Origin of the sequence: Domibacillus tundrae, from assembly GCF_000970675.1 — a bacterium.
GTDB classification, from domain to species: domain Bacteria; phylum Bacillota; class Bacilli; order Bacillales; family Domibacillaceae; genus Domibacillus; species Domibacillus tundrae.
Genome location: NZ_LAJA01000030.1, coordinates 1 through 44,721, shown reverse-complemented (window position 1 = coordinate 44,721; position 44,721 = coordinate 1). Strand labels below are relative to the sequence as shown.

Below are 44,721 nucleotides of genomic sequence, written 5' to 3'. Positions count from 1 at the left end.
GCCGGTACAGGTTTTTTTATCATTATTCTCCAACAACAAACTCAAAGTTCGCGCTGAATTTCACGTCTTTCGCAACAAGTACGCCGCCTGTTTCAAGTGGTGCGTTCCATGTTAAGCCATATTCTTCACGGTTTACTTTGCCATCCCCGTCAAAGCCGGCGATTGTGCTGCCGTCCATTGGGCTTTTAGAGGTGCCGTTGAATTCCACGTTAAATGTTTCTGTATTTGTTACACCTTTAATCGTTAATTGACCTGTTACTTCATATTCATCGTCTGATGCTTTTTTGATGGAGTCACTGACGAATGTGATTTGAGGATGGTTTTCCACATCAAAGAAATCGCCTGAACGAAGGTGGTTATCGCGGTCTTCGTTATTTGTGCTGATTGAAGCTGCATCAATTGTAACCGTCCACTTTGCTGCTTCAAGGTTGTTGACGTCGCCGTCAATTTGCACATCGAAGTTTTTAAACTCTCCCTTTGTTTTTGTTACCATCATGTGTTTCACTTGAAATGCGATCCCGCTGTGTACTTTGTCCAATGTAAATGTTGCCATGTTACATTCCTCCTCGATTCATAAAAGTAACTTACTTACCTTACTATACACAAAACTTATTTCGAATTCAAGATAAATGTTTATTAATCTTTTGTAAATGAAAAACGTCCCGGCGTTTAGGCCGGAATGTTCTTCTTAGTGAATATCTTTTTTCTTAAATCGGCCGCCGCGCACTTCGGCAATATCTGCTACAGCGAGAAAGGCTCCTTCGTCCATGTCTTCCACAATCGATTTTAATTTTGCTTCTTCCAGACGGTTAATCACACAAAAAATGACTTTTTTGTCGTCACCCGTATATGCGCCTTCCCCGTTTAAATACGTTACACCACGGCCAAGACGGGCAATAATTGCTTCGCCAATTTCCTGGTACTGGTCACTAATGATCCATGCTGATTTCGATTCATCCAGTCCTTGAATGACGACATCGATCGTTTTAAATGCGACAAAGTATGCTAGAACGGAATACATCGCCCGGTCCCAGCCAAATACGAAACCGCCCCATATGAAAATAAAGATGTTGAAAAACATAACAATTTCGCCTACCGAAAACGGCAGCTTTTTGTTAATTAAAATGGCCAAAATCTCTGTTCCGTCTAATGACCCCCCGTAGCGAATGACAATGCCGACACCGGCACCGAGAGTGATTCCGCCAAAAACCGCAGCTAAAATAATGTCACTCGTAAAAGCCTCTACCGGATGGAGAATCGTCGCAGCGACGGACAAAATCGCAATGCCGAATACCGTTGAAATAGCAAAGGTTTTTCCAATTTGCTTATACCCGAGAAAAAAGAAAGGAATATTAAGCAGAAATAAAAAGAGTCCGAGATTAATGCCAGTTAAATTGGATAAAATGATGGAAATCCCAACGATTCCGCCATCCATTATTAAATTTGGCACAAGAAAAATTTCGATGCCAATAGCCATTAAAATTGCGCCAATAAAAATAAACAGCGTTCGTTTCAGCAATCGCTTCAGGCTGGTTTTTCGATGCTGCTTCTGGATAGATCCTTGCTGTCTTGCCATTTGTTCCTCGTCCACAAACTCACGCCCTCATATTCTGTTTCTTCCTATTATAGCAATTTTTCCTTATCAAAAAAAGCGTCCCTCCTTAGAGAGACGCTTTCACTTAATTTACACCACGCATAAAGCTGCGGATTTTGGATGATACAACAAGCAATACAAGACCGATAAAAATCGAAACGCCGCCGATCACGCCAAAATAAATCACTTCCGTGTCCTGGCTGTAAAAACGGACGAGCTGGGCATTAATCGCCTGCGCGGATGCATTCGTTAAAAACCAAAGACTCATTGTCTGTGCACTAAAAGCCGAGGGTGCGAGCTTCGTTGTCACGGACAATCCGACTGGTGACAAGCAAAGCTCACCAAGGACAACAAGGAAAAAGCTGAGCGCAAGCCATATTGGGCTGACAAGTGTATCTGATTCTCCAAGTGCCGGAATAATCATGACGAGAAAGGACAGACCTGCAAAAAACAAGCCAAGCGAAAACTTAACCGGGGTTGATGGCTGACGGCTGCCAAGCTTTACCCATAGCCAGGCAAAAACCGGTGCCAGCAGGACAACAAACAGCGGGTTTAACGACTGAAACCAAGAAGATTGAAGTTTCATGCCCATAAACGCAAGCTCTGTGCGCTTATCCGCATATTGCGCCAAAATAATCGCGCCTTGTTCCTGAATGGCCCAAAACATAACCGCCGCAATAAACAGCGGGATATACGCAAGCAGGCGGGACTTTTCCGTATCCGATGTTTTTGGACTGCGGTACATAAAGAAAAAGTATGCAGCCGGAATCACGATACCAAGCACGCTGATCGTCATGGTAAAAACGCCGAGCGTCAATACCCCTTTCACCAGGCCTGCAATAACCAGCGCTGCAATCACAGCAGCGCCAATACCGATTTGTGTAAATACTTTTTTCTTTTCCGTCGGTGACAGTGGATTTGGTACATACGACCCGGCCAGGCCAAGGTTTTTCTTCTGTGTCGCCAAATAAACAGCCAAGCCAAGTAACATCCCAAATGCGGCGATACTGAAACCAAGGTGGAAGTTGTATTCCTGGCCAATGGTTCCGACGATAAACGGGGCAATAAGTGCGCCCATGTTAATACCCATGTAAAAAATACTGAAGCCTGAATCACGGCGTCCATCTGTTTCTGCATACAAATCACCGACAATGCTTGAAACATTCGGCTTCAAGAGCCCAGTTCCGATTATGATAAACGCCATGGAAGCAAACAGGCCGGATGCGCCAAACGGCAATGCAAGCACAATGTGGCCGATCATTATCAAGACGCCGCCATAAAAGACCGTTTTCGATGTACCAATTAACCGGTCCGCAATCCAGCCGCCAATAATGCCGGACATATACACAAGAGAACCGTAAATCGCCATAATAGAAGCGGCTGTTGTTTCACTTAAGCCAAGTCCGCCTTCTGACACTTCATAATACATATAATAAAGAAGAATCGCCCGCATGCCGTAATACGAGAATCTCTCCCAAAACTCTGTGAAAAACAGCGTAAATAGCCCTTTTGGATGACCAAAAAAGCCTCGCTGCGGAACACTGTCAACAATTGCTCTTTTATCCATTCCCTCTGCATCCTCTCACACCGAAAATTATATTAGAAAATCTTCAGAATCCTTAAACTTTTTATATAAAAGGTGTTTAACAGGATATCAGACTATTAATTATTATTCAACAAAAAATAAAAAAGTTGTTTTTTTCTTAATTATGTTTTTTCAATCACGCATTCTGATTCCGAAATGAATTAACTGTTCAGCATTTCGCCATTCCGATTTTAAATTTGTTCAGTGTACTGAAAGAATTGACCGTCGGTGTTGTTAATTACGAACATTTACTGATCATGCTCGGCACGAATCTTTTGTGCGTGGCCGTCTTTTTGATCATCGGACGAATGCTGTTTTTAAAAGATAAATGGGTCATGAATTAAAAAAATGGGACTGTCTCTCTGAACGAAGAGACAGTCCCTCTTTTTTTAGCGTGCCTGTAAAATTTCTGTAAGGATCGGAACGATCTGTTTTTTACGTGATACGACGCCTTTCAGCACTGCCTGGTTGTCTTCAAGCTTCACGTTAAATGCTTCTTCAACAGCTGATGTTTCAGCACCAATTGCCACAGCAACTGAATCACTGTTTAAGATGTCTGTAATAACGACCAGGAACAAGTCAAGTGTTTTTTCAACGATTGCCTCAGTGACAGCTTCTTCAAGTTCCGCTTTCAATGCTAAAACGTCCGCTGGATCAATCGCGTTAATTTGCGCGATTTCGACCTTTTTGCTGCCCATCGGGAACACTTTTGCGTCGATGCCGATTAGTTCAGCCGCTGTTTTTCCGCTTAAGTCCGCGCCCGCTTTAAGCATATCAAGTCCGTACTCGTCTGTGTTTACACCTGCGATTTCCGCCAATTCTTTCGCTGCTTTCATATCTTCTTCTGTGCATGTTGGCGATTTAAACAATAATGAATCGGAAATAATCGCTGACAGCATAAGGCCGGCGATGTTTTTTTCGATCTCCACGCCATGTTCTTTATAAAGCTTGTTTAAAATCGTTGTTGTACAGCCAACCGGTTCTGCACGGTAGTAAAGTGGGTCTGTAGTTTCAAAGTTTGCAATGCGGTGATGGTCAATGACTTCAAGAACGTTTACGTCATCAATGTCATCTACACTTTGCTGGCGCTCATTATGGTCGACTAAAATAACCGTTTCCACTTCCGGTGCCGCTTTTTCAATTAAGCGCGGAGCTTCCGTGTTAAATTTCTTTAAAGCAAATTCTGTTTCGCCGTTTACGTCGCCAAGGCGGACCGCTTCCACGTCAAAACCAAGCTTTGTTTTCAAGTCCGCATATACGATCGCTGAGCAAATTGTGTCGGTATCCGGGTTTTTGTGACCAAAAATAAATGTTTTTCCCAATTGTTTTCCCTCGCTTTATGTAGAGTATTCCATTTCATTTTAACGCAAAACAAAAAAAGTTTCCTTACTTAATTACAGTATAACGGAAATCAAGTTAAACTCCTATAAGGTTAATTCGTTTAAATGTTAAATTATTGTAAAGGGCAGGAACATAGGCCAATAAGTACGAATTGTTAATAAGATGGAGGTGCTTTTATGCAAAAAACGCACGGCTGGAAACTTTTTTTCACGCTGCCTGTTCTTTCATGGGCATTGTACGATTTTGCGAATACGATTTTTTCGTCGAATATTACGACGATCTTCTTTCCATTTTATGTTCAGGAAGTGGCCGGCGGTAATGAACGGCTTGATCAGATCGCCAGCACCTTTTTGTCGTATGCTAATGCGGTTTCGAGCTTATTTCTTGTTATTTTTTCGCCATTGTTTGGCGTGTGGATCGACCGGAGTGGACGGAAAAAGCATTACGTGATTGCTTTTGCGCTCGCAGCGATTTTTTTCACCGCACTTATGGGACTGATCGCGCCGCAAAATTTCGGCCAATTTGGCGGATTGCCGGCTGCGTTTGCTGTCGTTGTCTTATTGTTTGTTGCCGCCAAGTTTTTTTACCAGTCGAGCTTAATTTTTTATGATGCGATGCTGCCAGACATTGGCACGAAAGATACGATGTCTGTTCTGTCGGGATTTGGCGTGGCTGTCGGTTATATGGGGACACTTGTCGGACTTGCCGTTTATCCGCTTGTCAGTGATGGCAATTATGCGGATGCGTTTTTGCCGACGGCGATTTTATTTTTCCTCTTTACGCTGCCGATGCTGTTTTTGTACAAAGAAACACCAGGCCCTACACAGGAGAAGCGGCCCTTTTTCGCCGGCTATCGCGATGTATGGGAAACGTTTAAAGACATGAAGCAATACCGGGCGATCTTTTTATTTATGATCGTGTACTTTTTCATTAATGATGCCATTGCGACGGCGATCGCGATGATGGCTGTGTACGCGAAAGCCATCGTCGGTTTCACGTCAGGCGAATTTATTTTGCTTTATCTCGTTTCGACTGTTTCAAGTATTATCGGTTCCTTTATTTTTGGCTATATTACACGAGCAGCTGGTGCAAAAAAAGCGGTGTTTTATGTTGGTCTCATTTTATTTGTGGCGCTTCTACTCGGTACGTTTGCGGTGAACCGGCCAATGTTCTGGGTGACCGGCAGCTTGTTCGGCGTCGCTCTGGGTGCTGTGTGGGTTACATCCCGTATTTTTATTATTGAGTTGTCTCCTGAAAATAAGCGCGGCCAGTTTTTCGGCTTGTTTGCTTTTTCGGGAAAATTATCAGCGATTGTCGGTCCGCTCATGTACGGAACGATTACGCTTCTGCTTGCCGATTACGGAGACATCGCCAGCCGGGCCGCTCTTTCGTCGTTAATGATTTTTGTCTTGATCGGCTTGATCATTCACCGGAAAATTCCTGCATAATATCACGAAGCTTTTCCATATCCGCATGAATTAGTTGAAGCAGGCTGCGGTTATAAAAAATCGAAGCTGGATGAAAGGTCGGAAAAAGACGATATTGTTTTTCTGTCCATTCGTACTGGTCGCACTTTAACCTCAGCACCGGCTGTACAAGCAGCTCGCCGTGAAGATCGGATACTTTTTTCTTGTTTCCGATCAGCCGATTTAAGCCGATATTGCCAAGCGTGACAATAATCGGCGCGTGGACATGCTCGATTTCATAATCGAGCATCGGAGCGTGTGCCAGGATTTCACTACTTGTCGGCGCCCGGTTATACTTCCGCATGATTTTCGTGCCGTCCGGTCCGTTTTTCTCTCCCCATTTGTAAGGGCGGCTCCGGACGGCACTTGTAATATAAACCTCTTCCCGCATCACACCTGCCATTTCTAAAAACTTCATTAATTCTTTACCTGCCCGGCCGCTAAATGGTATGCCATTGCCGATTTCCGTTTCACCGGGCGCTTCACCGACGAGCATCAACCTTGGATGTTTCGGTCCACTCCCATATACAAACCCTTCTACAGGATAAGGCTCGATCCTTTTTTTACCCAGCTCTGCAAGCTCTTCCGGAATTCTCATACGATCGCTTCTTTCTTTTTTACTCATTTTTCCCTTTGAAACGAAATAAAAACCCCGCTTTAAACGGGGCTAATTTTTAAAGTTGCATTTCCTGTGCACTATTTACAATGTCTTCCGTTACAGTGTAATTGCTGTAACCGGCATTCATAACCTGTTTCTGCATTTGTCGCCAGTTAACTGTCATTGTGTTTACTTATAAAGAGTTTTATCCATTAACGCTGGTTTATGTCCCATTATAAAAGCGACTCAACGCCATCCACGTAGACGACAGAGCCTGTTACGTGGCTGGCGGCATCGCTTGCTAAGTAATGAACGAGATCCGCCACTTGTTCTGGCTGTCCGGAACCGCCGGCAAGCGGCTGATTGCCTTCTGGATAATGAATTGGAATTCGAATCTCCTTCAGCTTTTCTTCTTCCATATTCGTACTGTCGTCAATGTTTGTTTCAATTGCACCTGGACAGACTACATTTACCCGAATTTTAAATTGCGCAAGCTCCACTGCGGCCATTTTGCCAAGACCGACCTGACCAGCTTTTGTTGTGGCATAAGCGGAAAAGCCAAAATTTTTAAAGGTGCGCGTCCCGTTAATGGATGAGGTGATAATGATGCTGCCGCCCTGCTTTTTCAAATAAGGAATCGAATATTTTAATGTTAAAAAGGTGCCTGTTAAGTTTGTCATCATCACCGAATTCCAGTCATCCGGGTCCAAATGTTCAAGCGGCGTGAATGTTCCATTTTGCCCTGCATTTGCAAATACAATATCGATGCCTCCAAACTTCGCAGCGCCTTCTTGAATCGCTTTTTCCATTTGATCAGCATCTGATACATCAGCCGTTACATGCAATGCGCGATCTTTGCCGATCTCTTGGACAAGCTGATCTGAATCTTCCGGGCTCCGGTCTAATAAAATAACGTTCGCTCCCGCTTCTGCCATTTTAATGACGGCTGCCCGGCCAATTCCTGATCCTGCGCCTGTAATAAGAGCTGTTTTTCCCTTTAGTGATGTATTCATGTCAATTCTCCCCTTTCTTAATGACACAGACCGGTTCTGTCACCGACACACGCTGGCCCGTGAAAACAGGCAAGCCGTTTTCTTCAATTTTAAGCAGGCAGACTTCATTAGAATCTTGATACGCAATCACTAAATAAGGATCGTTTTCTAAAGCATAAAAACTACGTGGCGTCTTTCCGTCTAGTTTTACGTGACGCGGCTTTGAGAGGCTGCCATCTACTCCAACATCAAAAACCGCCAGCCCATTCCACCCGCGAATCGTCGCGTATAAAAACTGCTGATCCGGGCTTAATTGCAAATCAGCCCCCGTATGTTCACCGCTGTAAGCAGACGGTAGTCCAGCAAATGTATCCAGATGCGTAATCGACCCTTGATCGCCCACCTTGTAAATCGAAACAGTTGAATCAAGCTCGTTCATCACATATACAATCGGCTTCTTTGGATGAAAAAGCGTCATTCGTGGTCCGGCGCCCGGTGCCGCCTTCACTTCTTTTATAATTTCCAGTGTGTCTTTATTGTAAACAGCAAGTGTGTCGGTGCCAAGATCGCAAACGAGCAAATGCTTGCCATCCGGAAAAGGGGTGATGGAGTGGACGTGCGGCGCATCCTGGCGTTCTTCATTTGGACCGCTTCCTTCATGTTTTGAAAAAGCCGTTTTCGCAAGTGTTTCGCCGCTCCGTTCATATTTCGTTACAGAACCTCCGTAATTTGCTGTCCATGCATATGTATCTTCAGCGTAAATGTGGCATGGAGCCATTTCCCCTGAATCAGCCGTTCCTTTTAATACAAGGTCGTCAGATTCAATGGCAAAAAGAGCCGCTTTCCCATCCATCGATTCAGACGCCGCATATAGATAACTGTCCGCCTCCGCCAAGAAAGATGGATTTTCCACGCCGCTGTAACGATTTTTAACCGCCAGTGTTTCGTTATCCGTATCAACAATCACCTTGTAAATACCCGGCTCTTCTTTTTTTGCATAACTGCCAATCCAGAGTGTGTGATTCACCAATAAATCCCTCCATTTACGTTTCGTTCTATTTTATCTTATTACCCCGTCTTTTCATTTTTCATACATGTCCGCCCTGATTTTGTTGCAGATACTTTTCTGCAAACGCTTTAAATTGGCGGGCCGCAGGTGATAACGGCACTTGTTTTTTCACGCCGATAGCCACTTTCCGAATGAGCCGATAATCATTAATTTCAATAAAAATGAGCGGCTCATGTGCGATTTCCGGTTTTTTTGGCAAAACGGAAATCCCAAGCCCCGCCGCGACAAACCCAGCAATGGTGGACACCTCCTCTCCTTCGAACGTAATGTCCGGTTCAAGTCCCATTTCTTCGCACATCACATCGAACATAAACCTGAGACCGAACCCTTTTTTAAACGAAATAAACGGCTCAGCCGCTGCTTCGCGAAACGAAATGTTTTTAAAACCTGCAAACGAATGCTGCATGGGCACAGTGACATAGAGCTGCTCTTCCCGGACGATTGTCCACTCAATATCCGGACGGTCATAAGGAGGCGCCGTAATGCATAAATCCACCTGTCCTTCCTGCACTTTTTTCATATTCACTTCCCCGGCTCCCTGTGACAGCCCAAAGGAGACATTCGGAAACTGCTGCTTATATTCCGCGATCAAATTTGGCAGTACGTGCGGTCCGAATGTCGGCAAAAAAGCAATGGAGACATTTCCTTTATCAGGTGAAGCCATTTCTTGAACATCTTCCTTCGCTTCTTTCATCAGCTGAAGAATCTGCTTTGCTTTTTCAACAAATACCACTCCCGATGGTGTCAGCCGAATGTCTTTTTTGCCGCGTATAAAAAGCAGCGTACCGAGCTCTTCTTCTAATTTTATGATAGACCGGCTTAGTGCGGGCTGCGACACTGCTTTTTTTTTCGCTGCTTTCGTAAAATTTCGGGTTTCGGCGACAGCCACTGTATTTTCAATTTGATGCCATTCCATCCGATCTCCTCCATAACATAAATGCATGATAATGATGTTAATTATAAATTGGAATTATCATTTTTCAAAGCGTATAGTAAATGTATGAATTAGGAAGAAAGAAGGATAAAGATGTCTTTTATTGAAAAAGGAACAGATGAACAAAAAAAAGCCAGTTTCGCCCTTTTTTTAGGAGGCTTTGTCACATTTGCGACGTTGTATACGACACAGCCCCTTATGCCGCTTTTTTCAGAGCAGTTTGGCGTTTCTGCGTCAGCCGCAAGTCTCGCGCTTTCCTTATCAACTGGCATACTATCCATTGCCATGATTGTCGCTGGAGCCTTATCCGATGCTTTTGGGAAAAAAAAATTGATGGCTGTTTCAATGTTTGCCGCTTCTATTATCGGTATTTTAACAGCACTCAGTCCAACGTTTTGGACATTGCTTGCTTTCCGTGCACTCCTTGGTATATTTTTGGCAGGGGTGCCTGCGATTGCGATGGCATATGTGTCAGAAGAATTTAATCCGAAAGCGATCGGCTCAGCAATGGGGCTTTATATTAGCGGTACGACGATCGGCGGTATGTCCGGCCGCATATTAACCGGATTATTGACTGACATATTTAATTGGCGCGCGGCACTCATTATGATCGGCTGCATAGCGCTTGCTGCGAGCATCGTTTTTTTATTTACACTGCCGGAGCCTCGTCATTCCGCAAAAAAACAACCTTCTTTAAAAAAAATGATCATGACATACCGGATTCATTTTTACAATCGGCCGCTTTTAGCTGTTGTGTCATTTGGCTTTTTGTTAATGGGCAGCTTTGTTACGCTCTACAACTACATTGGTTTTCTCTTGAGCGAGCCCCCGTACTCGCTCAGCCAGACGCTCATCGGTTTTATTTTCATCGTTTTTTTAACAGGGACGTTCAGCGCGGTATATATGGGGAACAAAGCTGATACGTACGGCAATCCGCTTATGCTGAAATGGTCGATCAGCATTATGGCTGCTGGAGCGATGCTGACATTGCCTGCCGTACTTTTCATCAAAATCATTGGGATCGCGTTATTTACATTCGGTTTCTTCGCCGCTCATTCGATTGCAAGCACGTGGGTGGGTGATTATGCCGGCTTTAATAAAACACAGGCTTCATCTATCTATTTATTTCTTTACTACCTCGGCTCAAGCATCGTCGGTTCGTTCGGAGGCTGGTTTTGGACGCACTTTCATTGGGTCGGTGTCATCGGCTTAATTCTCTTGCTTCTTACCATCACCATCCCACTCATTTTCTATGCAGAGTGCCACCTGCCAGGTGTTTATTGCTCGCTAAAAAAACAAAAACGCTCAAGCGCTATGGATAGCGCTTGAGCATTTTTTAGTTATTTATTGTTTCATCTTCATCACTTAAATACATTAATTCTTCCATTGATAATTCATAAAGCTGACGGTCGCCATACTTAAAAATCCCCTGCGCCATAAGCCTTTCAATCCAAATCATTTGTTCATTTTCTGTCGTGTGCATGATGTACTTCCCCTTTTTTTCTTGTTGCCTTTAGTATATTCCCCGCATAAGTACTTTATGAAACATACTTTACGACAAATATTTACAAGAAAAAGAGATAATGATTTCCAGCCGCCACATTCGCCAGCTTCATTTTTACATTCACTCATGAAAATGCAGAGGCGGCAGGTGTGCGGCGCAGACTCCAGTGGGACTAGCGGGCCAGGTGAGAGCGGCGGAAACGAGCTCAGCGCCTGCCCTATGGTGCGCGAAGCCGTGCGCCCGCTGCCATTTCGGCTCTCGTTAAAAGAAGCAAGCCAAAACGCTCCTCACACAAAAGAGACCGTAACAGTGGGTATGAAGCTGGTTTTTGTCAGGCAGGCCACTCTTTAGAGGGTGGATCGTTCACCCGAGCGGCAGAAGGCAAAATGATAAGGTCAACTTATATAGTTATCTTAATAATAAAATAATTCGGTCGTTTTGTCTTGTTCTGTCGAAAGAAATTATCGTGACATTCAGCTTTTTTTATGATAGGCTTTAAAAAACTGAATATTCATACACTGGAGGTGCCCTTTAAAAGGGCTGAGATCAAAGTGATTGACTTTGGGATTCCTGGAACCTGATCCAGTTCATACTGGCGTAGGAAAGTGGCGAAGACGTTTATTACACCTGAACTGTATTCTTACAGCGCTGCTTTCCTTTTTGGAAGGCAGCGCTTTTTATTTTGTTTTTTTTAGGATTTAGGAGGTGAAGCAGGATGATTCACGCTGTAACAGATGGGGCTGGCCTGCCTTGGTACGTTCAAGAAACGATTCTTTTCATCTTTCAGAATGTTGACGCAGTCTGTCTCCGCGAAAAACAGCTGTCGGTTAAGGAATTATCGGTTAAAGTGGCAGAGCTCATCCAACAGGGCGTTCCACCCGAAAAATTGATTCTTCATTCAGCACCTGAACTGGCGCATTTTTTACCGGTGCGAGGCGTTCATTTTACGGAATTTGATAATCGGCTTGCACCATTTAAAAAAGCGAATTCAGACAAGCTTGCCGGTCAGTCTGTACACTCGGCCGCATCTGCTCAAAAAGCGGAAGCGGACGGAGCCGATTACCTTTATTTTGGTCATGTGTTTGCGACGAAATCCAAAAAAGACCTGCCCGGCCGCGGTCTTGCCGCGCTGTCTGAGGTCGCTGGAGCCGTTTCGATTCCGGTTATTGCGATTGGCGGTATTCACGAGGGAAATATTTCGTCAGTTCGGCGGGCAGGCGCCTCTGGTTCCGCGATGATCTCTGCTTTTTTTAAATGAAAGGTGTGAATTGGTTCATGAACACACACGATTATTTGTTAATCGGCGGAGGGGTGATTGGCTGCTCCATCGCTTATCGGCTGGCCCAGGCGGGTTACGCGGTTGCACTTTTTGATTCCGGCACTGCTGGAAAAGCGTCTGTGGCGGCGGGCGGAATGCTTGGCGCTCAAAATGAATTTGAACGTGAAAATCCGCTCATGGAGATCGCGCTGGAGAGCCGGGATATGTTCCCTGATTTGCGTGATGAATTGCTGGAAGAGTCCGGAATCGATATTGAATTTCGGAAAGCCGGCTTGCTGAAAGTTGCCGCATCTGTTGAAGACCGCCCGGCCCTTATGGCTCAACACCAATTTTTATCCCGAAAAGATTCATCTGTTTTGTGGCTGGAGCCAGACGAAGTGCCAAGTGCTGAACCAAAAATGACCGCCCATACAGCTGGCGCAATTTATTTGGAAAAAGACAATCAAGTAAAAGCACCGCTGCTCGCTCACGCCTTGCTGCAGGCTGCGGTTAATGCCGGTGTCCATGTTTATGAGCATTCCAAAGTTCAAGGTCTTCTGATCGAAAATGGACAAGCTTTTGGTGTAAAAACGGAGCTGGGTACTTTTTTTGCGGAACGAATCATCAATGCTGCTGGCGCATGGAGCTCTTCTCTTTTGACAGAAACAGGCTTTGCACCACCAGTGACTCCCGTTAAAGGAGAATGTGTCTCCGTCAAATTAAAAAACGATGCGCCAGTCAAAACAGTGTTTGCGGTCGACGGCTGCTATATCGTACCGAAACGAAACAACGAAATGCTGATCGGTGCCACGTCAACACCGGATTCATTTGATCCATCTGTCACAGCTGGCGGCATCCGGTCTTTGTTGAACCGGGCCGCATGTCTTTTGCCGATTTTAGACACGGGCACGATTGAACGGACTTGGTCTGGTGTGCGCCCACTGGCAGCGGATCACCTTCCCGTCATCGGTCCCCACCCCTTTATCGATGGGCTTTACTTATGCACCGGACATTATCGGAACGGCATTTTGCTCAGTCCTATTACCGGTGTCTTGATGGGAAAATATTTAAGCGGCTGCCCAAAAACAGCGGAGCGCCTTGCACCCTTTTCACCGGCGCGTTTTTTAAAAATAAAAGCGTAAGCACCCTGTTTAGCGCCGTATGGACTGGAGCGATCCGTTCGAGATAAAGGAAACACGAAAAATTCGATGTTGACTTATCGCAAGGAGGAAAGCGAAGTACACTAGGCGTTAGGGTGCTGGAGCTAGATATGAATAAACTCTTTTAAAAGTTGATCTCATTCTTGAAGTGACACTTTTTAATAGAAAAAAGGAGGCATCACCTGTATGAATATGATTGTAAATGGAAGAGAAGTCGATCTTCCGGAAAACGTCGCGACAGTTCGCGACCTGCTGGACCATTTTCAGTTGAATAAAGAACTTGCCATTGTGGAATTAAACCAATCGATTTTAGATAAAGCGACGCGGGATGATAAAAAACTGACGAATGGCGACCGTGTGGAAATTGTACAATTTGTAGGAGGCGGATAATATGTTGAAGATTGGACCTTACTCATTTAACTCGCGTTTACTGCTCGGAACCGGGAAATTTCCCGACTTTGATACGCAAAAAGCAGCGATTGAAGCATCTGAAACAGAAATTTTAACGTTTGCGGTGCGCCGGATGAACATTTTCGAACCAGATCAGCCGAATTTTTTAGAAAAAATCGATGTGAAAAAGTATACACTGCTGCCTAATACAGCAGGTGCCAAAACAGCGGAGGAAGCGGTCCGGATCGCCAAGCTTGCCAAAGCGTCCGGCTTATGTGACATGATTAAAGTAGAAGTGATCGGCTGTGATAAAACCCTTTTGCCTGACCCAGTTGAAACATTGCGGGCGTCTGAAATGCTTTTAGAAGAAGGGTTTATCGTGCTGCCGTATACATCCGATGACGTACTGTTGGCAAAACGGCTTGAAGATCTCGGCTGCCATGCGATTATGCCGGGGGCGTCTCCGATCGGAACCGGGCTTGGCATTGTCAATCCGCTGAATATCCACTACATTATTGAACAGTCGAATGTGCCGGTTATCGTTGATGCGGGAATTGGCGTGCCGTCTGACGCGGCGAAAGCAATGGAACTTGGCGCGGATGGTGTCCTATTGAATACAGCGGTTTCCGGTGCAAACAATCCGGTTAAAATGGCGGAAGCGATGAAGCAGGCTGTACTGGCAGGACGGGGCGGCTTTGAAGCGGGACGTATCCCGAAAAAGCTTCATGCGAATGCGTCAAGCCCGCTTGAAGGGATGAGCGTGCTTTGACAGATCGTTATTCACGGCAAGTTCTGTTCCCCGGCATTGGCCGAAGCGGACAGGTCGCCTTGCAGAAAAAAAATGTTCTCATTATTGGTGCCGGCGCGCTCGGTGCGGCGAATGCGGAAATGATCGTCCGTGCCGGTATTGGCCGGGTCACGATTGTGGACAGAGACTATGTCGATTTTTCCAATTTGCAGCGGCAAAATTTATACACGGAGCAGGATGCGATTGACAGAATGCCAAAAGCAGAAGCAGCGCGTAAAAGACTGACAGCAATCAATTCAAATGTGATTATTTCTGCATTTACACAAGACGTCGATACCGCTTTTTTGGAACACATTATAATAGAAGAAAAAATCGATTTAATTATCGATGGTACAGATAATTTCGATATTCGATTTGTGATAAACGACGTCGCACAAAAATATCACGTGCCTTGGGTATACGGCGCATGTGTCGCATCCGGCGGCTTGTCGATGTTTGTTTTGCCTGGGAAAACACCGTGCCTGCACTGCTTAATGGACACAATGCCAGGGGCGGGAGCGACATGCGACACAGCCGGTATTATTTCGCCTGCTGTGCAAATGACCGCTTCCATCCAGACGGCCGAAGCACTAAAATGGCTGACAGGCAGCACGGACGCACTGCGCGGAACCATTTTTTCATTCGACTTATGGAAAAATCAATTTTCATCCGTTGACGTGCAGCGCATGAAAAAACCGGACTGTCCTTCCTGTGGAGTACATCCGATTTATCCGTTTTTATCGTACGAACATACAACAAAATTCGCCGTGCTGTGCGGCCGCGATACTGTACAAATTCGGCCAGCCGGCGTCACGAAACGAAACCTGGATGAGCTGGCTGACCATATTAAGCATACGGCGTCCATTACCCATCAAAATGGCTTTTTGCTTTCGTTTCAACAGGAACCCTATACTGTTACTGCTTTTGGAGATGGACGTGTATTTATTCAAGGCGTATCTTCAATTGAAGAAAGCAAGAAAGTGTATTATCACTTCTTTCAGTAACAGAAATTGCGGTCTTGAGCGGCCGCGATTTTTATTTATAGAAACTTAATTTCTTCTTAAACGATATAAACAAATAGATATACAGCAGAAGGGCTAAAGCGACAAAACCGGCAGACACTACTTCTGCCGGATGCCCCTCCATTTAAAAATAAGGCCTGTCTGACTGCAAATGAGCAAAAGAAACATCATCATATAAAATTGAACCATTCTCCGCACAGACTCTTTCATCGATTCAAGGTCGGTATAAATTTTGTTAACACCTGGTTGATCTGCCCCTTTTCTAAAATAGTGAAAACGGCCAATGCTGCTATCGATATGTTTCCAGCCCATTTCGCTGTAAAAAGAAAAATACTCATCCTCTGCCTCGTGGAAATCAATTTGATAAATATATTGTTCATCCAGATTTTGGTGAAAATAATAAACACCAAATCGATATTTTTGAAAATGCAGGCCTCTTTCCGACATTTCGTTCAGCCATTTTTCTTCTTTTTCAACATTAGACGCAAGAAAGAACCTTATTTTTTCACTTCCATTCATCTCATCTCCTTCTTCTATTAATTCTTGTGTGTTTACAACAAGCGACAACAGCCGTTCATATTCCTGCTTTACTACTTTTTCACCTAAATTCGTCAACACATAATACTTACGCCGATCAGATGCGCTTATCTCTACTTGTTTAATGACATCCTGTTTTTGAAGTTTGCTTAACGCACCATAAAGTGTTCCTGGATCCAACGCCACACTGCCTCGGCTGATTTTTTCAACATCCTGCATAATCGCATAGCCATGGCGGCACTGCCGTAAAGCCAATAAAATATAATAGGTTGCTTGTGAGAGCGGTAAAAAACTTTCTGCTTGTCTGATCATTCATTCACCTCTTCAATTATATCATCATACGATATATCGCATGACGATATAATGCCATTTGTTACCAAAAATTTCCACATAAAAAAAGCCGGCTTCCTTAATGAAAGCGACCTTCTCTTATGATTACTTTACCCTTTATTCACCGTGCGCTTTTTTTCCTTAAGCAAACCTACAAGCGGTAAGGCCACAACAAGCGGAAGAAGCGAATATAAAAAGACATTACCCGCTGCAATTGCGGATGAAGCATGAGCATCTGCTCCCTGTCCCGCATAAATAGACGAACGAAACGCAAGCAGTGCAGAGAACAATGCGATCGATAATGAAGCAATCGACTGGCGCGCCCAGTTGTTCAGCGCGGATGCATAGCCGGTCATTTCTATCGGAATCGCTGACATGCCTACATTTGTAATCGGCATGTTGCAAAGCGCAATCCCGAGGTAGCGGACCGATGTCCAAATAATAACGTAGAGCATCGTTGTTTCAATGCTTAAATTCCCCATCATATACGTCCCTGCTATCATAACGATTAAGCCGGCTAAAATAAGCGGCGCGGGGCCTGTTTTATCGTACAATTTGCCGGTTACCGGTGTAAACAGCGCCATCACAAGCGCACCCGGCATCATAATTAAGCCGGTTTCAAGCGCACCGAGACCAAGAGATCTTTGCAGGAAAATCGGTACTAAAAAAGCACCGGCATACAATCCAACCGACATAACGGAACTTAGCATCAGGCTGAATGCGTAACGACGATGCGACAGCACTTCGAAATTCAACAGCGGAAATTGAACGCGCATTTCCCGGCGGACAAATAAAAATAATAAAACCAATGCCACACCTGCCACTGCAAGCGTTTTGGCATCTGTAAATCCCCATGATTCCGCTTCAGCAAACGCGGTCAGCAGCAAAATACTGCCGCTGAATGATAAAATTAATCCTGGCAGATCAAACGGCATTTTTGCGCCCGCATCAGTACCTGGAATAAATACCGCCGCTGCCCAAATCGCGGCCGCTGCAATCGGCAGATTTAAGTAAAACAGGGCCGGCCATCCTGCAGCATCAATAAAAAATCCAGCTAAAACCGGACCAAGAGCCGGAGCCAGCACCGCTGACAAACTCCAAAGGCTGATACCATAAGCCTGTTTTTCGCGCTCAATTGTTTTATATACAAGCGTCATTGTCGACGGCATAATCATGCCACTGAACAGCCCTTGCAAAATACGCAGGACAATTAAGCTTTCGATACTCCACGCAAATACACTAACGAACGAGCAGACAAAAAAGCCCATCAGCGCCGATATATAAACGCGCTTAAAACCAAAACGCGCGCCGAACCATCCCGCCGCCGGTGCCACTGCTCCTGCTGCCAGCATAAATCCGGTCACCGTCCACTGTGCGGCCGGCAAGTCTGTATGAAATTCCTTCATAAACGCCGGAACTGCTACATTTATAGTAGACGTATTCATGACGGCTAAAAAATTTCCGAAAAAAACCGCAAAAATGATCGACCAAAACTCGGTTTCTCTTTTTTCACTCATCCTTACACCTGATTTCTATTTGATCTGCTGTACAGTATATCAAAAACCTTCGTAATCCGAAATATTAACTCAATCTATCGTCTTCACAAAGCTGAAAAATGATCTACCTAGATTCATTAAAAAACTGTGCTAAACTAAAACAAACGATTATGAAAGGACTATTAAAATGATAAAGCGATTTGTTTTCATCATCCCGATCATGGTGATCGTGTTTTCCGTTGCAACGTGGATGCTGAATAAAGACTATGCGATGATTGAACGCGACATCCGCCTGCTTATTTCCGCCGGCGCTGCCGTTTTGTCCGGCATAATTACCTTTTTCCTTATGAAAGGCGATGCCGAAAATTTAGCAGCCGCTCACCGGGACAGGCAGGAAAATAAAAAGAAATGAAAAAACGCCCATCCGATTGGATAGGCGTTTTTTCATGCGCGTACCTCCCGTGGGTACGCTTTTATCAGCAGGAATCCATGAAACGCGGCCAGCATTTGCTGAAACAGCATACAAACAACGACTGGCACCGCTGCTTGCGGCGGGAAAAAGTTGACGGCAATAACGGCACCGGCACTAATATTCCGCATCCCGCCTATGTACAGGAGCGTCACAATATTCTCTCTTGGCTGCCTGAATGCAATGGCGAGCCCCCACGAAATCAAATACCCGCACAATACGACGAATAAAATCGTCAGTAAAATCCGGATAAACTTTGCGTCAATGTCGCGCAAGTATGGAGCAATAACTGCGCTATTAATCACAATGACAACGGGGAGTGACAGCTTTGAAAATGGTGACAGTGCCTGACTGATCCGGCTTGCTTTTTCTGCTTTCAGCCACTCGTTCACGATCATGCCGAGCAGCGATGGAAGGACAATCATCCAAAACAAACCGCTGACCATTGCCGGCACATCCATTTCCACTTTACTTCCTGCAAAAACTGACATGCTGAATGGAACGACAAGTGGCGAAAGCATCGTATCAATTAAAATGATCACAAGTGCAAGCGGCACACTTCCTTTATACATCGTCACCCAAATCACACTTGTGATGCCGGTCGGAATGACCAGTGCGAGCGTAAATCCGGTCACCGTCAGCGGGTCATCCGGAAACATAAAGTGACCAACTGTCCAGGCAAAAACCGGGGTAATCAAATGAAGAATCGCCAACGCTAAAAAGATAGGAAAAGGATGCGTCATCGTATGGTAAAACATGCGGAAATTTGAATTCAAGCTTCCGGTAAATGTCATAAAGGCAAACACCCACGGAACGATAATAACCCATAAATGAATGTATTCAGCCAAAAGAACACCGAAAAGTACGCTGAGTGGTGTCAAAATCGGCATCCACCTTGTTAAAAATAGATTAATTGCTTGAAGCATGTAAAGACTCCATTCTTTCTTTTTAGCCCTATTGTATCATTATGGCCGGACCGGCTGTATGTATTCTTGGGCACAGCAGCTATGCTAATCTATATCTGTTGATCGGCCGCCCAATGCCCCCGTACTGGATATCGATTTGTACTTTTCCACGTTTCTCTAAATAATCTAAATATCTTCGTACGGTAACTCTTGCGGCGCCGATCCCTTCCGCTACTTCTTCCGCCGAAACAGATTTATCTATTTGATTCAAATAAGAGATGATTTTTTGCAATGTCACTGCATTTAATCCTTTCGGCAAATTAGCCAGATCCTCATCGCGTTCTTTTTGGAATAGCAGTTCATCTAGTTCTCTTTGGCTGATCGTTCCATCATCACGCAGGCGATTCCGAAAGGACCGGTAATTTTCAAGCGCTTGCTTTATCCGTTCGAATTTAAACGGTTTCATAATATAATCAAATGCCCCTTGCTGGATGAATTGGCGCACTGTATGTATATCACTTGCAGCTGTTATGACAATGACATCTACTGGATGACTTTCTTTTCGCAGAAGATGCAATGTTTCAAGGCCGTCCATCATAGGCATATATAAATCGATGATAACAAGGTCCGGTGACAAACGACGGATCTGTTCCATCCCTTCAATTCCATTTCCGGCAAGCCCAATGACCTCAAACCCATCCACTCTGTTAATAAATTCCTTATTCACTTCCTGAACCATCAGATCATCTTCAACAAGCAGCACCTTAATCATCCTATCATCCACCTCTATTCTTTTTCATGATTCATCGGAAATACAAGCTGAAACGTCGTCCCTTCACCAGCAATTGACTCCATTTGAATGTCTCCGTTCCCTTTTTCAGCAATATCTTTGATTAAATACAGCCCTATACCTCTTCCTGTATCTGCTTTTGTGGAATATCCCTGCTGAAAAACAAATGGCTGATCTTTTTCTTTTATTCCCTCGCCATTGTCTTCTACTAAAATAGATAATACGTCATCTGTTTGCTGAATGCTGACATAAATTTGATTGTCTTCTCCTGGCTGTTTAAATGAATCAAATGCATTTTCTATTAAATTTCCAAGTGCCAAAACAAAATCATGATGATCCATATAAGGAGGAAATGCGTGCAAAGAGCTATGCCGGTCGATTGTTACTTGAACACCCAATTCTTTTCCACGGCTTACTTTACTCAGCAGCAATCCAGATACACTGTCATCCTGTATGCTTTTCGTTAAAAAGCGTGTTAGTTCTTCCTGCTCCTCTGATACTTGAAAAACATATTCAAGCGCTTTTTCACGGTTGCCAAGCTGAATCAAACCAGCGATCGTATGAAGTTTATTCATATGTTCATGATTTTGCACACGGAGTGCGCTGACAAAAGCTTTTACACCTGTCAGCTCTTCCGCAAGCTGCTTTACCTGCGTCCTGTCCTGGAAAACAGCAATCGCGCCTACTGTTGACCCTTCAATACGAATCGGGACGCGTGTTGAAAGGATGGCCCTGTTTCGAATATTCAGATCTTTGTTTAAAATCGGACGATCCAATGTTAAAATTTCCGGCAAATAAGTATCAGGAAGCACGTCTCTTATTTGCTTTCCGATCACATCTCCGTTAATAGCCAGCATCTCTTTTGCTTTATGATTAAAAATCGTGATTCGTTCAAACTTATCGATGGCGATAATTCCTTCGTGCATCGCATTAAAGGCTTCTGTCCGCTCCACAACAAGCTGCGCGATTTCATGCGGTTCAAGTGTAAACATTTGCCGCTTAATATTCCGCGCCATCATATAAGCTCCCCAGCATGAAATCAAAAGAGCAATTCCTGTTGTAATAAAAATTTCTCTTTTTAAAGACAGCAGCGTTTCCATAACCTGAGGCAGCTTATAACCCGCAATCACAACCCCCGCCTGATTGTGTGCCTCGTCCATAATCGGTACGAATGCACGGATCAGCGTTCCTTCTTCTCCCACACCTTTGGCTGTATACGCATGCTCTGCAAACGCCGGCCCCTCATCATCTCCTCCTGATATTTTGCCGATCTGACTTCTAACAGGATGCGTTAACCTGACACGATCCATGTTAAGGATAACAATATAATCCGCTTTATTGATGACCCTGAGCTCTTCAACGGCTTCTGCAGCTTCTTCGGCCACATTGCCCGAGGACGATAATTGATCAGACACACCTGGCAGTTCAGCTACCGTACGAGCCGTTAAAATGGCCCGCTCCCTCAGTTCGCTTTCCGTTGTCTCCAGATAGTTTCCCGTTAATACAATGCCAAGCACTAAGAATGAAAACATTAAAATAAAGATAATAAGTCCGGTTATTTTCCATTGGATCGGAACTCGCACCATTCATAACGCCGCCATTCTAAAAAATAATCAACCATTTCTATCATTTTACCACGTAAGCAAGAACAAGCACTCCGTCCAAAAAATGATATGATAAAAAGAAAGACTTTTAAACAGGTGACGCTTATGACAAAATATATCAGCTTCTGTCTTTTGACCCTTGCACTGCTTACCGGCTATTATTTTTATCAGTATAATGGATCTCAATCTCTCTCATATGATGACGAACAGGAAGAGCTCAAATCACATATTACCATCCGATTCTCTCATGTTGTCGCGGAAAACACGCCAAAAGGACTTGCTGCTCAAAAATTTGCTGAACTGGTCAGTGAAAAGACGAAAGGCCAAGTGGAAGTGGAAATTTATCAAAATGGGATTCTTTATTCAGATGATGATGAGTACGAAGCGCTTCAAAAAGGCGATGTTCAAATGATAGCGCCCTCATTCTCGAAGCTTATTGATACCGTACCTGAATGGAAGGTACTTGATCTCCCGTTTATTTTCGAACGTGAAACTCAGGCAGAAGCCGTTTTTACAGGTCAAACAAGTGAGCAGCTTCTTTCTATGGTTACTGACCCGAAAGTAACAGGGTTAGGCTTTTGGAGCAACGGCTTTAAGCAAATGACCAGCAATGAAACCGCTTTGCTTGAGCCGGACGACTTTCAAGGACAAACATTTCGTGTTATGCCCGGACCCATTATTGCCGAGCAGTTCCGCCTCTTAAAAGCAAATACGATCGTGATGTCTTTTAATGAAGTGTATCAAGTACTTGAAACGAAAAAAATTGATGGGCAGGAAAACACGCTTTCCAATATTTATTCCAATAGACTGTATAAAGTGCAGCAGCATTTGACGATCAGCAATCATGGATATCTCGGGTATGCCGTTATGGTAAATGAGGAATTCTGGGAGAGCCTGCCCAACGACATTCAGAAAAAAATTCGACAAGCGATGATTGAAACAACAAAATGGAATATGAAAGAGTCTGTTCACATGAATGCACAGCAGCTTCAGGAAATCCAAAAAAATTCTCCTATTCAGATCCACTACTTAACAGAACAACAAAAACAAAAATGGCTGCAAACATTTCAGCCGCTTTATCAAAAAGCAGAAAATGAAGTTGGAAATAAATTAATAAAACAAATTCAATTTCCATCTGATGAGGAACGCTAAAAAGCGTTCTTTTTTTTGACCATAAAGACCAAAAAAACCATTATCACCAAAAATATTTATTTCATAAATAGTCTGTTAATATTTCAATCAAGGTCATGAAACCGCTATCAATTAATAAATAAGGAGGTTTTCAGATGCGTAAAGCACTAAATAATTTAACCGTTCGTGTCATTATAGGGATTCTTTTAGGTATTGCAGTCGGATTTGCCTTTCCGGCTTTTGGAGAAGATCTGAAAGTACTGGCTGATATTTTTATTAAAATGATCAAAATGGTCATTGCCCCAATTATTTTTCTTACTGTCGTCATTGGAATCGGCAGCATGGGGGATTTGAAAAAAGTTGGACGGATTGGCGGTAAAGCGCTCCTTTACTTTGAAATTGTCACAACATTCGCACTTGCTATTGGTATTTTAGTCGTTAATATTCTTCAACCAGGTGCAGGATTTAATACGAGTTCTGTTGAAGGCGGAGATATTTCAGAATATACAAAAGGCGCTGAAGAATCGAGCCACGGATTAATGGAATTTGTTCTCGGCGTTGTTCCAGACAACGCAATGGCGGCACTTGCAGGCGGCGACTTGCTTCCTATTTTGTTCTTTGCCATTTTCTTCGGACTTGCTCTTGCTTCTCTTGGAGAGCGCGGAAAACCGGTTGTCGACTTATTTGAGCGTTTAGCTGATATTTTCTTTGGCATTGTAAACATGATCATGAAAGTGTCTCCTGTTGCCGCATTCGGCGCAATGGCGTACACAATCGGAAAGTTTGGTCTTGGGTCACTCGTATCACTTGGCCAGTTAATGCTTGGCGTCTACATTACATGTGCCCTTTTTGTTATCGTGATTCTGGGCAGTATTGCCAAGCTTTTCGGCTTCAACATTTTCAAATTTATCGCGTTCATTAAAGAAGAAATCTTGCTTGTTTTGGGAACATCATCTTCAGAATCAGCACTTCCAAAATTGATGAAAAAGCTTGAAGACTATGGATGTTCAAAACCTGTTGTGGGACTTGTTGTGCCAACCGGCTATTCCTTTAACCTTGATGGAACGTCTATTTATCTTTCAATGGCCGCGATCTTCATTGCCCAGGCTTATGGGATAGATTTAACAATCTGGCAGGAACTTACGCTGTTGGGCGTTCTTATGCTGACATCTAAAGGAGCAGCAGGTGTTACCGGTTCCGGATTTATCACACTTGCAGCAACACTGGCGGCTTTCCCGATGATTCCTGTTGAAGGAATTGCCCTTCTTCTTGGGGTAGACCGGTTTATGTCAGAAGCACGCGCCATTACAAACTTGATCGGAAACGGCGTGGCAACTGTTGTTATTGCTAAAGTAGAAAAAGAGTTTACCCCCCCTGCCGATCTTAAAGTGACGAAATCAAAAATGGCGAATTAACTTAAACACTTTATCGTCTTGAAAAGCAGTGAAAGAAACGAAAAGCGAATATCGCTTTTCGTTTTTTTATTTTGTGTACTCCAGAAGCCAGCAATTATGATGTTTCCCTTCATGCCACTCATGTTCAGGCAGCAGCTTCACTTTTTCAAAACCGCACTTTTCGTAGCAGCGAATCGCTCGGACATTCCATTCCTGCGGGTCCATAACTACTTTTTGTGCCTGTTTTGTTTTCACAAGATGTTCAACGACTGATTTCACGAGCACTTTCCCGATGCCTTTATTCCAATAGTCGACTTCTCCGATCAGCTGATCCGTGCCGTAAACAATGTCACTTGTTCCATAGCCGTACAATTCACGCTCTTCTGCGCTCAATGGGTAATATTGAATGTAACCGATCTCATTTCTATCAAACTCAATAATGCCCCGCACCATACCTTCTTCTTCCGTGTAAAATTCTTTTTTTACTTTTTCAAGATCAAATGCGTTGTCACGTCCTTCATAAAATTCCAGTACGACAGGATCTGACAGCCATTTAACAAGTAGATTCTCGTCTTTTTGTTCCAGCGGTCTTACTTTTAATTTCCCTTTTTGAAACAGCATCCCTATCATCCTCCTGTTTCTTTTACACTTAATTTAAAAATACCTAATATTCAGATAAAAGTAAATCAAACTATCACAATTTCTTTGTTTGTTAAAAGAGATAATGAAAGGACAAACAATCCTTGTCATCGCTTATCGGCTTTCGACCGCTGTTCACGCGGATCAAATCATTGGTCTTGAACATGGTGAAACAACCAGCACTGGCACACACATTAATTTATTTCATTCCCATCCTATTTGCCGTGAACTGGCCCAAAAACAGAATTTGCAAGAATCCATGCATTCATTCTCCTGTCTGCCTGCTGCAGGGAGGTTTTTCTTTTTCTCTTATTCTTGTATAATAATAAGGAAGAAGTCTTCCGGTCAGGAGTTGTCATTCGATGATCTTTTTTCGCAAACTCTTTTTCAAAGCGATCCATATGAGCAACTGGACCCTCTTTTTCGCCACGTGTTCACTCATTTTGTTCAGCAGTTTTTTCATGTACTACATCGAACCAGAAACGTTTGTATCGCCTTTTGAAGGATTATGGTGGACGATGACAACAGTTGTCACGGTTGGGTACGGGGATGTGTCGCCGGCCACGGTGCCTGGGAAGCTGTTCGCAATGCTTCTGTATATTTTTGGAATTGGGCTGATGACCGTGCTGATTGGTAAAATTATTGATGCATTGAGTATGCGGAAACGGATGAAGGAGGACGGACGGTTGACAATTACACGTGAACAGCACATTATTCTCATTAATTGGACAAGCCGTGCGCGCATTACACTGACGGAACTGCTCGAAACATTTCCCGATGTGCACGCAGTTATCATTGATGAAGCTGTGGAAAAAATCCCTTTTTTACACGAACGAGTTGATTTTGTGAAAGGAGCCCCGGCTTCTGAGCAAACGCTAAAGCAAGCGAATTTTTTAAAAGCGAAATCAATCATGATTTTCTCGCCGGATCACGCTTTGAATGCATCAACAGCTGATGGGCTGACACTTTTGATTGCATCCGGCATCGAAGCCGCTGCTCAAAAATATGGCCGGAACGTGTACACAATTTGCGAGGTGGCCGACTCCACCCATTTAAATGCATTTTCGCACGCAAATGTAGAGGAATTTATTACACCGAATGATACGGCTGCCCATTTAGCCGCCCGCTCGATTTTATTTAACGGTTCAAGCGAAATTATCCGACAGCTGACGTGTCACGACGGATATGATCTTTATCATATTGACAACAAAGCCGGCTGGCAGACATACCGCGATGCGAAACGGGCGCTTGATGAAAAAGGCATTCTTCTCGTCGCCAATCATCATGATTTTTCCATTATGGGAAAACTCGATGACCCGATTCCAAAAAATGCCCGGCTTTTTATTATTTGTGATGAAAAATCCTACAGCAAGCTTTAAACAGGAGCATTTTCCCGCTGTGGTAAACTGTCTTATCAGCGCCGCCATACTGCCCGCGTAAAGCAGCTTTAATGGCGGCGTTTTTACTGATATATGCTGAATCAATGCATTGAAAAGGTGCCGCATCTTTAAGCGATTCGAATTTTCTGAGCCACTTTGATTCCGCACGTCTCTTCTAAAATATTCATATCCAGTAATTATTATATTCAATACAAAAAAATTCAAAAAAATGGCTGACGGTCGAATTCTTTCTTTTTTTAACTGTCATGGATAAAAATCCGGCCAAGAAATAAAGCTTGCCCAAGAAGTGTTTCGTCACTTTTCAGGCAAGCTTTTTTCACCGCGCAGACGGCGGCATCATTTCTTCAATTTTTTTCATTTTATGCTCCCAGCAGGACGGGCTTAAATCGACCGGGTATTGTTCCGGATTGATCGGCCGTTTATATTCGTCCCATAAAACCGACAAGCCTTGTTCCACATGCTGCCGGATGTCCGCGAGCGGCGGCTGTGTATAAACCAATTTCCCATCTGCAAAAATGTCCACATGCAGGTCAACGGCTGTAAAATCAGTCACGAATTTGCTGATATACGTATGAACAGGATGGAACATTTTCAGCTTTTCCTGTTCCCGCGGATTTTCTTCCTGCAGGGCGATGTAGTCCCCTTCTGCTTTTCCATTCGCATTGTTAATAATACGGTAGACATTCTTTTTACCCGGGGTCGTCACTTTCTCCGGATTGCCGGAAATTTTAATGGTATCGACCATATCGCCCTGTTCATTTTCAATGGCAACCAGCTTAAACACTGCTCCAAGTGCCGGCTGGTCAAATGCGGTAATGAGTTTTGTACCGATGCCCCAGACGGTGATTTTTGCGCCTTGTGCGTTCAAGCTCATAATAGTTTCTTCATCAAGATCATTGGATGCGATGATCTGCGCATCTGGAAATCCTGCTTCATCAAGCATCACACGGGCTTTTTTAGATAAATATGCAAGGTCACCACTGTCGAGACGAATGCCGACAAAATTTATTTCATCCCCAAATTCTTTGGCGACACGAATCGCATTCGGCACACCGGACCGAAGCGTGTCATATGTATCCACAAGAAATACACAATCTTTATGCGTCTCGGCATATTTTGTAAACGCAACATATTCGTCCTGATAAGCCTGTACCATCGCATGGGCATGCGTGCCGGATACGGGAATGCCAAACAGTTTCCCTGCACGGACGTTGCTCGTGCCGGCAAACCCGGTCAAGTAAGCGGCCCGCGCTCCCCAAATGGCTGCTTCAGTTTCCTGTGCCCGTCTTGTACCAAACTCAAGCGCCGTTCCACTCCCGACGACTTGCATCATACGCGACGCTTTCGTCGCAATAAGCGTTTGATAATTGACGACATTTAGCAGAAGCGTTTCTAACAGCTGTGCCTGAGCAAGCGGCGCTTCAATACGTATTATCGGCTCATTGCCGAAGACGGTTTCCCCTTCACGCATCGAGCGAATAGTACCTGTAAATGTCATTTCTTTTAAAAATGCTAAATAATCTTCCCCGTAGCCGAGTTCTCGCAAATAATCAATATCACTATTTGTAAAGCCGAATTTTTCAACAAGGGAAATGACCCGTTCCAGGCCGGCAAACACACCATACCCGTTTCCAAACGGCAGCCGCCGGAAATACAAGTCAAAAACAGCATTGCGGTCGTGAATGCCATCACGCCAGTACGTTTCTGCCATATTAATTTGATACAAATCAGTGTGCAGCATTAAGCTGTCGTCTTGATGTTTCGTCATTCTTCATTTCCCCCCTTTGGCCCCAAGCGTATTCACGAAATGGCTGAGTGCCCATTCGTGCCCTGCTTCATTAAACGATGCGACCGCTTTTTCATAAACGACAATATCATACCCTTTATTATACGCATCAACCGCTGTATGCAAAATGCAAATATCAGTACACACACCCACAAGATGCACTTCTGTAATTCCACGCGTCCGCAGTTTCATGTCGAGGTCCGTTCCGGCAAACGCCGAATAACGGGTTTTATCCATGTAATAAACGTTTTCACGTGTTTTATTTTCCTCATACACAGATTGAAGCTTCCCGTACAAATCGCGCCCTTTAGTGGCACGAATATTATGAGGTGGAAACAGCTTTGTTTCAGGGTGGTACGGATCTTTTTCGTCATGCACATCAATCGCAAACACAACATAATCGCCGTTTTCAATAAACTGTTCTGTCAACCTCACAATTTCTCTTTCAAGCACTTGGCCAGGCTTGCCGCACGTCAATTTCCCGTCATCGGCAACAAAATCATACGTATAATCGATATTTAGCAATGCTTTCATAAAACATCCGCCTTTCTTATCCGTAAATGGATTCGATTACTTCAATGTCGTTAAATGTGTACAAGCGGGACGGCCGATATGAATGCCGCGTCGTTTTTTTCGGCTGTCCGGCTTCATCAAGCGCCAGCTCCAGAAACGGGAGCTTCGGCATTCGGGAAAAAAAAACCGGGTCAGACGCGATTTTTGCATCATTTGTGACAGTCAGGAGCACCCGCTGCAATTCTGACAGTGTAAATTCAGCCGGCAAAAAGTTTTTCGCCATCGTCGTCCGCAGCATGTCTGATTGAATAAGAACGAGTGCATCGTTGACAATTTGCCGATGGTCAAATGCAAGATCCAAGTTCAGCACATCTTCTATTGGAAACAGCTGAACGTCCGCCGCATCATCCGAAGCCGTCCGGTTAAGAAGAGCTGCTTCCGGTACAATGGCATAAAAAGCATTGGAAATAATCCAGCCGCGCGGGTCACGTCCCGGTGTATCATACATACCGAAATGACGAATATGCAGCCCTTTAACGCCGGTTTCTTCCGCCAGTTCCCGTGCTGCTGCTTCGATTCCCTTTTCATTGGGCTGTATAAATCCGCCGGGGATCGCCCACTTTTCTGCTTCAATATTAGGGTTTCCTTCCCTGTCTTTTGCGGCCCGCTGAATAAGCATCATATGCAGCTTCATATCCGGCGGCGCTTTTTCTTCTTTTTTTTCAGACAAAATTGTAAAAACAGCGATATCCGCAGTGTATCCGTCGGGTGTTCGGTATTTCGAGGAGTCATATTGATTCATTTTATCCTCTCTTTTCTAATTATTAATTTTATAATTACTAATTATATCGACTGCTTGTTTATTTTGCAAGAAAAAAACGGCTTTATTCAGCCGGTTTTTCTGAATTGTTTTTATATTCCCCCTGCTCAATCTAAGCAAACGATATTATTTATTCCCAGTGCCAATGCTTTTCCCGCTCATTCACCGCGGCATTGGCCAACAAAATTTCCACGGCACATAAAAAGAGAATTGATAAAATACCCGACATAGTTGCCACCCCTCCATTCATTTTTTACAATGTAAAGTATGAAACCCATTTCAGTGCAAGCATTTTTAAAAAAAGAGGAATGATAATGGCAAATATTCACGACATTGCCCGGGTTGCCGGTGTTTCCGCCGCGACTGTTTCACGAGTACTAAATGGTCATCCATATGTAAGCGATGAAAAAAGGCAAGCTGTGTTAGACGCAGCTGATCAGTTGCATTATGAAAAAAATATTAACGCTGTCCATTTAGCTCGCGGCAAAACCGAAACCATCGGCGTTATTTTACCATTTGTAAGCCATCCGTATTTCGGGATCATTTTAAGCGGGATTGCGTCAGCGGCCGAAAAAAATGGTTATAAGCTGATGATTGTGCAGACCAATTATAATGTCATGCAGGAAATGGACGCGCTTGACATGTTAAAACTGAAGCAAGTGGATGGACTGATCATCACGTCACGCGAATGCCCGATTGAACTTGTAGAAGATTACAGCGAATATGGACGAATCGTCTTGTGTGAAGCGCTGTCTGGGAATCTTTTGTCTTCCGTTTTTGTGAATCAATATGAAGCATTTAAATCTGCTTTGTCTTTTTTGAAAGAGAAAGGAAAAACAAATATTGGTTACACAACCTTAAGAATGGAAGGAAAAAGCAGTTCTGCCCGGAAGAAAGCGTATGAAGAACAATTTGGTGAAATGCGCCGTCATTGGGTCTTTGACCAGGCGCTGACGATTGAGGATGGAACAAGGATCGCTGGAGAGTGGGCGGCACTCCATGACCGGCCGGACGCCATGGTTATTACCAATGATTTTGTGGCAGTGGGATTTCTGCTTGAATGCCGCCGGATCGGCTTTTCCGTGCCGGGAGATGTGTCTGTTGTCGGTTTTGACAATCATCCGATTTCCAGTGCGCTCAACATGACTACGGTTGAGCTTCCCTTGCAGCAGCTTGGGGAAATCGCATTTCAGCAAGTCATTTCAGTCGAAATCTCACATATGGAAGTGCCCTTTCGATTGATCAAGCGTGGAAGTGCTTGATCGTGAACATTCCGCTTCAAAAAAATCAAAAAACTGCCGGGCGGGCAAAGCCGCCGGCAGTTTCTGTTTATTTACGGTTGAATTCAGCTGGAACAGGACCTGTACGTTCGCCTTTATCAAGCGACGTAATTTGCTCCATGTCTTCTTCTGTTAATTCAAAATCAAACACATTGAAGTTTTCTTCAATGCGGGATGGTGTAACTGATTTCGGGATCACGATGGAGTCGTTTTGCAGGTGCCAGCGTAAAATTACCTGTGCCGGTGTTTTACCGTGCTTGTCGGCGATTGCTTTTACGATGTCGTTTTCAAGCACGATGCCGCCCTGCATAAGCGGGCTCCACGCTTCCACATAAATATCATTTTCCTTACAGAACGCTTTTAATTCTTTTTGTACAAGATGTGGGTGGCACTCCACCTGGTTCAAAACTGGCTTCACTTCGCACTCATCCAGTAAACGCTGCAAGTGGTCGATATCAAAATTACATACGCCGATCGCTTTCACGCGTCCATCCGCATACAATTTTTCAAGTGCTTTGTACGTGTCCACATACGTATCTTCCGCCGGCGTTGGCCAGTGAATCAAATACAAGTCAACGTAATCAAGACCAAGCTTTTCAATACTTTCATCAAATGCTTTTAATGTTGCATCATACCCCTGGTCCGCATTCCACACTTTTGTCGTAATGAACAGCTCTTCACGCGGCACGCCGCATTCTTTAATCGCTTGTCCGACACCACGCTCGTTGCCGTACACTGCCGCCGTATCAATGGAGCGGTAGCCTGTTTCGATTGCTTTTAGCACAGCTGGCGTTGCTTTTTCATCTTCAACCTGCCAGACGCCGTAGCCAAGCTGTGGCATTTGGAGTCCATTATTTAATGTAACAAATTGCATTCTCCCGCTTCCCTTCCTGGTAAGTTATTCACGTTGAAAGTATAGCATAGCCCATACTTTCATTTCCTTTCAGACGACTTACATAACGATCCATGTGCCCAAAAAACCTGCAGCCACTGTAATCGCTATATAAAACACCGCCTTTTTCACATCCATTTTCTTTACCTCAAAAAGCCACGTTGAAAACGTCGTGAATGCACCAAGAAATCCAGTACCGAATAAAAGACGGCTATTTTCACCTGTTTCGCTTCCAATAAGCAGCCCAAGTAAAAAAGCTCCAAGTACATTCACTAGAAGGGTCCCAAATGGGAAAGGTTTTTTATTCAGCTGATTGCTTACCCAAAAACGGGCGATCGCGCCGAAAAAACCGCCAATTGCAACGAACATCATAACCCGCGCCCCCTTTTATAACCGAGGTGAACAAAAAAAAGCCCGCCGGCAATGCTTAACAGAACATAACCAAACGCTGTTATCGCTTCACCTGTTTCCAAAAGGGCTATTGTTTCGACACTGAATGTAGAAAAAGTTGTAAACGAACCAATTAAGCCCGTAGTGATCGCTTTTTGCATCGATACAATCATACGATCAGTTAATTGAAGCGTCAGAAACGGCAATAAAAAGCAGCCGATATAGTTCGTCAAAAGAGTAGCCAGCGGAAAATTCCCTTCCCACCAAAAGGCTGTTGTAATAGAGACCGTGTACCGCAGTAATGCGCCGATCATTCCGGCCAATCCAATCAATATGTAGAGTAACAAAAAAATCCTTCTCTCTTTTCTGCATTTTCCTTTTATCATTATTTTTGCTGGTGAATTTGTCAAGGCAGGGTGATAATAAAGAAAAAAGGAGGCATACATAATGGCTATTTCAAAACTTGAGCATGTTGGCATTCAAGTGAAAAATTTAGATGTAACAATTGATTTTTATACGAAGGTAATCGGACTTGAATTACTTGAAAAACAAGGACACCCCGACCCAAGCTTAAAAATTGCTTTTCTCGGTTTTCATCAGACAGATGAAACATTAATTGAATTAATTGAAGGGTACAATCCGGCCTTGCCCGCAGAAGGCAAAGTGCATCATATCGCGTTTACTGTGGACAATATCGAAGAGGAAATTGCGCGGGTGAAAACACATAATGTCATATTTGTGGATGAAGTCGTGACAACACTTCCGAACGGATCCAAATACATCTTTTTCTACGGACCGGACGGCGAATGGATTGAGCTGTTCGAACGGTAATAGAGAAGCGTTCCATTGGGCTGCCGCTGTTCATTGCAATCGGCGGCATTCTTACTATTAATTGGTCTCTTTTTCTTTTTAATGAAACAAAGACCTTGATGAATGAAAAAAGCGGATTTGTTGTAATCCGCTTCAGGCTGTCGACAAAGTCGTCGGTCTTTTTTTGAAGGGGCCGATAGGTGAAGCAAAAAGGACTTCGCTTTCCGCGGGCAGTGCGTGAGCCTCCTCGTTGCTCCCGCTCCTGGGGGGTCTCACATTCACCGCTGTCCCCGCAGGAGTCTGCGTCCTTTTTGCTTCACACCATTTTTTAAAAGAGCTGCGAATGTTCGTGCCGTTTTTTGGCTGGCTTTTATTCACGAAAACGAATGGGGCAACGTAACGGTCCCATTTTGGCGCTGTCGCCAGCAGAGCATGTCCCCATGAACCGGCTCTTTTATGCGCTGCTTTGGCGGCGGGCTTGCGGCGAAGACTCCTGCGGGACTAGCAGGCCAGGTGAGATCGGTGGAGGCGCGCAGCGACGGAAACGAACTCAGCGCCTGCCCGCGGAACGCGAAGTTGCGAGCCCGCCGCATTTCGGCTCCAATCAGAAAGCTATACACTGCCATCACCAAAGAACAAGGATGAAGAAGAAAAATCAAATGTGCTGACAAAAGGTTTTATTTGTCTACACTCTGAAGCGGATTTGTTATAATCCGCTTTTTTTCATGCTCTGCGTCGAAATGGCTTTTCCAACAGCTGTCCGGCGGTCTCTTTCTCACGGAACAGCAGCCAAATCAGCAAACTCAGTATGAGTGCCAACGCTTCAAGTGAAAAAATGTACCAAGGATGCGGACCGAGCAGATCAAGCAGGCTGGCACTATCCGGCTTATGGCTTAAGTATAAGTAGTTGCCGCCTGTCCACTTATTCACACTTATGACGACAGGAATTAATAGATTTAAAAACAGCATTGTTTTCAGAATAGAATAAATGGTCGGTCTATATCCTTTTATCCAGGTAAAATAAAGCGGCACAATCATTAAAAATGCATGGACTGTAAAAAAATGAAAAAAGCGAAAATGCGGAAAATCGTAATTTAAATAAGGAGTCAGCAGCGCCTGCGATGTTCCGAGCAAACCGGTAAACAATAAAATTTCATAAATGACTTTCTTTTGCGTCAGTAATAGTGCCACAGCTAAAAACAAACTAATGCTGCATAGCTCCAGTGGAATGGCATGCTGGATCTTCCAGCTGTCGGTTGTCAGCATCCAAATATGATAGAGTGCTTCTATTAATAATAAGAAGAAAGCGATACTGACTTCTGTTTTCCGACCGATATGTGCAATCAATTGACGGCGAAAGGCATATATTCCAATGAGCGCGGCACAAATAACTGCTAACACACTAAGGTGGCTTCCTGAAAACATGCTGAAATCATATTCCTCATAGCTTCCGCCAAACCAGTTCATCTTCCTGCCCCCCTCTTTTTTTGCCAGTGTATCATATTTGAGGTGCAATCATCCTTTTTTTGTCATAGATTTAGTCATCCTTTTTTCATTTTATGAACTCTTTCAGCAAAACATGAGCAGGCTAATGTCACAGGTCTAATGACTCCAAAACCCTTCTAAGCCGTACATTAATCCTCTTTTTAAAAATGATTGTTCTGCTTTTTTAGTGTCACATTTCTTTACACGAATTGAAAAACCCCTAAAAAACTATTGACGAATCTTCTTTTTCCGCATAAGATAAGTACATGTTACAAAACATAACATTAAAAGTTACTAAAAATAACGTTCGGGAGGGTTTTAACATGGAAGATATGTTGTACTTGATGAACAGCCTCTGGGTCATGGTTAGTGCTATTTTAGTTATTTTCATGATTGCCGGATTTATTATGCTAGAGGCTGGATCAACTCGCATGAAGAACGCCGGTCATATTGCCGGGAAAACCGCTTTCACATTCGGACTTGCTTCCCTCGTTTTCTGGGCTGTCGGATTCGCATTTATTTTCGGTGATAACGCAAACTTTTTCGTTGGATTATCGAACTTTTTCTATTCCGGTGCTGAATTAGATTTAGGCCTTTCATCCACTGTGTTTTTCGTATTCCAGCTGGCATTCGCAGGGATCGCGATCACGATCGCTCTTGGCGGTTTCGCGGAACGTGCAAAGTTATCTGTATACGTTTTGTTCACAATTCTTTTCTCAGCATTTGTTTATCCAGTTGTCGCACACTGGATTTGGGGCGGCGGCTGGCTTGCAGAACACGGCAAGCAGGATTTCGCCGGATCAACCGTTGTTCACTTAACCGGCGCGATGGCTGCCCTTGCTGCCACTATCTTGCTTAAACCGCGGATTGGCCGCTTTAATAAAGATGGTTCTGCTAATGCGATTCACGGACATAATCAGGTTTTCACATCACTCGGCGTATTGATTCTATGGGTTGGATGGTTCGGCTTTAACGCAGGCAGTACTGTATCGGTCGACGCCGGATTCTTCGGATTTGTAGCGTTGAATACACAGCTTGCCGCTGGTGCCGGCGCTGTTGCAGCCTTGATTATCTCATGGATTGTTCTCGGTAAATCAGACATTCCAACAATTTTAAACGGCGCACTTGCCGGCCTTGTTGCCATCACAGCGTCTTGTGCATTCGTTGATACATGGGCAGCCGTTGTGATCGGTTTAATTGCCGGCGTTCTCGTTTTCTACGGTGCGAAATTAATGGAGAAACTCGGTATTGATGATCCAATCTTCGCTCTTTCCGTTCACGGTATTCCTGGAATTTGGGGTACACTGTCAACTGGCTTCTTCGCAACACCTGAACTTGCCACTGTCGGCCAGCCTGGTCTTTTCTACGGCGGCGGCTTCACTCAGCTTGGTGTTCAAGCAATGGGTGTATTGGCCAGCGGCGCATTTGCATTCGTTGTATCGTTTGCGCTTCTGTTCGTGATCAAAAAACTTCTTGGCGGTCTTCGTGTTTCAGAAGAAGAGGAAATCATGGGTCTCGACATCAGCGAACACGGTACTTACGGCTATCCGGAAGTATTCGCTGATAACCAATCGAAAGCAGCGGGAAAATAATATTAATAATACGCAAAGCGAAGCCGCTTTGCGTATTATTAGTTTAAAAAGGATGTGAAAAACGATGACGACGCGGGAGCAAACATACGCAGACATCCGCCACGAAAAAGATGGAACGATCGATCAGCATCTCCATTCAACACAGCGCTTGAATACCTTTCATGACAATATTATGAAGCAGGTTTTCACCATCGCCCTGCAGAACCATGAAAATCAATACGGTTCTCCCCCCTGCCCATACTCCTTGTTTTTGCTCGGCAGCGCCGGACGTTTTGAACAGGGCATAATCAGCGATCAGGACCATGGCATCGTATTCCAGCTGGATACAGAAGAAGCTGCTGGCTATTTTCTCAAGTTAGGCCAAACATTTTCAGATGGCTTAAATGAGACCGGCTACCCGTATTGCGAAGGGAAGGTCATGAGTTCTAATCCTGTTTGGTGCCGTTCGTCAGCGGGCTGGAAAGAACAGATTGCTTCATGGATTGATGCCGAAACACTTGATACCATCCGCTCACTCCATATGATTTGCGACGCCCGGGTACTGCACGGAGAAAAAGCACCGGTTTCCGCTTTGAAAAAGCAAATAACTATTGCATTAAAACAAGATCCACACAAGCTGAAGCGTTTTTTCGAAAACATTCAATTTATGAAAAAGTCAGTCGGCTTATTCGGACAGATTTTCACCGAACAAAACGGACAGCACGCGGGATCGTTAAATATAAAACAATCTGCTTTCCTGCCATATGTCAATGCCATTCGGGTACTTGCAATGAAAGAAGGAATCGAACCTTCTTCTACGTTAATACGTATGAAGGCATTAAAGCATGTTGCTGCCCACGACGGCCGCATCGACGATTATGAAGAGGCTTTCCGAACGCTGCTCGATTTCAGGCTCCGCGCATTGAAGAATGCACCGGATTATGACAGTTCCCATTATGTAAACATTGAGTCACTCGGACCGGTACGCAAGCGGGAGCTGCGCCATATTTTAAAAACCGCGGAGTCCCTTCATCATTACGTGCAGCGATTTACAGCAAAGGGATGATGCATAATGGGCTTTAACGATTTCATGAAAAATTTAAGCGGCAACCGTTTTACAGGGCTGCAGGGCGGCCGGCAAGACATGGCGTTTATGCGCAGTCTCCAGCGGGACTTGAAAACAAAACAAACAACATCGATTCCGCTCAATAAATTACAGGTGGTTGTGTTCGATTTAGAAACAACAGGGTTTCATCCGGATAAAGGCGATCAAATTTTATCAATTGGTGCGGTGAAAGTAACAGGCCGCCACGTTGAAGATGAATATTATTCACCCGTTCGCTTTAACGAAGAAATCCCACCTCTTGTAAAAGAATTGACGGGCCTTGAGGAATCAGAGCTGATCCATGCACCGGAGCCTGCTAGAGCACTTGAACAGTTTTTTAAGTTCAGTGGCGCTTCCCCGCTCGTTGCCCATCATGCCAGCCATGAAAAAGCGTTTATGACGTACGTAAGCCGTAAATATTTCCGTGCGCCTTTTTCACACCGTCTAATTGATACGTCTTTTATGTATCGGATTGCCGAACCGGACAATCCTTATGTCCGTCTCGAAGATTGCTGCGAACATAATAAGATTCCCGTTGTCGGCCGCCATCATGCACTTGGTGATGCACGCCTTACCGCAGCTCTTTGGGCTGTATATGTTGAAAAACTTCAAAAAATGGGTGTTACGACACTTTCTCAAGTATATGAAAGACTCGCCATAGTTCGATAAATGGCGGGTCTTTTGTATTATTTTCCTTCTTTCCGAATCTTTTCTTTTTTATTATTCGTATGGATGAAAAAGGAGGCTGCAACAATGAGAAAACAATTGGTATTTTTTATTCTTTTTCTTTTTGCATTTGCGACGCCGGCCATGGCCAGATCGTATAATGTTGCCGAAGTACAGATCCGCGCCTGGATCCATACGAACGGCAATGTACTAGTAAACGAAATTTTCCATTATACATTTAACGGAAAATACGACCATGCAATTCGATCTATTCATACAGACGGGCATAACGGTGTACAGAACTTTGAAGCTTATGAGCTGACCAACAAATCAGCGGAGCCCGGTTTCGTTAATCAAGCTGATTTGCAACCACTGACGGTCAGCCGGGATGAAAACACGTACAGTGCCGACCTTTCCTCAGAAGATGAAGAAAAGTCTGTTTTTTTTACATATGAACTTGTCAATGGCGTCCGTTCTTATGAATCTTACAGCGATTTGACAATTCCTTTTTTCGGAACGGACGACCATCATGATAAAACACTCGAAAACGTCACAATCGACGTCGTTTTTCCAGAGTCTATCGAACCTTCCCGCTATTATGCGTTTATGCATGACCGGTTCGGAGTTGTGGAGGAAAAAGGAGCGGAAGTAGTCCGCTTTATAACGCCGAAGTCGCCGCTTTATTCTTTAACGGAAGTGCGTGTCCTGTTTCCGTCTTCCGTGATGATGATACAGGACAAACCGGCTGCGCCTGTGACATTGACAAAAGCGGTGGAAAAAGAAAATACATTGGCCCAGTCATTTTATAAAAAAGAAGACCAAAAACAGCAGCTGGAAACGATTTTGAAAGTGCTGTCGGCCGCTGCCTCCCTTGGCATTCTTGCTGTTTTTTTACTGTGCTTTCGCGGCGGTCCGGGCGATTCCTCTTCCTTGTTGCACCACGATCCACTTTATTTATATATGATTGACCGCAATGGACGTTCTGATGAATATGCTTTTCTGGCCGGTCTTTATTCACTGGTTGAACGAGGAATGGCAACAGTGGAGACTGTTCAATCAAAAGGACGCTTCCAAAAAGACCCGGAAGCGCCGGATGAAACGCTTCAATTTACACTAAACGTTAAGCTGAGAAAAGTTCCGGCATGCGACCAGAAATTGATAAAGATGTTGTTTAAAAACCGAAAAACGTTTACCATGCATGATCTTGCTGGGGTGACAAAACGTGAAAAAATATTAAAAAAGGGCAGCCATCTGCACAAGAAAGTCCGTTATTACCAAGAGCAACAGGAAGAATGGGCAGACTGCATTGTACAGGAATTAAAAAATGATGGCTTTTTCAGCAGCGGGATCCCATCCTTTTTAAAAAAATTGATGCTGCTAACCGTGTATGCCTTTATTTTATACGCGTATGCCGTAGACTCCTTAGCCGCTTCAACAAGCATTGTTTACGGCGTGATCGGCCTTGTGCTTTTGCTTGTCATTTGGCGGAAGCCGAAAAAACGCTGGCCGGCCATTCTTTTTTATATCGTATCTATCATTGCTGTCGCCATGTTGTACGATACCGATGCCGCACTTTGGCTCCTTTTGTTCATTTTACTGAATGCGCTGCTGTATGCTCTGACACCACGCTTTTTACTTTCTAGTGAAGCAGCCATCACGAAATCAGATATAAATAAGTTTCAAAAAATGAAGTCAATTCCGGAAGGCGATTTAGAAAAATGGATGGTCCGTTCACTGTTGCTGCGCGCTAAACGATCAGCACCCGAAACACCAGTAGAACCGGCCATGGCTGCTACAGCCCCGCTCGCTTATTTGATGCTGACTGATCAAGAACCAGTCAACTATGTTGCACACACATGGAAATGGAGCGCACCTCCCGGAAGTTCTTCCTCTTCATCTGATGGGGGCGGCGGTTTCTTCGGAGACAGCGGCGGCGGAAGCGATGGTGGAGGTGGCGACGGCGGTGGAGGTGGAGGTGACTAATGATCACTCCTGTAAATCAATGTCCAACTTCCAGGTAAACTTAATACCCTTTCTTGAAATCGGTGGCGTTCATTAACGCTTGTTCTTCCGCCGCAATTCGCACAGTGAGCATGAACGCATTAAGCAAAGTGAAAATTAGCGCTGTATAATATGCTTGGAACAGAAAAGGAATAATGATAAATTCCATTGTGACAATGATATAGTTTGGATGACGAACCCATCGATACGGTCCTTTTTTAACAATTTTTGCTCCGGGCAGTACAATGATTTTCGTATTCCAAAAGGTTCCAAGTGAACGAAGAGTCCACACTCTGCTTAGCTGGGTAAGCAAAAACAAAGTCAGCCACAAGGGCCAGTCCGAATTAATTGTCTTATGAAGGAGTTCCACTTCGATGATAAGGCTAATAAAAAAACTAATATGAAGAGCGACGATGAACGGGTAGTGGCGCGTACCCGTTTCATAACCGCCTTGACTAAGCATCCATTTTTCATTTCGCTTGGCTATAATCAATTCTGAAATCCGCTGTACACAAACGAATAGGATAAACAGCCAAAACAACTCTCTCATATTCCCTTCCCCCATTGTAATAGAACTAATTCTCCTGAAAACCCCGGTCCTAAAGCAGCCATTAATCCGTAATCCCCTTTCTTCATTTCATCCATCATGAAATGTTCAAGTACATATAAAATGGTAGGGGACGACATGTTGCCAAATTCCGAAAGAACAGCACGAGAATGTGATGTTTTTTCCTTTGAAAGCTGCAACGTATCCTCATAGGCATCGAGCACTTTTTTACCGCCTGGATGTGCTACAAAATGTGCAATTTCTTCAATAGATAGCTTTTGATTCTTTAAAAAAGTGTTCACAAAATGCCCGAGCCAGTTGCGAATGATCATCGGAATGTCCCGGGAAAAAACAACATGAAGACCACTGTCTTTCAAATCCCATCCCATAACGTCCTCAGAATCAGGAAGTAGTTTTGATTCTGTTTTTAAAACGGAAGGCATGAGTTTTTTCGTCTTTACTCCCGCCTCGTCGCCAGCCATCAATACACATGCAGCCCCATCCGCAAATAGCGATGTGCCAATTAAATTACTTTTAGAACGGTCGTTTCGCTGGAACGTTAAACTGCATAACTCAACCGACAAAACAAGTACTTTCGCTTTAGGAAAAGCTAAGCAATACTCATAAGCCCGGCTAATACCCGCTGCCCCCCCGGCACATCCAAGCCCCCAGATCGGTATGCGTTTTGTATTATCCAAAAACGGCAGATGATTCATGATTCTCGCTTCAATGCTTGGGGTCGCTATACCCGAACTGGAAATAAAAAAAACAGCCTCAACTTCATCAGCTGACAGTGGATTCATTAAAAATCGATCATTATCCAGACACCGCGAAATGACTTCAATTCCATAATCAACAGCCTTCTTAACATATAAATAATTTCGCTCCTGCAGACTGTGATCCTTTTCAAACCATTTTAACGGCATCGCAAAATGACGTTTTTGAATCTGCCCATTTTGAAAAACAGCTAAGAGCCGCTCGATATCTCGAAAATCATCTTTAAATAATTCATGGGCAAATTGGGCTGTTTGTTTTTGTTCCACTATATTCGGAGGGTTAAACGTACTAATGGATACAATAATCGGCATGCTCATCCCACTTTTCTTTTTCTTTACCCTTCCCCCTTCATTCCTTTTTATACTGATTTATGAACTCCTCCCTGCCATTCTCTTCTTTTATAACTTGAAAAATTCTGTTTCGATACATATGAATAAGAAAAACCCCGGGCAGTCAGCACCGGAGCTTTATCATGCAACTAAAAGCAAAATAGAATATACGGTTAATCCTGTGGCAAAAGCGCCGAAACTACTATCGCTTTCTTCCGGCAGCTCTTCTTTCAGGACATTCAAAATGAGTGCACCAGATAAAAAAGCAAACATCATAGAAATTAACGCTTCCTCAAGCTGTGTAACAGCACCGATACTCCAGCCGACCAAAACCGCAGCCGTGAGGATCCAGCGTCCATACCGGTCATAAACATGCTGGTGTGTTTCCCGCATACTTTGATCCACCGTCACAAAATGAACGGATAGGGCTAGAAAATAAAATACCATCCCCATTACATGCTCAAACTCTTCTTGAATAAGCAGATAACCAATCAACATATTATAAAAAAAGAATATTCCGACATGAATCCAAAAGATGCCTGAACCTGCATGCGTCTGTTTGTCTTTTGTAGCGCGTGATACCGCATTTTCAAGTCCATAAAACAGAGCAAGTCCAAAAAGCGCCATCAAGTAAGCGTGATTTTCAACAAATTGAAGCACACCATTATCAGCTTTTTCTAATACTTGCTGGTGTGTATTTAAGTCTGGCAGAAGGTGTACAAACACATAAGAAACTGCTATGCCGCCCGCAAAGGATAAAAATCGGCTTCTTGAAACGCGGCTAATAAACGCCATATACTTTGCTGAAAAATGGATGGCCGCAAAACCAATCGCAAACAATAAACTAAGGATAATCACGAAACTCCTCCTTCCTCTCAATAATAAGGAGTTTTCCACGCCTAAAAACCTTTAAACACTTTCTGTCGCAAAAAAACCTGTCCCCGTTAAAAGGGAGAGAGTTTTTCACTGCGGGAGGAACACGCAGGCTGCTTTAATCGAAAATAGGCCCGGCCAGAACACCATTCATCGTCATACTTGGATCGGTTTTGCCAAACTTTTTCAGTGTCATGAACAGTACAGCCGCACCACCGCTCGCCCCAGAAAGTACCGTATTAATTGCAATTGATGCAAGTGATGTCTTAGACGCATCCAAATTACGGACGGCGTTAAATAAAAACCAGCCAAACCACAAAAAACCACCCGTCTTTTCAGAAAGGTGGATCGTTTTTATATTTTAAATTGATGCACCATCGATTGAAGATCATCCGCCGTTTGCGCTATCGATTTAACCGCAGCTGAAATTTCTTCCATCGATGCAAGCTGCTCTTCTATTGCGGCTGATACTCCCTCTGTGTTTCTGGCACTTTCTTCTGCCGTTTCGGCAATCACGTCTGCTGTCCGCTTGAACGTAGCGACACGCTCATTTATTTGCCGAAGTGCAGCCGTAATCCGTTCTATTCTTGGGACCATTTCATTGGTCCGGTCCATAATATCACGGAATTTTTCAGATGTATCCGCCGATGTCCGCAGGCCGACTGAGGCATTTTCCGAGACAGTACCCATAATGCGTACCGACTGTTCAGAATCTTTTTGCACGCGATCAATGAGCCCGCCAATTTGTTTTGATGACTGAAGTGACTGTTCTGCCAGCTTACGCACTTCTTCTGCAACAACCGCAAACCCTTTGCCGTGCTCACCTGCACGCGCCGCTTCGATGGAGGCGTTAAGCGCCAGCAAATTCGTCTGGTCCGCAATGCCGCTGATGATTGTTAAAATACTCCCGATTTCGTTTGATCGATCGGACAATGAACGAATCACATCATGAGATTCAGCAACAGAATCAAATATAAATTGCATTTGCCGTACGTTGTCCTGAACGGCCAAGCCGCCTTCTTCTGCCGCTTTTAATGTTCGGAGAGATAATGACTTCAGCTCTTCTGAACGAATGGAAATGCCGGTAACACCTGATTCAATTTGATCCAGGATAACTGCATTTTCTTTTATTTTAAACGATGAGCTTTCTGCACCACCTGCAATTTGCTGAATCGAGGATGTCACGTGTTCAACAGCTTGCACAGACTGATCAGCACTTGCTGTTACCTGGGCCGAAGACGAGGCAAGGAATTGAGCCGAATCACTAATTCGCTCAATCATGTCGCGTAATGATGCCGTAAACTGATTAAACGAATGGGCCAGCTTCGAAAATTCATCATTTGTTTTCAGCGCAATCTTTTGTGTTAAATCCCCGCCCCCCTGAGAGATCTCTTGTAATTGCCGATCAAAAAGGCGAAGCGGCTTCATGATCGAAGTAATAATAAACCACGCGAACATACTGCCAAACAATAACGTCAATAAGACAAGTAAAACCAAAATAATCGTGTTTCGCTCCTGCTGATCGGCCAAACGCTGATTATCCACTGCCATTTCTGCTTCAATCGCTTCAATAATTTCGTTTATAGATGGATCCAGCTGTTCTTTTCGAATTGTGCGCTCTTCTTCAAAATGAAGTGCCAGCGCTTCATTCTGATCTGTTTGATACAGATTTACCGTTTGTTCACTAACCGCCCAATAATCTTCTATGTAAGATTGAATTTCTTTTATGTGTTCAGTTTCTTCTGCACTTGCAACCAGCTCTAACGCTTCTTGCAAATGAACACCGATATCCGCTTTTTTTTCTGCCATGCCTTCTGGGAACTGCGGATCACCATTAATCAAAAACGCCCGCTCGTCATTCGAGATACCGGCAAGACGATATTGCACATGCTTTACTACTTGAAGAAGTTTTGCGTCCTCCTGTATTTCCATCGTCTGCTTATTCGTTTCATTAAATGTATAAATCGAAAAAATTCCCGTTGATGTCATTGCTGCAATCAGGACAGCTACAAGGATGATTAACTTTAACTTGATACTCATGTCGCCCTCCATTATTCCTATTTTACTTTCATTATTATACTCTTAACACATCAGCGTGAACCTAAAGAATTTATAAAGTTTTGCAAAGAAAAAAGAAAGCGTCACTTTTCGGACACTTTCCAACATTGTTCTTTAAATTATAAAGCTTCATTAATCATTATTTTCATATTCACGGCTTCAACCGCCTTTTCATATAAACGAAATTACCATAATGATTTGTTTGGAACAAAAAAAGACAACCTGAATATTCAAGTTGTCCTGTCGTGCCAGGCGGCGTCCTGCTCTCACAGGGGGAAACCCCCAACTACCATCGGCGCTGAAGAGCTTAACTGCCGTGTTCGGGATGGGAACGGGTGTGACCTCTTCGCTGTAGCCACCTGACTATGAAGTTCGAAAGAAGTGTTCTTTCAAAACTGGATAGAAGCGTTCATTGTATGGGCA

At 44.0% G+C, this 44,721-nt stretch carries 45 protein-coding genes, 1 rRNA gene and 1 riboswitch; of the genes, 17 read left to right on the top strand and 29 right to left on the bottom strand.

What is annotated here, in order from left to right; all coding sequences use genetic code 11:
* Nucleotides 1–22 precede the first annotated feature (22 nt).
* From VQ00_RS16165 to VQ00_RS16150, 4 genes are all read right to left on the bottom strand, one after another.
* Entirely contained in the window at nucleotides 23–553 is a 531-nt protein-coding gene (locus VQ00_RS16165; protein WP_046181159.1) for a YceI family protein, read from the bottom strand.
* 135 nt (nucleotides 554–688) lie between these two features.
* On the bottom strand, nucleotides 689–1,576 hold the full coding sequence (locus VQ00_RS16160; RefSeq protein ID WP_046181166.1) for a YitT family protein: 888 nt from the start codon (nucleotides 1,574–1,576) through the stop codon (nucleotides 689–691).
* 103 nt (nucleotides 1,577–1,679) lie between these two features.
* Complete coding sequence (locus VQ00_RS16155; protein ID WP_046181158.1) at nucleotides 1,680–3,161, bottom strand: peptide MFS transporter; 1,482 nt, start codon at nucleotides 3,159–3,161, stop codon at nucleotides 1,680–1,682.
* A gap of 407 nt (nucleotides 3,162–3,568) precedes the next feature.
* The gene (locus tag VQ00_RS16150) at nucleotides 3,569–4,501 is read right to left on the bottom strand and encodes a manganese-dependent inorganic pyrophosphatase (RefSeq protein ID WP_046181157.1); all 933 of its coding nucleotides are present in this window, start codon (nucleotides 4,499–4,501) and stop codon (nucleotides 3,569–3,571) included.
* Nucleotides 4,502–4,696: 195 nt separating this feature from the next.
* On the opposite strand from VQ00_RS16150, the gene VQ00_RS16145 reads away from it, so the two are divergent.
* Complete coding sequence (locus tag VQ00_RS16145) at nucleotides 4,697–5,968, top strand: MFS transporter (RefSeq protein ID WP_046181156.1); 1,272 nt, start codon at nucleotides 4,697–4,699, stop codon at nucleotides 5,966–5,968.
* Here the strand turns inward: VQ00_RS16145 and VQ00_RS16140 are convergent.
* From VQ00_RS16140 to VQ00_RS16125, 4 genes are all read right to left on the bottom strand, one after another.
* A complete protein-coding gene (locus VQ00_RS16140; protein WP_046181155.1) occupies nucleotides 5,943–6,584 on the bottom strand; it encodes a uracil-DNA glycosylase in 642 nt (213 codons plus the stop codon). The genes VQ00_RS16145 and VQ00_RS16140 overlap by 26 nt on opposite strands.
* 233 nt (nucleotides 6,585–6,817) lie before the next feature.
* Nucleotides 6,818–7,597 (bottom strand): SDR family oxidoreductase, encoded by a 780-nt coding sequence (locus VQ00_RS16135; protein WP_046181154.1) that lies wholly within the window; start codon nucleotides 7,595–7,597, stop codon nucleotides 6,818–6,820.
* A gap of 1 nt (nucleotide 7,598) precedes the next feature.
* On the bottom strand, nucleotides 7,599–8,603 hold the full coding sequence (locus tag VQ00_RS16130) for a lactonase family protein (RefSeq protein WP_046181153.1): 1,005 nt from the start codon (nucleotides 8,601–8,603) through the stop codon (nucleotides 7,599–7,601).
* Between the two features lie 61 nt (nucleotides 8,604–8,664).
* Entirely contained in the window at nucleotides 8,665–9,561 is an 897-nt protein-coding gene (locus tag VQ00_RS16125; protein WP_046181152.1) for a LysR family transcriptional regulator, read from the bottom strand.
* Between the two features lie 111 nt (nucleotides 9,562–9,672).
* Here VQ00_RS16125 and VQ00_RS16120 point away from each other — a divergent pair, with 111 nt between their 5' ends.
* A complete protein-coding gene (locus VQ00_RS16120; protein ID WP_046181151.1) occupies nucleotides 9,673–10,908 on the top strand; it encodes an MFS transporter in 1,236 nt (411 codons plus the stop codon).
* Nucleotides 10,909–10,915: 7 nt separating this feature from the next.
* Here VQ00_RS16120 and VQ00_RS18275 read toward each other — a convergent pair whose 3' ends face one another.
* Complete coding sequence (locus VQ00_RS18275) at nucleotides 10,916–11,062, bottom strand: Fur-regulated basic protein FbpA (RefSeq protein ID WP_082091619.1); 147 nt, start codon at nucleotides 11,060–11,062, stop codon at nucleotides 10,916–10,918.
* A 531-nt stretch (nucleotides 11,063–11,593) separates the two neighbouring features.
* A riboswitch (TPP riboswitch) is annotated at nucleotides 11,594–11,704 on the top strand.
* Between the two features lie 94 nt (nucleotides 11,705–11,798).
* On the opposite strand from VQ00_RS18275, the gene VQ00_RS16110 reads away from it, so the two are divergent.
* The 5 genes from VQ00_RS16110 (at nucleotide 11,799) to VQ00_RS16090 (ending at nucleotide 15,682) form a co-directional block, all read left to right on the top strand.
* Complete coding sequence (locus VQ00_RS16110) at nucleotides 11,799–12,341, top strand: thiamine phosphate synthase (protein WP_052728613.1); 543 nt, start codon at nucleotides 11,799–11,801, stop codon at nucleotides 12,339–12,341.
* A gap of 17 nt (nucleotides 12,342–12,358) precedes the next feature.
* Nucleotides 12,359–13,483, top strand: coding sequence for a glycine oxidase ThiO (thiO, locus tag VQ00_RS16105; RefSeq protein ID WP_046181149.1), 1,125 nt, complete (start codon nucleotides 12,359–12,361; stop codon nucleotides 13,481–13,483).
* A gap of 204 nt (nucleotides 13,484–13,687) precedes the next feature.
* A complete protein-coding gene (gene thiS, locus VQ00_RS16100) occupies nucleotides 13,688–13,891 on the top strand; it encodes a sulfur carrier protein ThiS (RefSeq protein WP_046181148.1) in 204 nt (67 codons plus the stop codon).
* 1 nt (nucleotide 13,892) lies between these two features.
* Nucleotides 13,893–14,660, top strand: a complete 768-nt coding sequence (locus VQ00_RS16095; protein WP_046181147.1) for a thiazole synthase — start codon at nucleotides 13,893–13,895, stop codon at nucleotides 14,658–14,660.
* Nucleotides 14,657–15,682 carry a ThiF family adenylyltransferase gene (locus tag VQ00_RS16090; protein WP_046181146.1) on the top strand — a complete coding sequence of 342 codons (1,026 nt, stop codon included), beginning with the start codon at nucleotides 14,657–14,659 and terminating at the stop codon, nucleotides 15,680–15,682. The genes VQ00_RS16095 and VQ00_RS16090 overlap by 4 nt, the downstream gene beginning before the upstream one ends.
* A 117-nt stretch (nucleotides 15,683–15,799) precedes the next feature.
* On the opposite strand, the gene VQ00_RS19560 is transcribed toward VQ00_RS16090, so the two are convergent.
* Nucleotides 15,800–16,549: a DUF2812 domain-containing protein gene (locus tag VQ00_RS19560; RefSeq protein ID WP_082091617.1), complete on the bottom strand. Its 750-nt coding sequence runs from the start codon at nucleotides 16,547–16,549 to the stop codon at nucleotides 15,800–15,802.
* A 128-nt stretch (nucleotides 16,550–16,677) separates the two neighbouring features.
* Nucleotides 16,678–18,084, bottom strand: coding sequence for a DHA2 family efflux MFS transporter permease subunit (locus tag VQ00_RS16080; protein WP_046181145.1), 1,407 nt, complete (start codon nucleotides 18,082–18,084; stop codon nucleotides 16,678–16,680).
* A 166-nt stretch (nucleotides 18,085–18,250) separates the two neighbouring features.
* Here VQ00_RS16080 and VQ00_RS16075 point away from each other — a divergent pair, with 166 nt between their 5' ends.
* On the top strand, nucleotides 18,251–18,475 hold the full coding sequence (locus tag VQ00_RS16075; protein ID WP_046181144.1) for a hypothetical protein: 225 nt from the start codon (nucleotides 18,251–18,253) through the stop codon (nucleotides 18,473–18,475).
* Between the two features lie 32 nt (nucleotides 18,476–18,507).
* Here VQ00_RS16075 and VQ00_RS16070 read toward each other — a convergent pair whose 3' ends face one another.
* From VQ00_RS16070 to VQ00_RS16060, 3 genes are all read right to left on the bottom strand, one after another.
* Complete coding sequence (locus VQ00_RS16070; RefSeq protein ID WP_046181143.1) at nucleotides 18,508–19,458, bottom strand: bile acid:sodium symporter family protein; 951 nt, start codon at nucleotides 19,456–19,458, stop codon at nucleotides 18,508–18,510.
* Nucleotides 19,459–19,537: 79 nt separating this feature from the next.
* Nucleotides 19,538–20,209, bottom strand: a complete 672-nt coding sequence (locus VQ00_RS16065; RefSeq protein ID WP_046181142.1) for a response regulator — start codon at nucleotides 20,207–20,209, stop codon at nucleotides 19,538–19,540.
* Between the two features lie 14 nt (nucleotides 20,210–20,223).
* A complete protein-coding gene (locus VQ00_RS16060; RefSeq protein ID WP_046181141.1) occupies nucleotides 20,224–21,813 on the bottom strand; it encodes an ATP-binding protein in 1,590 nt (529 codons plus the stop codon).
* A gap of 123 nt (nucleotides 21,814–21,936) precedes the next feature.
* On the opposite strand from VQ00_RS16060, the gene VQ00_RS16055 reads away from it, so the two are divergent.
* A complete protein-coding gene (locus tag VQ00_RS16055) occupies nucleotides 21,937–22,983 on the top strand; it encodes a DctP family TRAP transporter solute-binding subunit (RefSeq protein WP_046181140.1) in 1,047 nt (348 codons plus the stop codon).
* Nucleotides 22,984–23,117: 134 nt separating this feature from the next.
* Nucleotides 23,118–24,377 carry a dicarboxylate/amino acid:cation symporter gene (locus VQ00_RS16050; RefSeq protein ID WP_046181139.1) on the top strand — a complete coding sequence of 420 codons (1,260 nt, stop codon included), beginning with the start codon at nucleotides 23,118–23,120 and terminating at the stop codon, nucleotides 24,375–24,377.
* 66 nt (nucleotides 24,378–24,443) lie between these two features.
* On the opposite strand, the gene VQ00_RS16045 is transcribed toward VQ00_RS16050, so the two are convergent.
* The gene (locus VQ00_RS16045; RefSeq protein WP_046181138.1) at nucleotides 24,444–24,977 is read right to left on the bottom strand and encodes a GNAT family N-acetyltransferase; all 534 of its coding nucleotides are present in this window, start codon (nucleotides 24,975–24,977) and stop codon (nucleotides 24,444–24,446) included.
* A 233-nt stretch (nucleotides 24,978–25,210) separates the two neighbouring features.
* Entirely contained in the window at nucleotides 25,211–25,396 is a 186-nt protein-coding gene (locus VQ00_RS18930) for a hypothetical protein (RefSeq protein WP_172645593.1), read from the bottom strand.
* Between VQ00_RS18930 and VQ00_RS16040 the strand changes: the two genes are divergently transcribed.
* Nucleotides 25,358–26,374, top strand: coding sequence for a potassium channel family protein (locus VQ00_RS16040; protein ID WP_046181137.1), 1,017 nt, complete (start codon nucleotides 25,358–25,360; stop codon nucleotides 26,372–26,374). The genes VQ00_RS18930 and VQ00_RS16040 overlap by 39 nt on opposite strands.
* Nucleotides 26,375–26,711: 337 nt before the next feature.
* On the opposite strand, the gene VQ00_RS16035 is transcribed toward VQ00_RS16040, so the two are convergent.
* Genes VQ00_RS16035 through VQ00_RS16025 form a run of 3 tightly spaced genes read right to left on the bottom strand, consistent with a single transcriptional unit; the run spans nucleotide 26,712 to nucleotide 29,496 of the window.
* On the bottom strand, nucleotides 26,712–28,163 hold the full coding sequence (locus VQ00_RS16035) for a nicotinate phosphoribosyltransferase (protein ID WP_046181136.1): 1,452 nt from the start codon (nucleotides 28,161–28,163) through the stop codon (nucleotides 26,712–26,714).
* 3 nt (nucleotides 28,164–28,166) lie between these two features.
* Nucleotides 28,167–28,715: a cysteine hydrolase family protein gene (locus VQ00_RS16030; RefSeq protein WP_046181135.1), complete on the bottom strand. Its 549-nt coding sequence runs from the start codon at nucleotides 28,713–28,715 to the stop codon at nucleotides 28,167–28,169.
* A 16-nt stretch (nucleotides 28,716–28,731) separates the two neighbouring features.
* Entirely contained in the window at nucleotides 28,732–29,496 is a 765-nt protein-coding gene (locus VQ00_RS16025) for an NUDIX domain-containing protein (protein ID WP_046181134.1), read from the bottom strand.
* Between the two features lie 332 nt (nucleotides 29,497–29,828).
* Between VQ00_RS16025 and VQ00_RS16020 the strand changes: the two genes are divergently transcribed.
* Complete coding sequence (locus VQ00_RS16020; protein ID WP_046181133.1) at nucleotides 29,829–30,776, top strand: LacI family DNA-binding transcriptional regulator; 948 nt, start codon at nucleotides 29,829–29,831, stop codon at nucleotides 30,774–30,776.
* A gap of 67 nt (nucleotides 30,777–30,843) precedes the next feature.
* Here the strand turns inward: VQ00_RS16020 and VQ00_RS16015 are convergent, their stop codons facing one another.
* The 3 genes from VQ00_RS16015 to crcB form a co-directional block, all read right to left on the bottom strand.
* Nucleotides 30,844–31,668: an aldo/keto reductase gene (locus tag VQ00_RS16015; RefSeq protein WP_046181132.1), complete on the bottom strand. Its 825-nt coding sequence runs from the start codon at nucleotides 31,666–31,668 to the stop codon at nucleotides 30,844–30,846.
* A gap of 78 nt (nucleotides 31,669–31,746) precedes the next feature.
* Nucleotides 31,747–32,055: a fluoride efflux transporter FluC gene (locus VQ00_RS16010; RefSeq protein WP_046181163.1), complete on the bottom strand. Its 309-nt coding sequence runs from the start codon at nucleotides 32,053–32,055 to the stop codon at nucleotides 31,747–31,749.
* A complete protein-coding gene (gene crcB, locus VQ00_RS16005; protein WP_156154097.1) occupies nucleotides 32,055–32,423 on the bottom strand; it encodes a fluoride efflux transporter CrcB in 369 nt (122 codons plus the stop codon). Before crcB ends, VQ00_RS16010 begins: the two co-directional genes overlap by 1 nt.
* 100 nt (nucleotides 32,424–32,523) lie before the next feature.
* Here crcB and VQ00_RS16000 point away from each other — a divergent pair, with 100 nt between their 5' ends.
* Entirely contained in the window at nucleotides 32,524–32,907 is a 384-nt protein-coding gene (locus VQ00_RS16000) for a VOC family protein (RefSeq protein ID WP_046181131.1), read from the top strand.
* 702 nt (nucleotides 32,908–33,609) lie between these two features.
* Here the strand turns inward: VQ00_RS16000 and VQ00_RS15995 are convergent.
* Nucleotides 33,610–34,353: a YwaF family protein gene (locus tag VQ00_RS15995; RefSeq protein WP_046181130.1), complete on the bottom strand. Its 744-nt coding sequence runs from the start codon at nucleotides 34,351–34,353 to the stop codon at nucleotides 33,610–33,612.
* Nucleotides 34,354–34,694: 341 nt separating this feature from the next.
* On the opposite strand from VQ00_RS15995, the gene VQ00_RS15990 reads away from it, so the two are divergent.
* The 4 genes from VQ00_RS15990 to VQ00_RS15975 all read left to right on the top strand — a co-directional run bounded on the left by VQ00_RS15990 (nucleotide 34,695) and on the right by VQ00_RS15975 (nucleotide 39,696).
* On the top strand, nucleotides 34,695–35,963 hold the full coding sequence (locus VQ00_RS15990) for an ammonium transporter (protein ID WP_046181129.1): 1,269 nt from the start codon (nucleotides 34,695–34,697) through the stop codon (nucleotides 35,961–35,963).
* Nucleotides 35,964–36,027: 64 nt separating this feature from the next.
* Nucleotides 36,028–37,008 (top strand): DUF294 nucleotidyltransferase-like domain-containing protein, encoded by a 981-nt coding sequence (locus tag VQ00_RS15985; protein ID WP_046181128.1) that lies wholly within the window; start codon nucleotides 36,028–36,030, stop codon nucleotides 37,006–37,008.
* Nucleotides 37,009–37,014: 6 nt separating this feature from the next.
* Nucleotides 37,015–37,716, top strand: a complete 702-nt coding sequence (locus VQ00_RS15980; protein WP_046181127.1) for an exonuclease domain-containing protein — start codon at nucleotides 37,015–37,017, stop codon at nucleotides 37,714–37,716.
* An 84-nt stretch (nucleotides 37,717–37,800) separates the two neighbouring features.
* Nucleotides 37,801–39,696, top strand: coding sequence for a DUF2207 domain-containing protein (locus VQ00_RS15975; protein WP_046181126.1), 1,896 nt, complete (start codon nucleotides 37,801–37,803; stop codon nucleotides 39,694–39,696).
* A gap of 40 nt (nucleotides 39,697–39,736) precedes the next feature.
* On the opposite strand, the gene VQ00_RS15970 is transcribed toward VQ00_RS15975, so the two are convergent.
* The 6 genes from VQ00_RS15970 to rrf form a co-directional block, all read right to left on the bottom strand.
* Nucleotides 39,737–40,264, bottom strand: a complete 528-nt coding sequence (locus VQ00_RS15970; RefSeq protein WP_046181125.1) for an isoprenylcysteine carboxyl methyltransferase family protein — start codon at nucleotides 40,262–40,264, stop codon at nucleotides 39,737–39,739.
* Nucleotides 40,261–41,349, bottom strand: coding sequence for a type III polyketide synthase (locus tag VQ00_RS15965; RefSeq protein ID WP_046181124.1), 1,089 nt, complete (start codon nucleotides 41,347–41,349; stop codon nucleotides 40,261–40,263). The genes VQ00_RS15970 and VQ00_RS15965 overlap by 4 nt, the downstream gene beginning before the upstream one ends.
* A gap of 159 nt (nucleotides 41,350–41,508) precedes the next feature.
* Complete coding sequence (locus VQ00_RS15960; protein ID WP_052728611.1) at nucleotides 41,509–42,225, bottom strand: hypothetical protein; 717 nt, start codon at nucleotides 42,223–42,225, stop codon at nucleotides 41,509–41,511.
* Nucleotides 42,226–42,358: 133 nt separating this feature from the next.
* Entirely contained in the window at nucleotides 42,359–42,559 is a 201-nt protein-coding gene (locus tag VQ00_RS15955; protein ID WP_046181123.1) for an ammonium transporter, read from the bottom strand.
* Between the two features lie 35 nt (nucleotides 42,560–42,594).
* Nucleotides 42,595–44,280 carry a methyl-accepting chemotaxis protein gene (locus VQ00_RS15950; RefSeq protein WP_052728609.1) on the bottom strand — a complete coding sequence of 562 codons (1,686 nt, stop codon included), beginning with the start codon at nucleotides 44,278–44,280 and terminating at the stop codon, nucleotides 42,595–42,597.
* A 265-nt stretch (nucleotides 44,281–44,545) separates the two neighbouring features.
* A 5S ribosomal RNA gene (rrf, locus tag VQ00_RS15945) occupies nucleotides 44,546–44,661 on the bottom strand.
* Nucleotides 44,662–44,721: the final 60 nt, after the last annotated feature.

Coding starts and splice junctions, on each gene's coding strand:
- VQ00_RS16165 (WP_046181159.1), bottom strand. CDS start 553: ATGGCAACATTTACATTGGACAAAGTACACAGCGGGATCGCATTTCAA.
- VQ00_RS16160 (WP_046181166.1), bottom strand. CDS start 1,576: ATGGCAAGACAGCAAGGATCTATCCAGAAGCAGCATCGAAAAACCAGC.
- VQ00_RS16155 (WP_046181158.1), bottom strand. CDS start 3,161: ATGGATAAAAGAGCAATTGTTGACAGTGTTCCGCAGCGAGGCTTTTTT.
- VQ00_RS16145 (WP_046181156.1), top strand. CDS start 4,697: ATGCAAAAAACGCACGGCTGGAAACTTTTTTTCACGCTGCCTGTTCTT.
- VQ00_RS16140 (WP_046181155.1), bottom strand. CDS start 6,584: ATGAGAATTCCGGAAGAGCTTGCAGAGCTGGGTAAAAAAAGGATCGAG.
- VQ00_RS16135 (WP_046181154.1), bottom strand. CDS start 7,597: ATGAATACATCACTAAAGGGAAAAACAGCTCTTATTACAGGCGCAGGA.
- VQ00_RS16125 (WP_046181152.1), bottom strand. CDS start 9,561: ATGGAATGGCATCAAATTGAAAATACAGTGGCTGTCGCCGAAACCCGA.
- VQ00_RS16120 (WP_046181151.1), top strand. CDS start 9,673: ATGTCTTTTATTGAAAAAGGAACAGATGAACAAAAAAAAGCCAGTTTC.
- VQ00_RS18275 (WP_082091619.1), bottom strand. CDS start 11,062: ATGCACACGACAGAAAATGAACAAATGATTTGGATTGAAAGGCTTATG.
- VQ00_RS16110 (WP_052728613.1), top strand. CDS start 11,799: ATGATTCACGCTGTAACAGATGGGGCTGGCCTGCCTTGGTACGTTCAA.
- thiO (WP_046181149.1), top strand. CDS start 12,359: ATGAACACACACGATTATTTGTTAATCGGCGGAGGGGTGATTGGCTGC.
- thiS (WP_046181148.1), top strand. CDS start 13,688: ATGAATATGATTGTAAATGGAAGAGAAGTCGATCTTCCGGAAAACGTC.
- VQ00_RS16095 (WP_046181147.1), top strand. CDS start 13,893: ATGTTGAAGATTGGACCTTACTCATTTAACTCGCGTTTACTGCTCGGA.
- VQ00_RS19560 (WP_082091617.1), bottom strand. CDS start 16,549: ATGATCAGACAAGCAGAAAGTTTTTTACCGCTCTCACAAGCAACCTAT.
- VQ00_RS16080 (WP_046181145.1), bottom strand. CDS start 18,084: ATGAGTGAAAAAAGAGAAACCGAGTTTTGGTCGATCATTTTTGCGGTT.
- VQ00_RS16075 (WP_046181144.1), top strand. CDS start 18,251: ATGATAAAGCGATTTGTTTTCATCATCCCGATCATGGTGATCGTGTTT.
- VQ00_RS16070 (WP_046181143.1), bottom strand. CDS start 19,458: ATGCTTCAAGCAATTAATCTATTTTTAACAAGGTGGATGCCGATTTTG.
- VQ00_RS16065 (WP_046181142.1), bottom strand. CDS start 20,209: ATGATTAAGGTGCTGCTTGTTGAAGATGATCTGATGGTTCAGGAAGTG.
- VQ00_RS16060 (WP_046181141.1), bottom strand. CDS start 21,813: ATGGTGCGAGTTCCGATCCAATGGAAAATAACCGGACTTATTATCTTT.
- VQ00_RS16055 (WP_046181140.1), top strand. CDS start 21,937: ATGACAAAATATATCAGCTTCTGTCTTTTGACCCTTGCACTGCTTACC.
- VQ00_RS16050 (WP_046181139.1), top strand. CDS start 23,118: ATGCGTAAAGCACTAAATAATTTAACCGTTCGTGTCATTATAGGGATT.
- VQ00_RS16045 (WP_046181138.1), bottom strand. CDS start 24,977: ATGCTGTTTCAAAAAGGGAAATTAAAAGTAAGACCGCTGGAACAAAAA.
- VQ00_RS16040 (WP_046181137.1), top strand. CDS start 25,358: ATGATCTTTTTTCGCAAACTCTTTTTCAAAGCGATCCATATGAGCAAC.
- VQ00_RS18930 (WP_172645593.1), bottom strand. CDS start 25,396: ATGGATCGCTTTGAAAAAGAGTTTGCGAAAAAAGATCATCGAATGACA.
- VQ00_RS16035 (WP_046181136.1), bottom strand. CDS start 28,163: ATGACGAAACATCAAGACGACAGCTTAATGCTGCACACTGATTTGTAT.
- VQ00_RS16030 (WP_046181135.1), bottom strand. CDS start 28,715: ATGAAAGCATTGCTAAATATCGATTATACGTATGATTTTGTTGCCGAT.
- VQ00_RS16025 (WP_046181134.1), bottom strand. CDS start 29,496: ATGAATCAATATGACTCCTCGAAATACCGAACACCCGACGGATACACT.
- VQ00_RS16020 (WP_046181133.1), top strand. CDS start 29,829: ATGGCAAATATTCACGACATTGCCCGGGTTGCCGGTGTTTCCGCCGCG.
- VQ00_RS16015 (WP_046181132.1), bottom strand. CDS start 31,668: ATGCAATTTGTTACATTAAATAATGGACTCCAAATGCCACAGCTTGGC.
- VQ00_RS16010 (WP_046181163.1), bottom strand. CDS start 32,055: ATGTTCGTTGCAATTGGCGGTTTTTTCGGCGCGATCGCCCGTTTTTGG.
- VQ00_RS16000 (WP_046181131.1), top strand. CDS start 32,524: ATGGCTATTTCAAAACTTGAGCATGTTGGCATTCAAGTGAAAAATTTA.
- VQ00_RS15995 (WP_046181130.1), bottom strand. CDS start 34,353: ATGAACTGGTTTGGCGGAAGCTATGAGGAATATGATTTCAGCATGTTT.
- VQ00_RS15990 (WP_046181129.1), top strand. CDS start 34,695: ATGGAAGATATGTTGTACTTGATGAACAGCCTCTGGGTCATGGTTAGT.
- VQ00_RS15985 (WP_046181128.1), top strand. CDS start 36,028: ATGACGACGCGGGAGCAAACATACGCAGACATCCGCCACGAAAAAGAT.
- VQ00_RS15980 (WP_046181127.1), top strand. CDS start 37,015: ATGGGCTTTAACGATTTCATGAAAAATTTAAGCGGCAACCGTTTTACA.
- VQ00_RS15975 (WP_046181126.1), top strand. CDS start 37,801: ATGAGAAAACAATTGGTATTTTTTATTCTTTTTCTTTTTGCATTTGCG.
- VQ00_RS15970 (WP_046181125.1), bottom strand. CDS start 40,264: ATGAGAGAGTTGTTTTGGCTGTTTATCCTATTCGTTTGTGTACAGCGG.
- VQ00_RS15965 (WP_046181124.1), bottom strand. CDS start 41,349: ATGCCGATTATTGTATCCATTAGTACGTTTAACCCTCCGAATATAGTG.
- VQ00_RS15950 (WP_052728609.1), bottom strand. CDS start 44,280: ATGAGTATCAAGTTAAAGTTAATCATCCTTGTAGCTGTCCTGATTGCA.